Source organism: Bradyrhizobium sp. CCGE-LA001 (assembly GCF_000296215.2).
In the GTDB taxonomy this organism is placed as follows: domain Bacteria; phylum Pseudomonadota; class Alphaproteobacteria; order Rhizobiales; family Xanthobacteraceae; genus Bradyrhizobium.
This window is the reverse complement of sequence record NZ_CP013949.1, coordinates 6,201,826-6,259,496: the sequence shown is the minus strand read 5'-3', so window position 1 is coordinate 6,259,496 and position 57,671 is coordinate 6,201,826. Positions and strand designations below refer to the sequence as shown.

Annotated in this window: 36 protein-coding genes, 2 pseudogenes and 1 riboswitch (1 of these 39 running past the window's edge); of the genes and pseudogenes, 31 read left to right on the top strand and 7 right to left on the bottom strand. The window is 56.9% G+C overall.

Features of this window, described 5'->3' with window-relative positions:
• Positions 1-5 precede the first annotated feature (5 nt).
• Both BCCGELA001_RS29075 and nodD1 read right to left on the bottom strand, forming a co-directional pair.
• Positions 6-962, bottom strand: coding sequence for a LysR family transcriptional regulator (locus BCCGELA001_RS29075; protein WP_008558143.1), 957 nt, complete (start codon positions 960-962; stop codon positions 6-8).
• 589 nt (positions 963-1,551) lie between these two features.
• Complete coding sequence (gene nodD1 / locus BCCGELA001_RS29070) at positions 1,552-2,496, bottom strand: transcriptional regulator NodD1 (RefSeq protein WP_008558142.1); 945 nt, start codon at positions 2,494-2,496, stop codon at positions 1,552-1,554.
• A 646-nt stretch (positions 2,497-3,142) separates the two neighbouring features.
• Between nodD1 and BCCGELA001_RS29065 the strand changes: the two genes are divergently transcribed.
• From BCCGELA001_RS29065 to BCCGELA001_RS29005, 13 genes are all read left to right on the top strand, one after another.
• Positions 3,143-3,775, top strand: coding sequence for a NodA family N-acyltransferase (locus BCCGELA001_RS29065; protein WP_060736890.1), 633 nt, complete (start codon positions 3,143-3,145; stop codon positions 3,773-3,775).
• Positions 3,772-4,431: a chitooligosaccharide deacetylase NodB gene (gene nodB / locus BCCGELA001_RS29060; protein ID WP_060736889.1), complete on the top strand. Its 660-nt coding sequence runs from the start codon at positions 3,772-3,774 to the stop codon at positions 4,429-4,431. Before BCCGELA001_RS29065 ends, nodB begins: the two co-directional genes overlap by 4 nt.
• 12 nt (positions 4,432-4,443) lie before the next feature.
• Positions 4,444-5,802 carry a chitooligosaccharide synthase NodC gene (nodC, locus tag BCCGELA001_RS29055; RefSeq protein WP_008558139.1) on the top strand — a complete coding sequence of 453 codons (1,359 nt, stop codon included), beginning with the start codon at positions 4,444-4,446 and terminating at the stop codon, positions 5,800-5,802.
• 29 nt (positions 5,803-5,831) lie between these two features.
• Positions 5,832-6,443 carry a nodulation methyltransferase NodS gene (nodS, locus tag BCCGELA001_RS29050; protein WP_060736888.1) on the top strand — a complete coding sequence of 204 codons (612 nt, stop codon included), beginning with the start codon at positions 5,832-5,834 and terminating at the stop codon, positions 6,441-6,443.
• 27 nt (positions 6,444-6,470) lie between these two features.
• Positions 6,471-8,180: a nodulation protein NodU gene (gene nodU / locus BCCGELA001_RS29045; protein ID WP_008558137.1), complete on the top strand. Its 1,710-nt coding sequence runs from the start codon at positions 6,471-6,473 to the stop codon at positions 8,178-8,180.
• Between the two features lie 7 nt (positions 8,181-8,187).
• Entirely contained in the window at positions 8,188-9,102 is a 915-nt protein-coding gene (nodI, locus tag BCCGELA001_RS29040) for a nodulation factor ABC transporter ATP-binding protein NodI (RefSeq protein ID WP_008558136.1), read from the top strand.
• Between the two features lie 3 nt (positions 9,103-9,105).
• Positions 9,106-9,894, top strand: a complete 789-nt coding sequence (locus tag BCCGELA001_RS29035; protein ID WP_008558135.1) for an ABC transporter permease — start codon at positions 9,106-9,108, stop codon at positions 9,892-9,894.
• 309 nt (positions 9,895-10,203) lie between these two features.
• On the top strand, positions 10,204-12,279 hold the full coding sequence (locus tag BCCGELA001_RS29030; RefSeq protein ID WP_083543535.1) for a carbamoyltransferase family protein: 2,076 nt from the start codon (positions 10,204-10,206) through the stop codon (positions 12,277-12,279).
• 229 nt (positions 12,280-12,508) lie between these two features.
• Complete coding sequence (locus BCCGELA001_RS29025) at positions 12,509-13,498, top strand: nodulation protein NodZ (RefSeq protein ID WP_060736887.1); 990 nt, start codon at positions 12,509-12,511, stop codon at positions 13,496-13,498.
• A 513-nt stretch (positions 13,499-14,011) separates the two neighbouring features.
• A riboswitch (cobalamin riboswitch) is annotated at positions 14,012-14,212 on the top strand.
• A 101-nt stretch (positions 14,213-14,313) separates the two neighbouring features.
• Positions 14,314-16,656 carry a 5-methyltetrahydropteroyltriglutamate--homocysteine S-methyltransferase gene (gene metE, locus BCCGELA001_RS29020; RefSeq protein WP_060736886.1) on the top strand — a complete coding sequence of 781 codons (2,343 nt, stop codon included), beginning with the start codon at positions 14,314-14,316 and terminating at the stop codon, positions 16,654-16,656.
• An 834-nt stretch (positions 16,657-17,490) separates the two neighbouring features.
• Positions 17,491-18,270 (top strand): SDR family NAD(P)-dependent oxidoreductase, encoded by a 780-nt coding sequence (locus BCCGELA001_RS29015; RefSeq protein WP_060737907.1) that lies wholly within the window; start codon positions 17,491-17,493, stop codon positions 18,268-18,270.
• 163 nt (positions 18,271-18,433) lie between these two features.
• Positions 18,434-20,254 carry a nif-specific transcriptional activator NifA gene (gene nifA, locus BCCGELA001_RS29010; RefSeq protein WP_008558129.1) on the top strand — a complete coding sequence of 607 codons (1,821 nt, stop codon included), beginning with the start codon at positions 18,434-18,436 and terminating at the stop codon, positions 20,252-20,254.
• Between the two features lie 40 nt (positions 20,255-20,294).
• Complete coding sequence (locus tag BCCGELA001_RS29005) at positions 20,295-21,134, top strand: electron transfer flavoprotein subunit beta/FixA family protein (RefSeq protein ID WP_060737906.1); 840 nt, start codon at positions 20,295-20,297, stop codon at positions 21,132-21,134.
• Between the two features lie 631 nt (positions 21,135-21,765).
• On the opposite strand, the gene BCCGELA001_RS29000 is transcribed toward BCCGELA001_RS29005, so the two are convergent.
• From BCCGELA001_RS29000 to BCCGELA001_RS28990, 3 genes are read right to left on the bottom strand one after another with little or no spacing between them, the layout of a single operon-like run.
• A complete protein-coding gene (locus BCCGELA001_RS29000) occupies positions 21,766-22,689 on the bottom strand; it encodes an NAD(P)-dependent oxidoreductase (protein ID WP_063921112.1) in 924 nt (307 codons plus the stop codon).
• The gene (locus BCCGELA001_RS28995; protein ID WP_060737905.1) at positions 22,689-23,369 is read right to left on the bottom strand and encodes an HAD family hydrolase; all 681 of its coding nucleotides are present in this window, start codon (positions 23,367-23,369) and stop codon (positions 22,689-22,691) included. Before BCCGELA001_RS28995 ends, BCCGELA001_RS29000 begins: the two co-directional genes overlap by 1 nt.
• Before the next feature lie 14 nt (positions 23,370-23,383).
• Positions 23,384-24,967, bottom strand: a complete 1,584-nt coding sequence (locus BCCGELA001_RS28990; protein ID WP_236840768.1) for a hypothetical protein — start codon at positions 24,965-24,967, stop codon at positions 23,384-23,386.
• A gap of 5,401 nt (positions 24,968-30,368) precedes the next feature.
• On the opposite strand from BCCGELA001_RS28990, the gene BCCGELA001_RS39500 reads away from it, so the two are divergent.
• The 4 genes and pseudogenes from BCCGELA001_RS39500 to BCCGELA001_RS38970 form a co-directional block, all read left to right on the top strand.
• Positions 30,369-30,788, top strand: coding sequence for a DUF7694 domain-containing protein (locus BCCGELA001_RS39500; RefSeq protein WP_144441528.1), 420 nt, complete (start codon positions 30,369-30,371; stop codon positions 30,786-30,788).
• Positions 30,789-31,522: 734 nt separating this feature from the next.
• The gene (locus BCCGELA001_RS38015) at positions 31,523-31,687 is read left to right on the top strand and encodes a hypothetical protein (RefSeq protein ID WP_158511645.1); all 165 of its coding nucleotides are present in this window, start codon (positions 31,523-31,525) and stop codon (positions 31,685-31,687) included.
• A 161-nt stretch (positions 31,688-31,848) separates the two neighbouring features.
• On the top strand, positions 31,849-32,496 hold the full coding sequence (locus BCCGELA001_RS28960; RefSeq protein ID WP_008558106.1) for an FkbM family methyltransferase: 648 nt from the start codon (positions 31,849-31,851) through the stop codon (positions 32,494-32,496).
• 683 nt (positions 32,497-33,179) lie between these two features.
• Positions 33,180-33,598, top strand: a pseudogene (locus tag BCCGELA001_RS38970) (IS66 family transposase); the annotation flags it as partial.
• Between the two features lie 1,205 nt (positions 33,599-34,803).
• Here BCCGELA001_RS38970 and BCCGELA001_RS28950 read toward each other — a convergent pair.
• Positions 34,804-35,541 carry a carbonic anhydrase gene (locus BCCGELA001_RS28950; RefSeq protein WP_060736883.1) on the bottom strand — a complete coding sequence of 246 codons (738 nt, stop codon included), beginning with the start codon at positions 35,539-35,541 and terminating at the stop codon, positions 34,804-34,806.
• 1,006 nt (positions 35,542-36,547) lie between these two features.
• Between BCCGELA001_RS28950 and BCCGELA001_RS28945 the strand changes: the two genes are divergently transcribed.
• From BCCGELA001_RS28945 to BCCGELA001_RS28880, 14 genes and pseudogenes are all read left to right on the top strand, one after another.
• Positions 36,548-38,668, top strand: a complete 2,121-nt coding sequence (locus BCCGELA001_RS28945) for a prolyl oligopeptidase family serine peptidase (RefSeq protein ID WP_008558091.1) — start codon at positions 36,548-36,550, stop codon at positions 38,666-38,668.
• 258 nt (positions 38,669-38,926) lie between these two features.
• The gene (locus BCCGELA001_RS37470; protein WP_144441527.1) at positions 38,927-39,163 is read left to right on the top strand and encodes a hypothetical protein; all 237 of its coding nucleotides are present in this window, start codon (positions 38,927-38,929) and stop codon (positions 39,161-39,163) included.
• Positions 39,164-39,174: 11 nt separating this feature from the next.
• Complete coding sequence (locus tag BCCGELA001_RS28940) at positions 39,175-39,522, top strand: hypothetical protein (RefSeq protein WP_008558088.1); 348 nt, start codon at positions 39,175-39,177, stop codon at positions 39,520-39,522.
• An 872-nt stretch (positions 39,523-40,394) separates the two neighbouring features.
• Positions 40,395-40,709, top strand: a complete 315-nt coding sequence (gene groES / locus BCCGELA001_RS28935) for a co-chaperone GroES (protein WP_008558086.1) — start codon at positions 40,395-40,397, stop codon at positions 40,707-40,709.
• A gap of 83 nt (positions 40,710-40,792) precedes the next feature.
• Positions 40,793-42,433 (top strand): chaperonin GroEL, encoded by a 1,641-nt coding sequence (gene groL, locus BCCGELA001_RS28930; RefSeq protein ID WP_060736881.1) that lies wholly within the window; start codon positions 40,793-40,795, stop codon positions 42,431-42,433.
• 1,007 nt (positions 42,434-43,440) lie between these two features.
• On the top strand, positions 43,441-44,706 hold the full coding sequence (locus tag BCCGELA001_RS28925; protein ID WP_060736880.1) for a sulfotransferase family protein: 1,266 nt from the start codon (positions 43,441-43,443) through the stop codon (positions 44,704-44,706).
• A 272-nt stretch (positions 44,707-44,978) separates the two neighbouring features.
• Positions 44,979-45,878: pseudogene (gene cysD, locus BCCGELA001_RS28920) on the top strand (sulfate adenylyltransferase subunit CysD).
• Positions 45,878-47,767: a sulfate adenylyltransferase subunit CysN gene (gene cysN, locus BCCGELA001_RS28915; protein ID WP_008558074.1), complete on the top strand. Its 1,890-nt coding sequence runs from the start codon at positions 45,878-45,880 to the stop codon at positions 47,765-47,767. Before cysD ends, cysN begins: the two are co-directional and overlap by 1 nt.
• Positions 47,768-49,288: 1,521 nt before the next feature.
• Positions 49,289-51,700, top strand: a complete 2,412-nt coding sequence (locus BCCGELA001_RS36305; RefSeq protein ID WP_236840767.1) for a 2-aminoethylphosphonate--pyruvate transaminase — start codon at positions 49,289-49,291, stop codon at positions 51,698-51,700.
• A gap of 32 nt (positions 51,701-51,732) precedes the next feature.
• On the top strand, positions 51,733-52,788 hold the full coding sequence (locus BCCGELA001_RS28900) for a fatty acid desaturase family protein (protein WP_008558060.1): 1,056 nt from the start codon (positions 51,733-51,735) through the stop codon (positions 52,786-52,788).
• Positions 52,785-53,615, top strand: coding sequence for a gamma-glutamyl-gamma-aminobutyrate hydrolase family protein (locus tag BCCGELA001_RS28895; protein WP_144441526.1), 831 nt, complete (start codon positions 52,785-52,787; stop codon positions 53,613-53,615). The genes BCCGELA001_RS28900 and BCCGELA001_RS28895 overlap by 4 nt, the downstream gene beginning before the upstream one ends.
• Positions 53,573-54,625, top strand: coding sequence for a DMT family transporter (locus tag BCCGELA001_RS28890; RefSeq protein ID WP_083543420.1), 1,053 nt, complete (start codon positions 53,573-53,575; stop codon positions 54,623-54,625). Before BCCGELA001_RS28895 ends, BCCGELA001_RS28890 begins: the two co-directional genes overlap by 43 nt.
• Positions 54,622-55,923 carry a hypothetical protein gene (locus tag BCCGELA001_RS28885; protein WP_008558053.1) on the top strand — a complete coding sequence of 434 codons (1,302 nt, stop codon included), beginning with the start codon at positions 54,622-54,624 and terminating at the stop codon, positions 55,921-55,923. The genes BCCGELA001_RS28890 and BCCGELA001_RS28885 overlap by 4 nt, the downstream gene beginning before the upstream one ends.
• A complete protein-coding gene (locus BCCGELA001_RS28880; protein ID WP_008558050.1) occupies positions 55,908-57,245 on the top strand; it encodes a glutamine synthetase family protein in 1,338 nt (445 codons plus the stop codon). Before BCCGELA001_RS28885 ends, BCCGELA001_RS28880 begins: the two co-directional genes overlap by 16 nt.
• Positions 57,246-57,504: 259 nt before the next feature.
• Here BCCGELA001_RS28880 and BCCGELA001_RS28875 read toward each other — a convergent pair whose 3' ends face one another.
• Positions 57,505-57,671, bottom strand: partial view of a TauD/TfdA dioxygenase family protein gene (locus tag BCCGELA001_RS28875; RefSeq protein WP_008558048.1) — the final stretch only. The gene runs 763 nt beyond the window's last position; the window shows 167 of its 930 coding nt (coding positions 764-930); its start codon lies off the right edge, out of view; it ends in the stop codon at positions 57,505-57,507.

Below are 57,671 nucleotides of genomic sequence, written 5' to 3'. Positions count from 1 at the left end.
GAAGTTCAGTGAATGAAGTTGGAGCGCTTAAGTTCTTGGCTTTCATCACCCCGAGAGCTCATGCGGGAAGCCTCCTGCAATAGTATCTCTCTCATCCATATGCTTGCCGGATCGGTGTTGTGAACGGCGGGCCATTGCACGGCTTCGGTAAAGGCGGGAAGTGACAATGGGAGGTCAACGATCCGCAGCGGAGTGGTCTTATCGAAATGTTCAACCAGCCTCAACGGCATTACGCCTATGCGGTCCGTGGCCGATAGCATGGGCGGGACCATGCAAAAGCTCTGCACCACAATATCGATGCGACGCTTAAGCCCATGTTGGAGCAGGAAGTCTTCTTCAATCGAAGGGTTGTGTGCAAGATTCCACCTGACTGCAACCTGTCCTAGCGACATATATTCCTCGAATGTCAGCCTACGCGGTAGGCGTTTGTTCGTGGGACAGCCTGCACACACAAGCCTTTCGCCGAAAATTGTAGTCTTCGGATGAGAACTCGACATGAAAGACTCAGGCATGATCAGAAAATCGATCTCACCTCGCCGTAGAAGTTCATCGTGGTCCTCGCTGAGCGGCAGCAATTCAAAGCTGACTCCTGGAGCCTCTCGCGCCACACGATCTACGATCTTTCGAAAAAAGATTAGGGTGACGCATTCGGAAAGACTGATCCGGAAGCGACGGCACGAGTCAGCTGGATTGAATACGTCGCGCGCAATGATAGAGAGTTGTATGTGGAGCAACGCCTTGCGAACAGGCGAGGCGAGGCGTTCGGCACGCGATGTCGGGACAAGTGTTCGACCTCTCATCGTAAACAGCTCATCGCCAAAATAGGCGCGCAGTCGGGCGACGGCGGCGCTCATAGCCGGCTGACTGAGGTTGATGTTGCGAGCGGCGGCGGTCAGGTTGCGCTCTGTCATCAGAGAGTCGAGAGCCACCAGAAGATTCAGATCAAGGCCCTTGAAGCGCATGCGTATCCCACTGAAAGCGCTCGTGTTGTTCTAAAAACACGCGATGGTGTCTATCTTCGACCTGGGCTAGCTTGCTCCGGGTCGCAATGGCGGTACAAAGCCGCCCGGATGATTGATGGCCGTGAGCAGACGATCGCAACGTGGAACTCGCGGGGGCGACGTGGACCAGTATGGCCATCCAGCAATCGCTCGCAGCCAGATGGATGTTTTCGAGACCACAGCAGTGCAGCCCCGGCAGCTGCTCCACCGAGGCGGGAGTCTGCGAGGCGTTGTCTAGGACAGCGTACGTTACACCTGGTCCACTGAATGCAAGCCTACAACCTCACGCAGTGTGCGATTCAAGAGAATTTTATTCCGCGGCGGGGCGCCGGACGGCGGTGGCGATTGCGGGGAGCCACAGTCTCGTCATTCCTCCGCGCCGCTTGCCCGGCGTCGTTCGACACAGCCAGCACCCGTAGCTCGGCCGTGGCACTACTTGCACCAGCGCGCATCAATGCTTGAGTTGCTGCACCCTTAAAAGGCTTGTGCGCTAGAAGAACTGCTCACGAATGTAGCGAATTGGAAGTATCATGCGGTGTCTGCCGTGTATCTAGCAATGCCTGCGACGTCGGCCCGCCTCGTGCGTAGAAGCGATGTTGGCGGCCTCCTCCAGTATGATGCGCCGCATCCAAATACTTGCCGGATCGGCATTCTTGGCAGCAGGCCATTGGACGGCTTCGGTGAAGGACGGAAGCGGGAGCGGTGGTTCGACGATCTTCAGGAGCATCTCCTTCTCGAAATGCTTGGCCAATCTTAACGGCATAGTCCCGATGCGAACCGTGTCCAATATCACGGACGGAATCATGCTAAAGCCTTGCACGACGACTTCAATGCGCCTCTTCAGCCCGTGTTCAAGCAAGAACCATTCTTCAATGTTTGGCCTCAATGCGCGTCCAAACTTGGCTGCGACGTGCCCCATTGACATGTATCTCTCCACAGTAAGCTGGCGCGATAGCTGCTTGTTTGTGCGGCAGCCCACGCATACAAGGGTCTCCTCGAACAGCGTGGCCTTGGGATGCGCGCTCGACATGAACAGCTCCGGAAAGACAAGAAAGTCGACTTCGCCGCGCCTTAGAAGCTCATCGTGTTCATCACAGAAGGGCATCAACTCGAAGCGCACGGCCGGAGCCTCCCGCGCGACCCGGTCTATGATTCGTCGGAAGAAGACGATCGTCATAAAATCGGACAGGATGATCCTGAATCGTCGGCTCGATTGAGCCGGGTCGAAAGCCTCCCGCGAAATAATGGAGAGTTGAATATGCAGCAGAGCCTCGCGAATCGGGGCTGCTAGTCCTTCGGCTCGAGGTGTTGGGACAAGTTCGCGTCCCCTCATCGTAAATAGTTCATCGCCGAAATAGGTGCGTAACCGGGCAACGGCGGCGCTCATGGCTGGCTGGCTCAAGTGGATTTTGCGTGCCGCCGCGGTGAGGTTGCGTTCTGTCATCAGAGCATCGAGCGCAACAAGAAGATTTAGATCAAGGCCCTTGAACCGCATAGTGTTGATCAATCCATCATGTGGATGTGTTCTATCGAAACAATCGATTTTACCTAGCAGTGGAAAATTGGATAGCAAACTTCAGTTTGTAGAAATGAAACAGGCGTATCACCATGGCTGGCATTCGTTGCGTCGGCTCCGAAATGAAGTGGAGGTCTGGTAGCCGTGCTCCCCGGAACGCCAGCCGAGTCACTTCGGGACGCGGCTGCTCGCCGCTGTAAGCAACTGCAGTGCTCAGGCTGGCCGATTGCTGGATCGGACCTCTTTCGCCTTGCTGGCGATAAACCTTTGTATGCGTCGTCCATTCCTTTCAATATCGACGGTTTACCCGCGTACAATTGAAGCGCGGCGCGAGTTTCCCTTAGTTTCACGGTGAGAACGGCATATGCGGATTGCCGCGCGTCGCGCGGCCCATCCCGTTAAGAGGCAAGTCGGAAATGCAAGAGGCGCTAGCAGACTCTGTGCAGGTGTTTCGTGCCCTTCATGCGATCGAGGCGGCGAGTCGCTGCGCGTGGGGCGAAAGTGAAGGACCCGCGCCATACACCTTTAGTCGCGTCGGGAAGCACAGTCCAGGCGGTGAGCAGGCATTGAGCGAGCGAGTATCTCAGGCCAAGCCGCTGAATCACGTAGCGCTGGGTGGTCTTCCATGAACGTTGCTGTATCTACTACTGCAGAAGGTCTCTCGATGCGCCCGCAGGTTCAGTGGAGAGTGCGCTGGGAAAGTGAGCTGTGCCTCGCCGACCACGTCGAACTCTCGGAGTTCTTTCGGCAGAGCTACGGTCCAACCGGTGCCTTCAATGCGCAGCCGTTCCAGAACAATCGCAGTTGGGCCGGTGCAAGGCCTGAAGTCCGCGCGATCGGTTATGACTCTCGCGGTATAGCCGCTCATATCGGCCTACTACGGCGGTTCATCAAAGTCGGCGAAGCCGATCTACTCGTAGGCGAACTGGGATTGTATGCGGTACGCCCCGATCTTGAGGGGCTCGGGATAACCCATTCAATGCGCGTTATGTACCCAGTTCTGCATGAACTTGGTGTTCCGTTTGGCTTCGGCACAGTGCGGCCCGCGCTGGAGAAGCATGTGACAAGATTGCTCGGCCGGCATGGCCTTGCGACGCTCATTTCCGGCGTACGGGTGCGATCGACCCAGCCGGATGTGTATCTGAACTTGCCGACTACCCGCATCGACGATGCTCTGGTTTTGGTGCTGCCGATCGAGCGTCCAATAGGCGACTGGCCAACCGGTGCGACTATCGATCGGAATGGGCCAGAGCTGTGAATCGTCACCATAGCGCGCCCTCGGTGCATAGCGAATTCGCTGACGCCGACAGAAGTCGCTGCGTCTATTTGACGTTCGACGATGGCCCAAATCCGCTTTGCACACCAGATGTCCTGGATGTGCTGGCAGAACTTAAGGTTCCGGCGACGTTCTTCGTAATTGGCGCCTACGCAGCACAACAGCCAGAGCTAATACGACGGATGATCGCAGATGGGCATGAGGTCGCAAATCACACGATGACGCATCCTGACCTGTCCAGATGCGAGCTGGCCAAGGTGCAAAGTGAAATATTGGGAGCCAACGACGTCATTCATGCGGCCTGCCCGCAAGCCTTGCTGCGGCACGTGCGAGCACCCTACGGGAGGTGGACCGAAGAAGTCTTCGTGGCAGCAGAGATGGCCGGACTTGCAATGGTGCACTGGTCCGTGGATCCACGAGATTGGTCGCGCCCGGGGGTTGATGCGATCGTGAACGCGGTGCTCGCCTCCGTCAGACCAGGTGCAATCGTGCTCCTGCACGACGGATGTCCTCCCAGCGAGCAGGGACAGTGCACTGCTTCTGGTCTGCGCGACCAGACGCTTACTGCCCTTTCGCAGCTGATTCCCGCACTGCAAGGGCGTGGTTTCGCAATCTCCTCCCTTCCTCAACTTCACTGAACACTGGACCCAATGGATTTGCTCGCCACCACCAGCACTGTCGCTGTCTCATGTTATGCGCTGCTCTCGACCGTCTACAAGACCTTGCAGGCGCTCTATGCTACGCCAGCAAGTGCGCCGGCGCCCTCAAGCGAGCTGACGCACACTTCCTCCACTTTGCCGAGCGTCGATGTGATCGTCCCGTGCTTCAACGAGGAGCCGCACACGCTCGCGGCCTGTCTAGAGTCAATTGCTGCCCAGGACTACACGGGAGAACTGCGTGTTTACGTGATTGATGATGGTTCAGCAAATCGCGCCCTCTTGGAACCCGTTCACAGTGTCTTCGCAACCGACCCCCGATTCAGCTTCATCTTGCTCAGCAAGAACGTTGGGAAGCGCAAGGCGCAGATAACCGCTATACGCGGTTCGAGCGGAGACCTGGTGCTCAACGTCGATTCTGACACGATGCTCGCAGCAGACGTGATCACAAGGCTCGCGCTGAAGATGCAGAATGCAAAGGTCGGAGCGGCGATGGGGCAGCTGACTGCCAGCAATCGATACGACACTTGGCTGACTAGATTGATCGACATGGAATACTGGCTGGCTTGCAACGAAGAGCGCGCGGCCCAGGCCCGCTTTGGCGCCGTAATGTGCTGCTGCGGCCCTTGTGCGATGTATCGTCGATCCGCACTTCTCTTGCTGCTAGATCAATACGAATCGCAGTTCTTTCGCGGCAAGCCAAGTGACTTCGGTGAGGATCGTCATCTCACCATTCTCATGCTGAAGGCCGGGTTTCGAACCGAGTACGTCCCGGAAGCAGTCGCGGCAACAGTGGTCCCGGACAAGCTAGGACCTTACCTCCGTCAACAACTGCGTTGGGCGCGCAGTACCTTCCGTGACACGCTCCTCGGCATGCGCCTGCTGCGGGAGCTTGACAACTATCTCACACTCGACGTTGTCGGACAGAACATCGGTCCGTTGCTTCTCGCCCTGTCGTCGATAATGGCGTTCGCTCAGCTCGCCGTGACGGCCACGGTGCCTTGGTGGACAATCGTGACGATCGCCACAATGACCATAGTTCGTTGCGGTGTTGCGGCGTTTCGGGCTCGCCAACTGCGTTTCATTGGCTTTTCGTTGCACACACCAATCAACATAGCTCTCTTGCTCCCCGTGAAGGCCTACGCTCTGTGCACGTTGAGCAATAGCGATTGGTTGTCGCGCAAAGTCGCCAACCCGCCGGCCGGAGAAGAGAAACAGGCTGTCCAGCATCCAATCATCCGCGGAAGCGCCGGCGAAGGAGCACAGTGTGCTCCGGCAGTTCGCACGGCGGATCTTTCGTGCAGTGCTGCTGGAAGGCTCGCTGCGAGCGACAACGTATGCGGCGGCGAGTGATCTGGCGCATTAGTAGGTGGACGCCTAGCATGCCTGACAAGAAATACCAGCTATTAGAGCGTGAATTGGCAGCCGATGACCCATGGTCCTTGGACAGTAATCCGTTCGAACAGGAGCGCTATGCCAAGTTGCTCCAGATGTCGCTGGCCAGGGGGAGCATCAGAAATGCGCTCGAAGTAGGGTGCGCTGCCGGTGCATTCACCGAAAGGCTCGCGCCCCATTGCCAACGCCTTATGGTGGTCGATGTCATGCGGCAGGCGATTACTCGGGCGCGCCAACGGACGAAGAGGTGGTCGCACATCACCTGGATCGTCGCGGACATCCAACGATTTTGGACCGCGGAGCCATTCGACTTAATCGTGGTGGCGGAGGTTCTCTACTACCTTGGCGACATAGCCGAACAGCGTGCTGCGATCCAGAGCCTCATTGATATGCTAGCGCCAGACGGGTGCCTGGTGTTCGGATCGGCGCATGATGAGACCTGCAGGCGCTGGGGACACCCTGCTGGTGCCGAGACAGCCATCGACATCTTCAGAGAGGATCTGGTCGAGGTCGAACGCCTACAATTCCGTGCGGAGTCGGGTGACGAAGAGTGCCTCCTCGTCCTCTTCCGAAATCCGGTTCAATCGTCAGGCAATTGAATTTCTGCCCATAGGCAAGGAGCAAGTATGCGCATCTGCGGTATCAAGCTAACCCATGACGGATCGATCGCCGTTGTCGATGACGGGCGGCTTGTCTTCTGCACCGAGCAGGAGAAACGCGGCAATAGCCCGCGGTACCAAACCATTGACAACTTGGACGCAATCGTAGCCTCGTTGGCCGAGCATGGTCTGGATCCGCAGGATATTGACCAATTCGTGATTGATGGATGGGACGGGGAGGTCGAGTCGTGCTTCCGGGTTCTCAGCGGATTGGTACCTATCGCTCTCAAAGGCGCACCGTATGTTGAACGGCGTGCCGAGGGTCTTCTCGATGCCAATGAAGGCTTTGGCCTGATCCTCGGGAGTAAGGCGTTCTCGTATCGCAGCTACCCGCACGTGACGGGACATGTTGCGTCAGCATACTGTACCAGCCCCTTTGCCCACGCCGATCAGCCCGCGTTCTGCCTCGTATGGGACGGCTCCATCTTTCCACGACTTTACTATGTTGAGCGCCAGGAGGCGCGGTTCATTGAATGCCTCTTTCCTATACTCGGTCACGCTTATGCTGCTGCCGGCCACCATTTCGGACCTTACAGACAGGCCAACCGCACCAGTTGGGACCTGGGCGTCGCCGGCAAGCTGATGGCCTACATCGCGCTCGGATCCGTTGATGAAAGCATCGTGGCCGTGTTCCAGGATCTGTATGCAAAGCGCTTTGCAGCAGATACTGAGCAGGCTCGTCGTTACCGTGCGGATATCTACGATGCGGAATCGTCGCTTCGAGCGATGCATGACTTCTTCGACGCATGCACGATACGACTGGGCTCCAAGCGGCCCGAAGATGTACTTGCATCGTTCCATGTGTTCCTCGAACGGCTTCTCGTCCAGGAAATCGCATTGGTGCTGGTGCGGCATTCCTCACTCCCGGGAGCGCGGAATCTATGTATAGCCGGCGGTTGCGGTCTCAATATCAAATGGAACAGTGCGCTACGCGCAACTGGGTTGTTCGATCATGTATGGGTGCCGCCCTTTCCGAATGACAGCGGATCCGCAATTGGTGCCGCGTGCTCGGCGATGGCTGCGGAGAAAGGCTTCGTACCGCTTGAGTGGTCCATCTACAGTGGCCCGGCCCTACAAGATTGCGAGATCCCGAAAGAATGGTGGGCACAGCCATGCAGCATGCGCGAGCTTGCAGCGATTCTCGCTACCAACAAACCCGTCATCTTTCTGACCGGGCGGGCCGAGCTCGGTCCACGGGCTTTGGGTGGCAGGAGTATTCTTGCAGCCGCGACTTCGCCAGCAATGAAGGATCATCTCAACGACATCAAACAGCGCGAGCACTTTCGGCCAGTGGCACCGATATGCTTGGAAGATCGGGCGCCGGCCATTTTCAGCCCCGGAACGCCCGATCCGTACATGCTCTTTGATCATCAGACACGAGAAGAATGGCGCGAAAGAATACCGGCTGTTGTCCATCTGGATGGCTCTGCGCGATTGCAGACGATCCCCAGAACGTCTCAGCACAAAGTGGCCGAGCTCCTGGTTGAGTATGAACGCATCACGGGAATTCCACTACTTTGCAACACAAGTGCCAACCAACACGGACGTGGGTTCTTCCCGGATGCCGCAGCAGCGTGCGATTGGGGGCGAGTTGACCATGTATGGTGCGACGGCGTGCTGTGGACCAAAACCGCCGTGACGGAGCGATCGTCCGCCGAACAACTTCTTCCAGCCTAGTATCGATATGTCCACCGCAGCAATCGACTTCGTCGGCATAAGGAAATCATTTGGTGGCAAGGTCGTCGTCGACGAGCTGTCGTTCACCGTCTCTCGCGGAGAGTGCTTCGGTTTGCTGGGGCCGAACGGCGCCGGTAAGAGCACAATCGCCCGTATGCTCCTTGGCATGATGTCGCCAGACGCAGGCGAGATAAGGGTACTCGGTGAGCCCGTGCCGAGTCGAGCTCGCTGGGCGCGTAAGCGCCTCGGTGTGGTCCCGCAGTTCGACAATCTCGAACTCGAGTTTACAGTTCGAGAGAATCTCCAGGTTTTCGGCCGCTATTTCGGAATGGGCGCGCGGAAGATCGAGAGCATGATCCCGTCACTACTTGATTTTGCTCGCCTCGAGAGCAAGGCGGGCACCCGTGTCTGCGAACTCTCAGGCGGCATGAAGCGGCGGCTGACTCTGGCGCGTGCTCTGATCAACGACCCCGATCTCTTGGTCATGGACGAGCCAACTACCGGTCTCGATCCGCACGCGCGTCACCTGATTTGGGAGCGCCTGCGATTACTGCTGGCGCGCGGAAAGACGATTTTGTTAACCACGCACTTCATGGAAGAGGCGGAGCGATTATGCGATCGGCTATGCGTGCTTGAGAATGGAATCAAGATCGCCCAAGGCAACCCTCACGCGTTGATCGAAGAGCAAATCGGTTGCGACGTAATCGAGATCTACGGGGGGCATCCACAGGAGCTGTGTGCATTAATCAGGCCTTTTGCGCGACACCTGGAAACAAGCGGCGAGACGGTATTTTGCTATGCGCGCGAACCGGAGCAGGTTCTCATGCACCTGCGCGGGCGCTTCGGCCTTCGCCTTATACAGCGCCCTCCAAATCTCGAAGATGTCTTTTTGCGACTTACCGGGCGTGAAATGGAGAAATGAGCGATGGGTGAGGGTTATGCAGCGGCCATGCCCGGCAACGCGTACAACTGGGTCGCCGTGTGGCTCCGCAATTTCTTGGCTTGGAAGAAAGTCGCGATTGCATCGATTCTCGGCAATCTCGCCGATCCGATAACCAATATGTTTGGCCTCGGCTTTGGTCTCGGGATCATCGTCGGACGCGTTGACGGTACTTCATACATTTCGTTTTTGGCGGGTGGTATGGTCGCAACAAGCGCCATGACGGCTGCGACCTTTGAAACCATGTATGCGGCTTTTGCCCGGATGGACACAAAGCGCACCTGGGAAGCTATTCTGTACACACAGCTCACGCTTGGAGACATCATCCTAGGTGAATTGGCCTGGGCCGCGAGCAAGGCGGTTTTGGCCGGGACAGCGATCGGTGTCGTCGCCGCCATATTGGGCTATGCGCCGTGGACGTCCATTCTGTGTGCGATGCCAACAATTGCTCTGACCGGCCTCGCTTTCGCAAGTCTGGCAATGGTCGTTATATCTCTTGCACCCACGTATGACTATTTCGTCTTCTACCAAATGCTTGTCGTCACACCTATGGTGTTTCTGTGCGGAACCGTCTTTCCGGTGAGCCAAATGCCGAGCTCACTTCAGCATTTGGCGGCCTTTTTGCCGCTGGCTCATTCGGTCGACCTCATCCGTCCAATGATGCTCGGCCGGGCGGCGCCCGACATCGGCGTACATGTCGGTGCGCTGTGCATTTACGCGGTATTGCCGTTTTTTGTGTCCACGGCACTCCTTCGTCGACGTCTGACACGCTGACGCAGCATTGCCCAAAACGCACCGGAGACTGAATGATGCAGTTCCCCGACGTTAACCGGCTCCGCACGTCCGGGTATCCGACGATCGCTTCGCCACGGTCTTCGGAAAACCGCCTGGGAAACGGTACGGCGGCCCGATTCGAATTACGGTCTTCAAATGCCAACACCACCTTGGATGATCGCATGTTCCATTGATCCGAACGGACATCGAACAATCTGAGTTGATATCCGACCCGCGCTCAGGAGAGAGCGAAAGTACAGCGTTGAACGGCACTTGGGGTCATTCTGTCATGATAAAATGGAGAACGAAATGCTGTGTCTAGGATTGAGCGGTGGGCTTGATAAAATCCATGAAAATCCACTCGAGCTGCCTAAGACGTTTCTACACGACGGCGCCGCGGTGCTTGTCCGGGACGGGCGGGTCATAGCAGCCGTCGAAGAGGAACGCCTCAATCGGATCAAGCACTCCAACAAATTCCCGAGCAGTGCGATCCGATACTGTCTCGCAACGGCCGGAGTGCAGCTCCGCGACATCGATCGTATCGCCTTCTACGCTACCGAAGCCTATTGTAATACCATGCTAGAGCGGCTGCTTGTGTCTCAGCCAGATGTCTCCATTCCATTAGATGCCAGGCTGTTACTGAGGAAGCTGCTGGCGCAGGAGTTCGGTGCTGAGGTCGAAGAATCTCAGCTCTCGTTCGTGCACCACCATCACGCGCACGCTGCGAGCGCATTTGCGATGTCGGGATTCGAGCAAAGTCTGGTTTTCGCGGTCGATGGCGGCGGTGATTTTCTTTCAGGAGTATTGGCGGTAGGGTCGGGCACCGAGATCACCGAAGTTGCAAGTTTCCCTGAGAATAACTCCCTAGGGCTATTCTATCTCGAGGCGATCCGATATCTCGGGTACGGTTTGTTCGACGAATATAAGGTCATGGGACTTGCTCCCTACGGAGATCCGGCGCCCTATCGCGAACTCTTCGGACAGTTCTACGAACTCTTGGACAATGGTGGCTATCGTGTTCACCTAGATCGAATCGGACCAACGTTGCTCCGCAACATCCAGGTTCGAAGAAAGGGAATGCCATTCACGCAGCAGCATCGAAACGTGAGTGCTTCGCTGCAAGAGGCTCTAGAGCGGATCGTGTTTCACGTCCTTCGGCAATATCGGAACTCGACTGGCATGAAGCGTTTGTGCCTGGCTGGAGGGGTGGCCCACAACTGTACCATGAACGGTAAGCTGCTCTACTCCGGACTGTTCGAAGACATATTCGTCCAACCCGCTGCGCATGACGCTGGTTGCGCACTCGGGGCGGCTTTAATGGTGTCGAAGGGTTTGGGCGTGCCGGCTCCAGTCGAGCGTCTTCAGGATGTCTATTGGGGCCCCGACATCGGAACCGAGCGATCAGTAGAACGCGAGCTGAATGCATGGGCGGCCCACCTCGACGTTGAGCGTCGTGATGACATAGCGGCGAGTGCCGCTGGTTGGATGGCTGATGGGGCCGTGATCGCTTGGGTCCAGGGTCGTTCTGAGTTCGGGCCACGTGCGCTGGGCAATCGCAGCATTCTTGCCGACCCTCGGCCGGCGTCAAACAAAGACCGGATCAACGCAATGGTCAAAAAGCGGGAGGGCTATCGTCCGTTCGCGCCATCAGTGCTGGAGGAGGATGCTAACGAATTCTTCGAGCTCCCGGAGGGCAAGCGCGAATTCCCATTTATGAACTTCGTGGTGCGCGTGCGCGATCCCAAACGTAGCGTGCTCGGTGCCATCACGCATGTCGATGGTACGGCTCGGCTGCAGACCGTATCCCGCAAAACAAACCCGGTCTACTGGGAGGTTATCAATGCGTTCAAAGAGCGGACGGGCATTCCCGTTCTGCTCAATACGTCGTTTAACAACAATGCCGAGCCGATCGTAGAGTCCGTTTCTGACGCGATCACTACATTCTTGACAACCGACTTGGACGGGCTTGTGGTTGGGCCGTTCTTCGTCAAAAAGCGAACTACAGGGCTGGACGACTGGGCTGCGCTCGCCGTTTCGTTGCCCGCTTATGCGTCCCTTCATCGAGTGCGCGCCTTTACTGCAGAAGATCAACAGGAGACTGCGTGCGAGATCCGAAGGGGACACTCGAGCCGCGACAATGTGCGTATCTCACACGGTTTGTTCGATCTTCTGATGCAGATCGAGGGGGAGGCGGTCCTTGGATCTCTTCTTGGCACAATTACTTTAGACCGATCGAAACAGGAAGCTCTTGTGAAGGAACTGTTGGGATTGTGGGAGCAGCGTTGCGTTCGACTGCACCCGCCTCGCGCTTCTCGCAACGCCGATGGCTTTGGTACAGGGCACGCGGAAGCAAAGCCGGCGCTCATCAATATGGGCCCTATCTAGACGCCGCCTGCCGGCGTAGCAAAGGATGAAACGGCTCAATGAGCAGGATACCAGCCGGTGCTTGGCAACTTCCTCCTCCAACGGCTAGGTACCAGGCCATGCGATCGTTGCTGTGTAGCTCTACACCGCAAGCGTCCGAGATCTGGCCCCTCAGGTTGCCGTCGGACCCATACATTGGAGTCTTGTAGTACGTTCTCCCGTCCAACCAATATACGATTAGGCAACGCGAATGCTGGTCAGTGACTCGATGAATAATCGGTTCGTGGTCTCTCGACGACGGACCGGGTTTGGTGATTGCCTATGGTCGTTGGCATCGGCTTGGCGTTACGCAAAGCGGACCGGGCGCACATTGGCAATCGATTGGCGTGGCTCGTGTTATCTCGATCAGCCATTCACCAATGCCTTTCCAGTGTTCTTCGAACCAGTTCAAGACATCGACGGTGTACCGGTCATTTGCGATGACCAGATCAATCAGGTGTCATTTCCAGGGCCGTTCTTCCCACGCTGGTGGAATAAAACGCCGATAGATTGCGTTTATAGGCCAGATGAACAGATCTTCCAGGAGCGTGACGAACTAGGTCAACTCTTCCTAAGTCCGGAAGATGTTGACGCCAACACTGTGGTGTGTGACGCCTGCTTAATGTGGCGCTGCGATGAGGATGCCGAACGGCAGATATTTCGGACAGTTAAGCCCCAAGCTGGGATTCAGGCTCGAATTGATGCCATTTACCGGGAGCTTTTTGAGGGGCAGAGCATAATTGGAGTTCATGTTCGTCACGGCAACGGCGAAGATATCATGGGGCATAAGCCGTATTGGGCGGATCCGGAGCTTGCCTTTCGGCAGGTATGTACGGCCATCCAAAAAGCGAAAGCGTTACCGCATGCAAGGCCGGTGAAGGTGTTCTTGTGCACCGACAGCGCGTTGATTCTCGAAAGGCTGTCTGGAATATTCCCCGATCTCTTCACAATCCCAAAGCATTTTCAGGCACCTCATGCTGGACCGCTACACAGTGCAGAACTTGGCACCGAAGGCGGTTTTTCTGCTTTAATTGAAATGTATCTCCTGGCCCGATGCGACACCGTCATTCGGTTTCCACCAACGAGTGCTTTCACCAGGTATGCTCGCCTCTTCGCACCACGCGTTATGGAGTTCGATTTGACGGACCCGACTCGGTTGATCCTCATTCAAGGATCGTCGGAACGGTTCGCGGATACATGACAGCCGAAAGCTGCAGCTCAACGTCTCGAATATTGGCTGCTAGAAGTTTGCGGCGATAGGTATGCCTGCTTGGATCAGATACCGGTCTGCTGGCGAGGGTAGATTGCGAATGATGTGGATCGTCTTCTAAGGTCATAGAAGAGTGGAACGGCGCCTGATGCCTTCGTGATCGAGGTGGCTAAAGTTCCAGGAAGCTGCCTGCGGTGCGGTGATCACCTGATCGACGGTTCTTGCGCCTGAATTTGTTCATTCGAAAAGTCCTACACGGCTCTCTCGGACAAACCGCCTCGCAACCTGCGGAATGATCAAGCCTCCGAAGCTGACAACCGGGCGCCTCGCGCGCTCGCTGTCTCGGACCATGAACCATGATCTAGCGATCGCCGGCGGCGGTCGCCGGCAAATGGTGCGGCAGGCGACCGAGGCAGCACGCCCCCAAGGTCGCGTTTGCCACAATCAATCGGCAACGAGGCGGCGGCGGAAATTCAACGGTTGACGGAACGATTGGTTTGCAGGTAGTGGAGTTTCGTTCGAGGTTCTCTGGATCCCGCTCGATCCGGAGCTAAGAGGGAAGCCGGTGTGATGCCGGCGCTGCCCCCGCAACTGTAAGCGGCGAGCCCCTGTCCAATGTTGTCACTGAAGCCGGTTGGCTTCGGGAAGGCCGGACAGCAGCCATGACCCGCGAGCCAGGAGACCTGCCCCGACAACATTTTCGTCCACGGGCGGGGTGTCCCGGTGGTGTGTCGCGAAGTTGTCGCTGCGGCGGCCTTTACCTGCGCATCCACCATCGCCTTGCCGCCAACTATGGGGTTGAAGCGGTGTCAAACATTTCACTTCCCGTTGCGACGCTGGGTATGCCACGCATTGGGCCGCGCCGCGAACTCAAATTCGCGCTCGAGAGCTACTGGGCGGGAAAGTCAAGCGAAGCGCAGCTCTTGGAGGCTGCGGCTGGACTTCGCCTCGCCAACTGGGCGCGGCAGAGATCGCTGGGCGCCACCATCATTCCTTCGAATGACTTCTCGCTCTATGACCATGTGCTCGATACCAGTGTGATGGTCGGCGCCATTCCCGACGTTTACGGTTGGGACGCAGGTCCGGTGTCACTCAAGACCTACTTCACCATGGCGCGCGGGGCAGGAGACGGTCAAGATGCGGGCCTCGCGCATGCAGATGATCGACACGGCCCGGCAGCACAGGAAATGACAAAGTGGTTCGACACTAACTATCATTACATGGTGCCGGAATTTCGCAAGGACCAGACCTTCGAGCTTTCCTCTCGTAAGCCGATTGAGGAATATGAGGAGGCAAAAAGCCTTGGATACCAGACGCGCTGCGTGCTGATAGGCCCGGTCACCTTTTTGAAGCTAGGCAAGAGCGCAGATCCCGCATTCAATCCACTGTTGCTGCTGGATCAACTTCTACCGGTCTATGTCGATGTCCTTCGCGAACTGGCCGCGCAAGGTGCTGAATGGGTTCAGCTAGACGAGCCCTGCCTGGTCCTTGACCTCGACGAATCATCCCGCGGGGCGTTGCGGCGGGTCTATGCCCATTTCGCAAAGGCGGTGCCCGGCTTGAAAATCATGCTGGCAACTTACTTCGGGAGCCTCGCAGACAATCTCGATACAGCCTTGGCCCTGCCCATTGCCGGGCTTCACGTTGACCTGGTGCGGGCCTCAGATCAGTTGAACGCAATCACCGAAGTTGCCCGGAGTGATCTCGTTCTCTCACTGGGAGTTATTGATGGGCGCAATGTCTGGCGCTGCAATCTGCAAGAGTTGTTCGACAGGCTGGCGCCCGCTATTGCGAAGCTGGGTCGTGACCGCGTCGAGATAGCCCCGTCGTGTTCGCTGCTTCACATCCCGGTTGACCTGGACCTCGAAAACCATCTCGATCATGATGTAAAGAACTGGCTCGCTTTCTCGGTACAGAAGATCAAGGAGCTTACGACGTTGGGAAGCGCGCTCGCCGGCAATCAAGCTCGTGCATCGCGCCTCCTTGCGGCTTCGAGGCGGGCGGCCGGGGCTCGCCAGAGGTCGTCCAAGATTAACAACCCCAACGTCACCGGGCGCTTGGCTGCGATTGATCAAACAATGCATTGTCGTCGCAGTTCGTACGCAACCCGGACCGAGCTTCAGCGGGCGCGGCTCGCATTGCCAGTATTCCCAACGACGACGATTGGATCGTTCCCGCAGACCGCATACATTCGCAGTGCCCGTGCGTCTCATGCACAGGGAAAGTTGAGTGACGCGCAATACGACCAGCTCCTCAAGGCGGAAACAGCGCGTGCAGTCAGATGGCAGGAAGAAATTGGACTTGACGTGCTCGTGCATGGCGAGTTCGAACGCAATGACATGGTGCAGTATTTCGGGGAGCGGCTGTCCGGATTCGCCTTCACAAAGCACGGTTGGGTGCAATCCTATGGCTCGCGCTGCGTTCGTCCGCCAATTCTGTTTGGGGACGTCTCCCGTCCGAATCCTATGACGGTCGACTGCTGGAGCTATGCGCAGTCACTGACCAAGAAACCGGTCAAGGCGATGTTGACTGGGCCGGTGACCATTCTGAACTGGTCGTTCGTTCGTGAGGATATCTTGCGGAGCGAGGTATGCCTACAGATCGCGCTCGCGATCCAGGACGAGGTCGTCGACCTTCAGAACGCCGGAGCGAAAATAATTCAGATAGACGAGGCAGCGTTGCGTGAGGGATTGCCGCTACGCAAATCACAGTGGAAAAGGTATCTCGATTGGGCTGTGAACGGCTTTCGCATTTGCTCCTCAGTCGCTGCCGACGAAACGCAGATCCATACTCATATGTGCTATTCCGAGTTTAACGATATCATCGATGCTATCGCGGAGATGGATGCAGACGTCATTTCGATCGAGACGTCGCGGTCGAAGATGGAATTGTTAGACGCCTTCAGAAGCCACAAGTACCCAAATCAAATCGGGCCGGGCGTCTATGATATCCATTCACCGCGCGTTCCGGAAACGGCCGAGATGAAAAACCTCATCACGCTGGCGCGCCAACAGCTCTCCGACTGCCAATTGTGGATCAATCCTGATTGCGGTCTGAAAACCCGAAAGTGGGAGGAGGTGCGACCGGCGTTGGTCAACATGGTCGCCGCTGCCCGGGAGCTACGAGCGGCCCTGATCGCGCAACGTTAAACTTTCGTTCGCGAAGAAGACGGCAGTGTTTCGCAATCATTATTCCGCTTGAAGAAGTGAGCCTTCAGAGCAATGGGGCTGGCAGTGTTCGTGGCGTGCAGCGGCGCATCGAGCTGGTCTCGCGCCACAAGATCGGGACTCACGAGACAAGAGCTCGGCGACGGAATGTTCGCGCTGGTGCCTATGCGGACGAACATGCGACGGTAATCCTTCATGGTGATCATATCGTAATAGCCAGCCGCCGGCGCCTGATTGACAACGGTGTCGTCGACTTAGTGGCGGCGCGGTTTAAGTCGCCGCCGGCAAACCCGGCCAGGCTTGTCGCGGCTCGGGACTGCCGCAGTGTGGATGTGTTTGACTGCGTCACTATGCACAATGTGCGAAGTGCAATTGCGCGATCGGCGAAGGAGTGCACATGATGTCAAACACAAGTCACAGACGAATCTAACGTGCGATGCGATTACGTCAGATAGCGATGGTACGATCGCGTGGTTGCGGTCTTCCGGGCGGCTTCGAAAGCAGGCAGAATTGCTGCGCAAATGAGGCGCGTCGCTGTTGAGTCGCAAATCCATGCAATGAGTAGGGGGCAATTCGATCAGCGTCATCTGAGACGCGACGTCGGCTTGTGACGAATATGCATTGTATTGTCGGGAAGCAGACGCGCAATGTATGGAAGCGGGAAACTCTCGCCGAACCCGCCGCTGGATTACTATTCCTAGAGCGGTTTAGCCTCATCGCTGTGGCCCAGTTCCTGCAACGGAGTCTCGGGCCAGGCGAAGAGAGGAGGCGCAGTTGACTCTTGATATACTAAGTAGGGACACCTCGACGAAGGACGTGGACTTCCCGTCTTTAGGCGGTGAAGCCGGTTTCCGCCAGGGTGAACGCAAAACGCTGTTGCTGACTGGAGCGACGCGTGGCATCGGTCGCGCCACCGCAGAGCTGTTTGCGGAAGCTGGCTGGCGCATCATATCGTGCGCGCGCCAACCGCTTGACGAGAAGCGGTGCCCGTGGACCTCAGGACCCGAAGACCATATCCAAGTCGATCTCAGTAACCATCGAATTCTGCCGCGCGCGATTGCCGAGGTGAAGAAGCGCCTCGCAGGTGCGCCCTTGCACGCGCTGATCAACAATGCCGGCGCTTCGCCAAAAGGGCAGAATGGCGCGAGGTTGACCTCCTTGACGACGTCACTTGAAATCTGGATGGAGGTCTTTCACCTCAATATGGTAGCTCCGATCCTGCTTGCGCAGGGAGTTTTTGAGGAGCTAAGAGCCGCGTCAGGATCGATTGTCAATGTGACCTCAATCGCAGGCTCAAGGGTGCACCCATTTGCTGGCAGCGCGTATGCGACTTCGAAGGCGGCGCTCGCATGTCTTACACGGGAAATGGCGCATGATTACGCACCGTATGGAATCCGCGTGAACGCGGTCTCGCCGGGAGAAATCAAGACGGACATGTTGTCGCCAGAAACGGAAGCGCGTCTTTTGCGGAGTATACCATTGAGCCGGTTGGGGACGACTGAAGAGGTCGCCAAGGTCCTCTTCTTCCTTTGCTCGGATGCGGCAAGTTATGTCACGGGCACCGAGGTGCTGATCAACGGGGGACAACATCTGTAGTCGGCTATGCATGACGTTCGCAGTGTGCCGGTAATCAGCCGTCGTGTCCCATTTGCATCACGCGCGTACGAACAAGAACAATTACGGCAACGTAATGCCGTTATGAACGGAAACCTGTTATTCCTATATGTCATCTCGAATTTGGCGCTTAGAGCGAGAAGACATGCAACACGAAGCTTGTAAAGCTGAACAAAGTGCCGGGCAGGGCGATCACGACAAGGGGGACCGCCCTATGCTGCATATTGCGTCCGCACGCGAAGGCGACTGTCCATTGGAGACGGCCGAAACGGTGCACATAGAGTCGTTGCGTGCGAGCGCGCTGACCGGCGTCTATGAGATTACGAAGGTACTTACGGCCCCGTGCCGCCTAGAGATCACGTTGGCCAAGGTCGTCGAACTTCTGCAATCTTTTGTGCAGATGCGACACGGCACTGTCTCGCTCTTGGACGATGATGGAATACCGAAGACTACCGTCGGCGCGGGCTGGACCGATGGCAGTGACGAGCGTTACCGGATGCGCCTGCCGCTGAAGGCAATCGACCATATCGTGGCGACGGATAGGCCGCTCATTGCCGAAAACGTTGCGATTGAGCCGGCCTTTACTGCTGCGGATGTGCATGTGCTCGGTGCGTCGAATGGTGTCGTCGTGTCGTTCATCGGTATTCCCATTCGCATCGATGCGAAAGTCATGGGTGCGTTGACTATCGACCGTATCGTGGACAACAAGTCGAGTGCTCGGCTCGATTATGACGTGCGGCTTCTCACCATGATCGCCGATCTCGTCGGCCAGACAGTTAGGCTGCACCGCTCGTTTACGTGTGACCGCGACCAGGTATTGGCTGAGAGGGGCAGCCAGGAACAGCAATCAATCGAGCACAAGCAGCCTGCGAGGGAGCGCAAAAAAGTTCGCATCCCGGGCATCATTGGCGATAGCCCGCCGCTGCACGCCCTGTTGGAGAAGATCGCGGTTGTCTCCAAATCGAACAGCGCAGTGCTGCTGCGCGGAGAATCCGGAACGGGCAAGGAGCTGGTTGCAAAAGCCATTCACGAACTGTCATCACGTGCAAAGCGGCCCTTCATAAAACTAAATTGCGCTGCGCTCTCCGAGACGGTGTTGGAATCGGAATTGTTCGGTCATGAGAAGGGTGCCTTCACCGGTGCGTTTAGCTCGCGCAAAGGGCGGTTCGAATTGGCTGATAAGGGAACTCTCTTTCTCGATGAAATCGGGGAAATATCACCCTCGTTTCAGGCCAAGTTGCTGCGTGTTTTGCAAGAGCAGGAGTTTGAGCGTGTGGGCAGCAATCAGACGATCAAGGTCGACGTTCGTTTGATTGCCGCGACCAACAAGAACCTTGAGGAGGCCGTGATACGTAATGAGTTCCGCGCCGACCTGTACTACCGCATTAGCGTGGTTCCCTTGCTGCTTCCGCCCTTGCGCGAAAGGCGTGATGATATTGCGCTGCTCGCCGCGGAATTTCTTAAGAAATTCAACCGCGAAAACGGCCGTACGTTGGTCTTCGATTCGAGTGCGATCGTGGTGCTGATGAACTGCGGCTTTCCGGGAAATGTGCGCGAGCTCGAAAATTGCGTCGAACGGACCGCGACGCTGGCGCTCGGGCAATCAATCGTCAAAGGTGATTTTGCGTGCTGCCAAGGTCAATGCCTGTCCGCAAAGCTGTGGAGGAGCAAGCTCCATGAGACAACATTGGTGGGGGAGCTGGATGTACCGGCGCCTACCAAGCCTATCACGGAACCGACTGAAGTTGCTGCACCGGCCGCTCCATACGGAGGCGAGCTGGCTTCCCTCGTGCCTGCCCGCGCAGCTCTCGTAGGTGGTCCCAGGATTGCCGAGCGTGAGCGCGTGGTTGCGGCAATGGAAAGGTCCGGCTGGGTACAGGCAAAGGCAGCGCGTTTGCTTGGAGTGACGCCGCGTCAGATCGGATACGCGCTGAAGAAATACGGGATCGAGATCAAGCGTTTCTAGCTGACGGCTTTGCCCGCTGTTGCAACACATGGAGAAGTACATGCACATCGTCGTCTGCATCAAGCAGGTTCCTGACTCCGCACAGATTCGCGTGCACCCCGTAACCAACACAATCATGCGGCAGGGCGTGCCGACGATCATCAATCCATACGATCTCTTCGCGCTTGAGGCAGCGCTGGAGCTGCGCGACCGGTTCGGCGGCGAAATAACCGTGCTTACAATGGGGCCAATGTCGGCCGAAGACTCTTTACGAAAGGCGCTGACATTCGGAGCCAACCGGGCCATTCTGCTCACCGACCGCCGCTTCGCGGGCTCTGATACTCTGGCAACAACTTACGCGTTGGCAGCCGCGATCCGAAAAATCGCCCATGAATATGGGCCGCCTGACCTAATCTTTACCGGCAAGCAGACTATCGACGGTGACACAGCCCAGGTCGGACCGGGCATTGCGAAACGGCTTGACGTGCTACAGCTGACCTACGTGGCAAAGATCAGAGCGCTGGATCTGATCGCACGTACACTTGAAGCGGAACGGCGGGCTGAAGGCGGCGTCCAGGTTCTGCTGACCAAGCTGCCGTGTCTCATTACCATGCTTGAAGCCACTAACCAGATCCGTCGCGGCTGCATGGCGGATGCGCTGCGAGCCGCCCGCGCGCCAATCTTGAAATGGAGCGCGCAGGACGCCGGGGTCGAGGACCTGTCCAAATGCGGACTCAAGGGGTCACCGACAGTTGTCAAGCGAGTATTCGCTCCCTCGGCGCGTGCTGGGAAAGCGGCGCTGGTGGAGGCTCCCGAGCAGCCCGCGCAAGCCTTGATAAATGCGATCTTTGAGCACCAACCTAAGCTCGAAGCGGAGCTTGCCGCACTCGTCCGTGAGTAATCCAGAGGGACTTTGCGATGAACCAGGCTGCCAGAGCACCCGCACTCACACCCAACTAAGCCGATGCCAGAGTGGCCGTGACCTGAACACGCAAGCCAGATCTACGCGTGGGCTGCGAAATGGAAGTGGGCTGTGCAGTGTACATCGGTCAGCTGCGGTAAGAGGCGCCAAAGATGTCAGTCAACGCGAGGGAAGGCGCAATGTCCGGGCCCGTGGTACGCCAAGACCACGACGGGGCTGATCTATATCAACCTTAGCTCCTGATGTACTCCCGTGACGCTATGTGCCGGTAACGGAAGTCTTATTCTGAGGATCTTGGTTGCCGAACGCATACAATTGCGCGAGTCCCTACACCATGGGCTGCTCAAGTGGTACGTCACTGTGGATTGCTGCTCACGAAAGCAGTCCCGGCGCCCTGCGTGGTGGACGAGGTCGCTGCTTACTTTTGCTCCCGATATCGCGGCGGCCCGCGCGTGGCGGCAAAGTCCGATGGAGTTGCCATGCAATTGCCCGTGCACCGAAGCCGGTCCATGGAGAGAAATAAGGTGCCAGCTCCGCGATCCCCACTTCGTCGGCCGCAGGAAGGTATGGACAACGCGATTAGGGTTCAGGGCTCACTCCGGTCATTGCCCTATGATCCCTTTGCCTCGGAAAGTGCAAGATGAGGCAAGGTCAGTTCACCTTTGCCTTCGGCTACAGAGGTGTGGAACTTTTGCGCGGCGGCAGTCAGAACCGGTATCTTCAACGCCGTCTCGTTTGCCAATCGCACGCCGCACTCGATATCTTTCCGGGCATTTGTAATCGATATTGCCAAAGCATCGGGCGTTTCGCCTAACAAGAAGGCTGCGAAACTTTGGAATATCCCGCTGTTGGTCGCGCCGCGACCGACCAAAGAGCGTAAGGTCGCTAGGTCAACATCGATCGCCTGCGCAAACTGGCAGGCTTCGGCAGCCACTGACGCTATGCCCATCGTCATGCTATTGTAGACAAGCTTGAGCTTATGGCCTTGTCCAACATCACCCACATGGACAATGTTCTCGCAGAATGCGGTAAGAACACGAGCAGCGGCAGGAAACGTGTTCTCATCCGATCCAACGATGGCGTTGAGTTGCCCTCGTTCTGCTTGTTCGGGGCTTCGTGTCACTGGGGCGTCTATGAAGTGTAAGTCATGCTTTTTGGCCTGTTCGGCCAAAGCGAGTGTTGAAGCAGGATAGGACGTCGTGCAGTCAAGTATCAAGCTCTGTCGAGCCAAATGTGCAAATAGCCCATGTTGCCCAAGGCAGACTGCCTCGACCTCGCAGCTTGAGGGCAGCGATAAAACGACGGCACTTACATGCCGAGCTAATTCACAAACTGCGGTGTGCTCATAGGCACCCATAGCGGTCAAGCGGTCCGCGCCAACACGGTTTCTGTTGACTTTGATGTGCAGCTCGGCGCCGTGACGCAAAAGGCTGATCCCCATTCCCGTCCCCATGCGTCCTGCGCCGATCAGGCCAATCCTTTGCTCGGCAGTCCCTGGTGTTGCAGTTGATACGTGAGTCAAGGCGAGCTTCACTATGAGGTTCCCAAGAGACCGCGGTCCTGCAGAATCGGCAGCAGCATATGGTGGTCCTCAACGAGATAATCTGGTTGCGCCAATTTCAACCGGGACTCCGATACACATCCTCCCATAATTGCTATGCTGATCAGTCCAAGATCGCGTGCAATATCCATTTCGACAGGCATGTCCCCGACGATAAAAATTGAGCCTGGCGTCAGATCGTATGCCTGAATATATCGACGAAGCCGCTCCCCTTTGCTCATGCTCTTGAATTGGGTCGCGCGGCTTTCGAACGCCAGAACCTCCGCCACGCAATCGTTGATGCCATGTCTTTGTAATTGGGCTCGAACGGGATCGGCTATATGATTACTGACGATAATGCTAGATATGTCATGTTGACGTGCTGTTTCCAAGATGCATCTCGCGCCGTCGCGTAAAGCGGCCTTGTTCGCGAGCGGTTCATAGACGTCATGAAAGATTGCACTACTATCACTATCGATCGTCTCGATATCCCCTTCCGACAATCCGAGACTACGGTAGAAAACGGAAAGTGGAACATCGAATCGGTCCCGAAAAGTCTGCATATCGATAGCAGCGCGGTCGAAGCGGCCAAGTATGATGTTCGTGGTTTGCAGCAAGACGTCGGCATCGTCGAGGAGCGTACCGTTCCAATCAAATACAAGAGCAGGTTTCATCGCGACCTCATTCACTAGGCGTGTCCGTAAAGGTGATCGGCAAGCAATCGGTTCAGGTTTTCGTTTGCGCGTTTTTGCCCCGCGGGAGTCGGCATCTCGAACGTAAACGCAGATAGATCTATTCCATCGTGGCCCTGCGGCAGCAGTGAGAGGAGAGCTTCGAAGGGCAGATACGTGACAGTGGCAGCCTTGATCGACAGAGCAATTCCGCGCTGGATTACCTCGAGCGTTTGCGGCGGGATCCGATGAAAGCGCAAGCTTTCCTTCCGCGCCTCGGATGGTAGAGTTTTCCATATGTTCCAGAACGCGAGCTCGTCTATGGTCTCTATACCCATGCCATAGTAATTCGGCGCGACGATAGGCGGCGAGCCGATAGCCCAATGCACAGCCTTGGCGCCGGCCCCAAGGAGCATTTCCGTGACTGCCCGGCTTGTGTCGCCCCGAATGAGGGCTTCATCCGCTACGATGATGATTCTATCTGTGACGTCTTTTCCGTTGAGGCGGTACTTTTGCGAGATGAGCGATTTGCGCTGGCCGAGGTCGCCGATAAGCGTGCGCTGAGAATGGCTTATTCCGATAACTTCGACTCGTTCGATCAGGTCAGCTTGCTGTTTGAGCAGGCACGCAAATAAACCGTCCGCATACGGTGCTCCTGTGCGTGGCATGGAAGCAACGATTATAGGAGCGGAGCCTGTTCCGATTGTTATTCTCGGCCAGAGAACGCGACCTAAGCTCATCCCAATATTACGACGAGTTGTCAGATTGGATTGACCGCGTACCAACGTTCTTGCGTTTGCCAGATAGAGCGTTTCGTAGGCGCAAAGCTTTGGCTCACGTTGCGCGCCGCCCACAAAGCGGTCTAGGCAATCACCCGTTCTGCCGTTCACATGCTTGATGTGACTGGGCCGGACCTCGTCGATCTGGCCTTTCAGTCCGGAAAATGCACTATTTTCCGAGGCAAAAAGCAGAAAGCCGTCTTCGGTTTGCATGAATTCCAAAGGCCGCAAACCGCTGCTATTGCGGAAGGCGGTCAGATTTCCCAAGCCGTCCAGCAAGAGTGCGCTGACAGCTCCGTCAACGAGGCCGTTGAGTTCTTGAAAGACTTTCTCGTAATCAACGGCCAGAAAGTGCTGCCAGTAATCTCTCTGACAGATGCGCTCTATGAGCCTGAGCAAGACCTCAGTATCCAACTTGCTGTTAAGCTGATGGCCCTCCGCGCGCAGTTCTTCCCTTAGTTCATTAGCGTTGACCAAAGCCCCGTTGAAACAAACTGCCAAATGGCGGAAGCCGATCTTGTTATTGTCAAGCGGCTGCAACTCAGCGTAACTATTTCCTGTGGAAGAAGGGGTGCGAATGTGTGCAATCGCTACACTCGGTCTGAAAGGCGCATCCTGCTCATCATGATCAATCCCCGCCAGGTTACGTGGGAGACGATAGGACTTCGCATATCGAAAGCCTCCTTCATGCATGAACGCGGCGACCCCGAACCCGGCCTGTCCTCGGTTCTCTAGCTTCGGCACCATGTGCTTGAGCTGATCGTAGACGGTCGCTTTTGAGCGGCTTGAAGGCAGCACAAATGCGCCTGCAACACCGGACATGCTATGTCTCCTTGGATATATGTATGGATGCTGCCGTTGCGGCTTATTTCAACTCTGCTTTGTTGCACACATTCATCTGGAACCAGACGTCGACGCTGAAGTAATGCACTCGACTTGGCGAACCACATGGACTGAGCCTGGGTAAGCAAGGCTCATACCAACGTCCCTTATGGCGCGTGAGGCTCCTTCACAGATGGGCTGAAGAACCGCTCTCATCTGGACTGCTGAACTTGTGCGATGGCGTTGGTCGCGGAAGTTGCGTCCTGACGAGAAGGGATAGTAGAATAACCGTGTCGTATAGCCTGAAGCCAACATCGCCGTGTGCGACTCGTGGCGGAGCGGGCGCGCCAAAGCAGGGCCGGTTGGCGAGCCAGAGGCCACATGCCCCCACCCGACATGCATCTTGACTGAACTGCTACGACGTCAAGTATCTAAGCAGGCCTGGCCGGCTTCGCTGGACAGCTTTAAGCAGCGCTCCTCCACCCCCTGAGCCTGAAAAGGTGTTTTGGTCATATCCGGAGCGTTGTGAGAACGCTTGACATGGACGCCTGCCTTTAGATGGTGCTCGACGCCCTCGACTTTGAACATCGATGCTGTCGGCACGGAGTCATAAGTGTTTGAGAACTCGCCTTTTTGCCGCGAGAAGATGCTTATCAAGCGTTGTATGCAGCGTATCGCGCAGATCCGGAGGGATTGAGCTATCTGTATCGATCACCTCTCGAAATTTCCGAATAATGTGGTCTATCTCTGCCATAGTCGCGAGTGCTTCTTCCATTGGTGGCGTAGTCATGTTCATTCCTGATGCGTAGCGAGCATGATGTGGAGACCTAATAATCGGCCGTCTCTCGATGATCGTGGGGTGCCCCCAACACGTCCGTGGCTGCCCTTGTTCGGCAGGAAGGTCGCGCGCGTACCTTGCTCGGCCACGGCATGCCAGCTCCCGCTACGATGAAGTAGGCGCATGTCGAGACGGGTCGACGCATCACTGCCTTTATCGACGATGGCAACGGGGTCGGGTGGCGCACTGTATCGGTCCATTGTGCTCCTCCTTGCGCAGACAGCGCTGACTACTTGTTCGACGGCTCCGCCACGGAAGGGTATCGCTCTCAATCATCCCCTGATCTGCGAGGAGCGCGCCTGGACCGACACCATGTACCGGAGGCGGTCGCCGTTCATCGTGCGCAGCGCATGTGGCAACTTTGCTAAGGGTCGCTTCGAGGGCGTTCATTGTTCTGCGCGGCGAATTGAAGGTTCCGCTTCCTAGTGCCGCTTCATCCTCTAGCTCACCCCATTGTCCGTGCTCCCGTACTCTATCCGCGAACTCTGCTGATAACCTTCTCAAGATCTCGCTCCTACAGGTGCACTCTGACTCGACGGTTGCGGAGCGTCGGCTCCATCTGGTGCTAAGCCGGCGCACTATAGCAGTTCGGCATCCCAAAGTTGACGTCTGCGCGGCGCCAACTTTCGCTCGCGATCTTACAACCTCACGCGACGCAAGGTTCAAGCCTTCCTTGGCGCGATCCTGCCAAGAAGAACGTGACTTTGCTCGATATCAATTCTGGCGGAGGGACTGCAATTCATGCTGCATTGTCCTTCAAATGGCCAGGCCTGCTTCGGCACGCCGCACGCAGACGGAGCCTTTTGACGGTTTTCTCCTCGTGGCCGTCTGGACTGTGCCGGGCGGCAGAGATGTGTAGAAGGACCCGTCTAGCGTAGGAAGGTTGGATTGGCTTTTTATCGCTCCGCTCGTCAAGAGTCTTGATATGGGGTCAGCGAGAACGCTGGCCCCCATCTAGGGCTCGGAAGCGCCGTATGGCAGCCTAGCGGGCCTGCAGGATCGCTCGCTCTCACTTGGTGTCGGACTTTCCTCTGGCACTATCGCGGGCGGATATGACGTAGCGACATTGATGACTTAGGGCTGCCTGCTTGGCTCGGAGACACGATGTGATCGCAGTGGGATCCGGGATGTGGTTGCTACACAGGCGAAAGACGTCCTGTATACAAGCGTCCTTCTCCGCTTCCGTCGGCGGCTGATCTCCCGCAGCGGCCACTTCGGGTCCCAAAGATGCGGTTGCGGCGCTTACAACAAAGACGATTGCATAGCAGAGAGTTTTCGGAAGAAAATGCCAGTGCAGTTTCTGTGTGAGAGTCATGATATCCCCTTAAGGACTCGGTTGGCAGTATGAGTGATCCTAGGCCGAGCGCGATCCACGCTGTCGACCAGAGAAACAGGCCGGAACGCCCATTGCGTTAGTGGCGGAGAGCGGCAGGCGCGACACGCCCGCGGTTGCGAAGCACCTCGCCGACCGGCGGTCCTCGGTTCGGACTCCGAGGGAACAACAACTGAAGGCGCTGGGATGAACGAAGGTGCCGCGGCAGATGGCAAAATCCGACTAGTCAACATCCCCGTGGCTGGACCCCGGGTCTGGTAGCGCACAGAGGTCTCGTTTGATGCGTTCCCGCTAGCGCGCCTTTGAGCAGAAGCGAGATTGGAGGTTGAGAGGAAGGTGCCTCGTTGTTGAAAGTGCTGACTATGATGCGAGCTCAGTGGGGGATTCCGGTAGCCTCGTGTGTGCCGTAATCCGAACGGATAGGTCACACGAGCGTGCTTTCGCCCCAGTGCCTGACCCACTGAGCTTTGTCGGATGAGTGTAGAGGGTGAGGCATGCGCTGTTCTCATTAGCTCTCAGGGAGGTCTAGAGTGTCGGTGAGGCACCACTTGCGATGAACCTACAATCTAACGCTACGTGCGATTCAAGCCCTTTTGTAATCCGATGTCTGAATTAGTACATTTGAGTGATCGAACCGAGAAGGGAGTGTGTCTGCGCTGGACCATTTCACCTCGTTGTGGATGAAATGTGCTATGTCGGACTATGCGTCGGGCGCACTTGCCCATTTCCTACGGAAAAGATCGTGATGTTCTCGGAATCGTCGCGAGATGCACATAGCGTCAATGTTTGATCAGAACGCGCGCGCGCAATGTTGGTGGCGCAATACGAGGCGGATGGTTGGTAGAGCTGCGGCAAAACGGCTTAAGTAAACGTACGGATCACCGGCATCGATTTTCTGCGATATACAGGTTGCATGTTCAGGCCGATGAATCCGAAAAGCAAGCTCTGCGATCCCGATCACTGGCGGCGCCGTGCAGAAGCAACGCGAACTAAGGGGGCAGCCTTGGAGGACGGCAAAGCTCGAGCGAGGCTATTCAAGATCGCCGAGGAGTATGACAAGCTAGCGCGCCGTGCCCAAGAGTTGCGGACGTGCATGAACGATAGCGAGCAAGACCACACTCCGGAGTTCTAGTGCTCCGCAGTTCTCGACAGAACCTGAGCCGGTTGAAAGGGAGCTAGGTCCGGCCCTTGACCGAGGGGCGCGGCATCGACTCTATATCCACGCGTGCTGTGTAGTGTCCTCGGTTTGTGTCGTCCCGCCGGAGCTGAATGGTCAGCGAGGCGTCGCTTGAACGACTGCTTGCCTGCTACGTACGCGCGTTCTATCGAGTACCTAAGACAGGCCTGAAGCCGCAGTATGTAAGCTGGCTGGGCGCATCGATAGCTTCACGATGCATGCTCGGAGTAGTGCATTCAGTAAAAAAGCGTTGTGACTACCCAATATATCCCGGCCCAGAGCAGCGCATTGAAAAGAAGCGCTGCAATCAGCCCGTAGTTCCAGGCCCTCGGTGGTTGCGAAGCATTCATGTGATCTGAGGTAGGCGGTGTTGCGTTCCCGCATCGATAGTCTGACCACTACGCCTTCCTACCGACCGAGAGCTATGGGGGTCTCTGCAGAATGAGCGTCAGAAACCTACGTTGCTCGGCAATACTGTCTTCAGCAATCGGCATGCCATGTGAAATGCCGTCGCAGCGCTGAAGCATATGAGACGAGGCGGTTTCCGAGCTAGATTTGGGAGCGGTTTAGCATGAACAATTGTCAGGTTCTCGACATCGAGGTCTTGAATCGGACATCACCGACACGACAAGGCGTCCCTCTGAACCAGAAGCAGGGCGGCCGGAATTAATCAGTGAAAGAACTCATGAAGGTGTGCTCCTGCGCTTGAGGCTGGCTGCCTTTCGCGAGGCTCCCCTAGTACCGCACTCGCCGCGTGCGTTGCAGCGAACGATCAGTCTCACGTCAGTTCTCCTCCGTCAGATATTCGAGCATCCTGTTGCAAGCACCCTCCGCCGTGAAGAACGTTCGAAAGGGCGAACCACCGATTCTTATGGCGCCACGGCGATCGCCAGGAGGTCGCCAGGAGGCTACATAGCCTGAACGCCCGCGAAAGCCGGGACCAGTCGGGGTTTCATAAGTAATCACAAATGAGAAGCCATCCTCGGCTGCGCTCCATACTTCGAGATGCTCGATGGCGCGGTGAAAATGGAGGGTCATTGCCGGCCGTTCGCTTGAATTGGGGAGCTTGCCGCCAGAAGCGAAATGGACCAGATGTATTGTCGGGCCGCCGTCATTGTCACCTCAGATATCTGAAGTGACCTTGGAATCCGGCGATTCACGCTCGTTGCAAGATAAGTCAACATCCGAACTCTACAATGCAATCACATCCGACCAGCTGGTCGGCTTCTTGCGATATTCGGGCCAGTCGTAATGTTGCCTTTGAATACGTGGCCGCGCTCCCTTTGAGCATGCCAGGCAGGTTACATGTCTGAGACCGCTCGAACCCATCTACGGGCAGTTAGGCCAAGCCGGGCACTGGGCTGTCACGTCTTCGCTCGCAGTGAAACGCCTGTTCCTGTGAAGCGCGCTACAGGCTTCGGTCACGCTGAAGGCGCGGTGCCGAAATCTCACCGTCTACTACCTGGCTAAATCCTGAGCCATCTTTTGGAGCATATTGGTCCGGAGACAGATTGCTGATCGGAGGCGATAAAGCTGATGCAGTCGCGTTTCCAGAGCGACCCATAAGGTAACGGGGTTCGTCGATCAGGCAAGGCGGGCAAGCTGAGCCCGGCCTGGATTACAGAGAAAGCGTCTAGCCGGGGCAAATTATCAACGAACCAGTGATTGGTTACGCAGACGAAGCCCTAGTTGGCGCTAAGCCTATAATTAGTTCGTAACGCCACACAGATGACTTATTACCGCTGTTTGAGGCTCGACGGGTAGCCAGAGGAGACGAAAAGGAAAACCGTACTTCCGGAGGCATGATTATTGTGTCGTACCAAATCCGGGAAAAGGGGCTTAGGTAGGCTGTCCGCCACTTTCAAGCACGGTCTATGAATGACGATGAGGCGGCTGCATCGAATCTGGGGAGGCATCTGCGTGCTGGATGCGGTGGGGTTGTGGTCACGACATCCACCGCGATACGGGACTGAGGAGCGAACCGGCGCCAATTCTGCAGAACAACGTCATCTAGCTGGGACTTCAACGATATGCGCGGAGCTAAGGAGACAGCGTGCGGTCGCAGATCATAGAAAAGGTTGAGGCAGGCCGGGTACGATCTGGCCGACTAGCCAGTGCTCCTGGATCAGGTCCATGCGGCCAATTTCTTGTGCAAGGACCCTGTGGCTGCGAGCTCAACATCACTGCACTTGTACGCCCAGGCTGGGAGCACGTCGCTGTCTCGACACTACGGCGTTGTCCGAATTGGGAAGAGATGTGCTTCGTTAAGGACCTGTTTTGGGAGGAGGAGGAATGTGTGATGCAGTTGCATCCGCCCCATTCGCAATATGTGAATAACAGCCGGTATTGCCTGCATCTCTGGAGGCCCATCAATCGGGATATTCCGATGCCGCCGCCGGGTTTCGTAGGTATCGTTGGGCTGGGACCTTCCGACGCAGCCATCTTGTTTGCACAGATGCAGGCGATATCGTGATGGGCTGGATGGATATGGAGCACGGGTTATGCTTCGCGTAACACTTTCCGCCATGTGCAAATCAAACGGGTCGATTGCCTCGATGCCGCCGATCAGTGGGCACGTCTCGCCTTGCGCCAAGAGCCATATTGGCCTTTCGTTGGTCCCAGCGAGCTTACCCGAGTTCCCCGCGCAACGCCTCTCGAGGCGAGGCTTCAGCAGGCCTGTGACTGACCTTAAGAGCGGGGTGGATCGACTACTACAGCGGATATAGTGGATAATGCGTCAGGGCCGCCGACGGAGCCAGCACTGTAGGTTGGAAGCGCTGCTCCCGATGGATGTAACAAATGTGCCGGCGACCAGATTGTGATGGAGCTAATCTCGGCTGCTTATTGTCAGTTCCTGGCAGCCTGAAGTACCTTTGCGATGTCGCTATTGTGTTGGCCAGCGTCTTTTGGATATGGCTGTGCCTTCGCTAGCCACGAGTGGCCACGGCGGAGGTCCTTCTAATGGCCAGCTTGATAAGCTTCCACAGTCGGGCGATCGCGGTGCCGCCCTACAGCGATCCGTTCGGGAACTTCCTGCATCATCTCGTTCTTGGACGTTGGGGATCGCGCGTCGGCGCACATTCTTGAGCAAAATAGAAACTGCACTCTGGTACATGCCTAGGCCGCGGCACGTACGTTGGTACTAGCCGAATCGGCCAGCCCTTCACGTCAAATGCGTCTGTCCAGCGTGACGTATCGGTGATGGCCGTGGCTTCACAGATCGCCTTCGTCTCGCGCGGGCTTCGTGTTGCTGAGCTCAACGTCGGCCGCCTCAAAAGCGCAAAGGTGGGCCGCTTTAGTTATCCAGCGAGCATAATCGTGAAATTGGGCAGCGTGCCGCTGGTAAGCACCAATCGACGTTTCCACTATTGATTTGAATGGCTACGCCTTGCCCACCCGCTCATTCTGGGCTGTCACGCCGGCTTGCAGCATATCCGGGTGATATAGGGGATATACGTTGATATGTGTTGCGCCGTTACGTATCGCGTGTGATTTCCCTCTAGAAGGAAAAGCTTCAGTGGATCTGCGCGCTAATGCAAAAAGTCGACGAACATCAGCACATACTTTCACGGATTCAGAAGCCAAATCCGGTCATCCTGGACATCGGCTGCAACGATGGAACCGATACGAAACAGTTTCTCAAATTGTGCCCAGGGGCGCAACTATACTGTTTTGAGCCGGACCCCCGCGCGAGCGCTCGCTTCAAGAAGAACATGGGTCCGTATCTTCAAAAAGTGAATCTGTTCGAGATTGCGATAAGCGATCGAAACGGGAAGGTCGACTTCCATCCCAGCAATGGAGAAGGAGATGCACAAGAATGGGACCTCTCTGGCTCAATCCGCCGGCCGAAGAATCATCTTACGGAATATGAATGGGTCCGCTTCGACCGCCCCATCTCAGTTGAAAGCCAACGGCTTGACGATTGGTGCAGCGAAGTGGGCCTGAGCATCATCGATTTGATCTGGATGGATGTGCAGGGAGCCGAGTCTGATGTCATCGCTGGAGGGATGCAGACCTTGAGCAACACGCGCTTCATCTACACGGAATATAGCGACCGGGAGCTCTACGAAGGGCAGTTGTCATTGCGAGCCATCCTCGATCTTTTACCTTTCTTCGAAGTGGCGACTCACTATCCGCGCGCAGTGGAAGGCGATGTCTTGCTCAAGAATAGCAAGCTTTGAGGTGAACCTTAGCTCACCCGCAGAAAGACGACCCGTTCAGGTCCCGGCGAAGCCGTCGGGCGGCGGACATGGTACACCGCGCCGCCATGGCGGGCTTGCCCTGGCAGTTCACTGCTGAGTATGAAAGGCTGCGTGGTACAGGCGAGCTGGCAACATGGGCACCTAAGCTGCGTCCAATTCACCATCCGGAGTCTTCCGCGCGCGTAAGCCAACAAAAAAGGCCTTCCGTGAACTCGCAGCGGTAAGGCCGATTAGGGTCATGATTGTCACGGCACGATGTGGATCTGCGTCTCGGACGATCGGGCATTTAGCGGCTCCGGGCCCCAGGCGGCGATCATCGACTACTCCCGCGAGTAGGGGCGAGCATCCCTAAGAGCACCAGGCTGCCGTCGCGATCGCCGGTGAGGTCGTGCTTGCCGACGCGACGACCGTTTTCCAATTCCTGAGGATCTGCTGCGGTCGCTGACGGTCTTATTGAGCGAGCGCGGCGTGGCCATCGCGAGCCGACCGCCGCACATCCTTCAGCGACCCCTTCGGCCGATAATCTATGGTAGTTATCACTGCTTGGCGGCAGTCGGCGCCGGACCTGGCCTACGCACTACGCTGTTGGCCAGCAGCGTGCTGGGCGCCTGGAGATTTGACAGACGCTGAGCCGGCTTCTGGTCGAGGACTTGCAGGTCTAAATGCGGGAGCAGCTCGCCAAGCTGTCCCACGGCACGACCGGCCAAGGCGCTCAATTAGTTGCTGAAGCCGTGAGCGAGCTTCACGCGGTCCTGGAGGACGGACGAGTCGGTCTCTCCGGCAATGCCGCCGAAACTAGGTTGCGAGGCATCGCTCTTGGACGAAGATTCTGGTTGTTCTGTGGCTCTGATCGCGGCGGATGGCGCGCGTGCTTCCATGTATAGCTTGATCATCACGCCAAAATGAAACGCCTCGATCCACAGGTCCGGCTCACGGACATCCTTTGTCCCATCGCCGCCCACCTATCTCACCGGCTGGACGAGCTTCTGGCCTGGATTGGACACTGGCATCAGCGGTCTCCACTCGAGCGGCATTACAGCGCCGACCAACGAGGATCATCACGTCACCACCATCGGCCTGACTGCAAATTACCTCGGTGAAAACGAAGACTGGCTGCGCGACATTTGCCACCAAAATGCAGATCGGTGACGGCCTCATCTAGGGTCGATGGCGTCGGCGAAGATGGTGTTCACGCCTTGACCGACTTTATCATCCAAGACCTGATGAGCCGGTTAAGTCTTACAAAGAAAGCGCCGAGCTGCTCGCCGCTGGCAACGGGAATGATCAACTATCCTGGGGTCTACGCGGGACGCGGAAGCAAAAAGTGCCCGGCCTCATTCTCTGAAGCCGGGCTAAGTCAGACTGGAACGGAGCGATGCTGCTACACATCGCACCAATCGTCGGCAAGGGAGAGTTGCCGACGGCTTATTTGCGGTCAGGAGGTGCCGCAAATTCTAACATAAGATCAATCCCAGCTAAGCCTGATATCGCCTCCGTGTCTTGGAGATGATATCCGCCTACGCTGGCCGGCAGCCCGCGATAGCGCGGGTGAATTGGTCAGTATTCGCTTGCCACTGGTAGAGTGGGTCATGCGGAAGCCGCGCATGGCGATACCCGGACGTAGCTCGAAAGCCCATGACGCCAAAGAATGGAGAATTCCAAGTATGCCATCGCCCCAGATGCTAAGCAGCAGCCCAAGTTGGTTTGTCAGATCTCGATCTCATTCCAAGATCCTACAATCTGACGCTACGTGCGATTCAAGGGCTTTCGCGACGTTCGCGAAAATTCAATGTGTCTACTGATGAGGCGTGCCCTGTGAGTAATCCGGGCAGTTGCGCATCATCATTCTTTGCGATCTCACCATGGGTCGATGTTCTCCGAATGCTCGCCTCGTCAGCTTAGCACACGAACCTTCAGGTCACGTATCGAACCTCCTCGTCAGTCAGAAGGCATAGCGAACTTCGATGACCCCAAGCGAGACATGGCAGTTTTGACAACAACTGCTTCGAGCGATCCTGGCGACTTGCCGCTAGGCCTTGAAGAATTATCAGATGGCTGTCGAGCACATCTGCATGGCACATCACGAGATCGGCGCCCCGTGCTCCATACGTGGAGAGCCGTTCTGATCGATAGAGTTGCTGGCCTGCATGCTGCAGGAAGCGGCGAATCCGCTCCACATCATTCTTGCCTCAAGCGATTAGAGGTCAATGGGCGTTATAGAGAGGTCTCACGCCGTTCCGCTATCCTCGTGACTCGCGGCGGCTCGAGGAAGCGTTCTAATGAGTATTAGCTCAGCAGATCGACCCTACCGGTATCGAGCCGATAAAGACCGCCGACGACCCTCAGCCTATTCTGCTCGACTGCCAGCTTCAGAAGCGGGGCTGCTGACATTAGCTTATAAACGTTCTCAGCCACGTTTTGGCGGATCGCATTGGCAAGAGCATCTCCGCTCTCGTGGGAGGAAGCCTTGACCGCGGGGGCAAGTGCGGAAACGAGGGATGGAATGTGTCCCGGCAGAGTAGTGTGGTCCTTTAAGGAGTCGATCGTAGCACTGACTGCCCCGCAGCGATCATGGCCGAGTACCAGGATTAAGGGCGTATTTAGCACCGCCACCGCATATTCCATGCTGGCGATGGTCTCATCGTTAGCGAAATTGCCGGCAACACGGCAAACGAACAGATCGCCAAGTCCGCTATTGAAAACATACTCGGGGACGATTCGCGAATCGGCGCAGGTTAGGACTGCCGCATATGGATTTTGGCCGCCGACCAGAGCGTTGCGTTCCCGCCTGAAGTCGCCGCCCCGCGATACGCCCTGAACATAGCGCGCATTGCCTTCCAAGAGTCGCGCCAGCGAAGCCCTCGGCGAGAGCAGGTTGTCTGGTTTGGGCGGCGCTGTTGGCTCCATCGCGCGCGCAATCCTACCGCCAAACATCATGCCGGCCGCCGAAGCAGCGAACAGCATTAGAGAACGGCGGGACGGCGCCGTCGGACGAGGCAGGAACGGGAGACACCCTTCACACATGTCTTTCCTCTCATCGCTCTTCTCCAGCGCATTGCATGACGCCGGCCTCCGCTTGCGGCTGACCCGTGCCCATGCGCCCAATTGCGCTGCACTAAATGAGTTGCAAAGGCATGTAATCGATGCGTTCGACCATACACCTAGAGCTCCTTTTTGATAGCGCGCTTGTGAGCGTGGTCCCAAATGGAAGCGAGCGGAATATGAGAGATCGCGGACCTTCATTACGCTTTCCAGCCTACGTCCTGACGCAGCGTGAGGTTCAAGCGATTTATTCCCGTGCGACTCTTGCGGCCTATGCCAGGATCTCGGTAGCCTCCTCCAATGCAGTATTAGGCGGCCTATTGTGCAGCGCCGGTCCCGTCGAGTGCGGAAGATCGTGAGATGGCAAAGCACGTAGTCCGCGGAAGTCAGTTGCAAGCACGGGATCACGACCGCTGTTGCGGCATTCGATGCTCCGCGGCAAGGTCCAATCTGTCGAACATCCCGCATCAGTCGCGGCCGTCAATGAATAGCGAAATTCACCATTAAAGGGCCACTCCTGATGGACAGTTAGAGACGTTGGACTGACGCGGGAGCGAGCAAGCATCCATGGGGTCGCAAGGACTCATCAGCGAGCCGCGAATTGTCGGCTTTCTCACGAAACCCGCAAACTGTATGGAGCCGCGTCTGTGAATACGACCCTTTTGCAACTGAGGTAGGCCAACAGTCCATCTAACGCAACCACGGGCGAACATTTCAGACAGAGCGGGCGAACTATGTCCAGTCATCCGAAGGCGTAGAACTTATGACAATGATGTCGGAGCGAACGCCACAGTGTCAGGTTTGAGCCGATCGGCCGGCACTGAGGCCTAGGGGATGTCCCAATCTCCAGCGGCACGCCGCTTGCTTCGTTGCAGCCGGGCACGGTCCAGCGCATGTCGCTGTCGGCACCCAATGCACACCGTCCATTCGCTTTGGCCAAGTCGAAGTTGCGCCAGCCGAGCGACCCACGCAGTTCAGGATAACTTCTATGACGCAGTCAATCCTTGCCGCCGCGACGCTCTCGAAGGCGAATCTGTCCTCTCCAGCGTCGCCCCAGAACCGGGTCGCTACGGCCGAGGTGGAGGATCCCTTCCTTTGGCTCGAGGAAATCGATGAGCCGCGCGCACTCGCTTGGGCGCGGGCCGAGAACGATAAGACGCTCGGAGCGCTCCAGTCAGATCCCCGCTATAATCGCTTGTATGAAGAGGCGCTGAGCATCCTTCAAGCCAAGGACCGGATCCCGTATGTTTCGTTGGAGCGGCAGGGTCTGTGCAATTTCTGGCAGGACGAGAGCCAGGTGCGCGGCATCTGGCGGCGCACCACGTTTGACAGCTATCGCAGCTCGGACACGCGCTGGGAGACTATTCTTGACATTGACGCTCTGGCCGTCACGGAAAAGAAGAACTGGGTCTTCAATGGCGCTACCTGCCTGCCGCCTGAGGAGAGCCTGTGCCTCGTCGAGCTTTCTGACGGCGGCAAGGATGCTGTGTTCATTCGCGAGTTCGATCGGCATGCCAAAGCCTTCGTACCAGCGGGATTCGATCTTCCGGAGGGAAAGCAGAGCGTCAGCTGGGTCGACCGCGACACCATACTCGTCGCCCGAGATTGGGGGGAAGGCACCATGACGCCCTCGGGCTACCCCTTCGTCGTGAAGGAGCTCAAACGGGGGCAGCCGTTGGTTCAAGCGCGCGAGGTCTTTCGCGGAAGTTCGAATGATGCGATGGCGCAGCCGTTCGTGCTGTGGGACAGTGAAGGCAAGGTTCATGCGATCGGCGCCGTGCGCGCCATCAGCTTCTTCGAGCAGGAGTATGTGCTCTTCGGGCCCAACGGACCGATCAAGCTTGACCTGCCGAAAAAGGCCGGCATCGTTGGCATTGCCAGTAACCGCCTGCTAGTGACGCTCGAGGAAGACTGGGTACCGTCCGGCAGCACCCACTTTGCTGCCGGTTCGATTGTCTCGTATGACCTGGCCGAATGGAAGCAGGATCCGCTGCGCGCGACGCCTTCGATGGTCTTCCAGCCCGAAGCGCGGCACGCGATCAGCGGGTTGGCGGTTACCAAGAACGTTTTGATCCTGACGATCCTTGACAATGTTCAGAGTAAGACCTTCATCTACAGATATGACCAGGGCGCCTGGCAGGCCACGCCGATCCCATTCTCTGCCAACAAGAACGTCAGCCTGTTAGCCGCTCACCCTGAAACGGACGAAGTGCTGTTCACGGTGTCCAGCTATCTCGTGCCGACTTCGCTCTGGTACCTAGACGCGGCGACCAAACGCCTTGAAATGCTGAAGACGTCACCTCCTAACTTCGACGCGTCCAGCCACGTTGTGGAGCAATTCGAGGCAATTTCGCCCGATGGGACCCTGATACCCTACTTTCTGGTGCGTCCAAAGAACGCAAGGCCCGGGCAGCCCATCCCGACCCTTCTCACCGGCTATGGCGGTTTTCAAGCTCCGCTCCTGCCATCGTATGTTGGGCCGATCGGGCGGCTCTGGCTCGAGCAAGGCAATGCATATGTCGTCGCAAACCTGCGCGGTGGCGGCGAGTTTGGACCGCGATGGCACCAGGCTGCCCAGGGAGCAACAAAGCAGCGAACGTGGGATGATTTCATCGCCGTTGCGGAGGACTTGATTCGCCGGAAGATCACCTCTCCGCGCCGATTGGGCGTGGTCGGCGGCAGCCAGGGAGGTCTGCTGGTAGGCACCGCAATTACTCAGCGACCCGACCTTTTCAACGCGGCGATCGTGCAGGTGCCGCTGCTCGACATGCTTCGCTTCACAAGCCTGGGCGCGGGCGCCTCGTACATCGGTGAATATGGTGATCCCGCCGTTGCCGAGCAGCGCGGGTGGCTTGAGGCTTACTCGCCTTACCAAAAGCTGATCCCGGGCAAGACCTACCCTATGCCTTTCATTCTCACCTCCACAAAGGATGATCGCGTGCATCCGGCGCACGGCCGCAAGGCAGCCGCCAGGCTTGCTGCCCTCGGCCAGCCTTATTTCTACTTTGAGAATTTTGACGGGGGTCACAGCGCGGCCGCCAATCTCAAGGAACAGGCGCGCCGGATGGCACTCGAGTACACCTATGCATCCAGGCGGCTCGTGGATTGAGTGATGTGGGCGAGGGAGTTCGATGATGCACCAGCGCAGCTGGTGGCTTGTCGACATTGGCGCGTTTTAACGGAGAAATCTGGGAACGGGCCTGTTTGAGCCTAAGGAAAGACGGATAGTTGAAGTGAGTGCGGTTGGCGGACGGGCCGATTCTCGCCGTTTCAATTTCCAGCTCGTAACGGGCGAATTGCGCTCTATGGCTCCATCCGGTTATTCCCAAAGCCGCGTAACCTATGGCCGCCGCAAGAGCTCTCCTCCTTGCAAGAAGCACTCGGAGGATATTCGGACGATATGGAGCGAAATCCACAAGCCGTCAGCGATGACGACGCGACCTGCAGCATGAAGCTGGCGCCTTCCCAGGAGCAAGTCGCTCAGGAAAGACGCGATCTGCCGCCGGTCCAGCAACGCTGGTCAACCGAATACGGCTGCTCGCCGGATCTGCGTTCGGCATCATCAGACGGAGGAAATTGCGTGCGCGGCTTGCGCTTTTATTGAAAGGTAAGACAATGGCGCAGCAGATTCATTCGCACGCGGTCGTGTGGATCGACAACCTCATGGCCAAGATATTCTTCATCGGGCTAACGGGCGTCGGCGCCACGACCGTGCGCGCGCGTAAGGCGCTTGCGATTGGAGCTTGCGGTGTGAATGACGATCCGACGTTTCTCGTCAGAGTAGGTGGGACGCTGAGTAGCTGCACCGATCTGCTGATCATCGGGCCGGAGACCGAGAGAACCAAGCTGTTGGACTTTCTGAGAACGAACAGGCTGGACCTCACCCTCCACGTCGAGACAAGCAATCCTTTGACCGACCGGGAAGTTGTAGCGCTCGGGCGAAAGCGCTTCCGGCTCGACTAAGCTCTTCGCTGACCAGTTTACTTCCAGCGCTACGCCTAAGCTGGCGGAGAGCAGAGAGAAAAATGCCGAGCATGAGCGTCGAAACGACAATTCCGCTTTGATGCTTATATAGCTCGGCGAAGCCAAGAGAGACCTCGGCCTAGCGCTCCGCTGTCACTGAAAGCGCTCAGACATAGTGTGTACTTGCATTTGCGAGGTCCCAGCTGCTCTTTGGCATCTTTGAGGTACTGTCAAGCTGGCTCAGCAGAAGGAAGCTCGGACTCGACGGCAGCTCAAGGAGGAGCCGCTGTCCGCGTGCGCTATCCCGCCCGACGCATATAAGAGGTTATTGTGAGAGCAACATACGCCTCGCGCTGCCGTTCGTAGCGGCCTGAGGCAACTTCGCGGGTGGCCATGCCGTCGAGCTAAGTCCGCCGCGGCGCGGGCAGAGGCACTTTGGCGTAAAGCGGGCACATCGGGCGCGAGGAATAGCGACGAAGTATCGATGGACGCGCGGCAATCCCGGTCCCCTCGTAGAATTCAGCACCGCTCGCGTATCGCTAGACCGGACGCATATGAAGTTGCGCCAGATCGCCAATATTACCGTTCCTCTTTAGATCATGAATGTTGCAAGGCGAGTGGACGGGAAGAGAACTGAAAGGCGATATGAGGTGGAAGCACAGAGCTCGCTCAGAATATCGGGAGCTCGGCGACAAGCTCGCGAGGTCATCTGGCTTGAAGCGGAATCGCTGCACTGGGATTTTCCTCCTACAAACACTTGCTACCCAACAAATCAATCTTATCTCAGGTGTGCCTGCATTGGCGCTCGCGGGCACCGATTGCTACCAATCGGACGATCCTCAACTTGTGTAAATTGCTTAGGAGAAATCTGCATGGAATTCCGTCCGCTTCACGACCGCGTCGTGGTCAAGCGCATCGACGCAGAAGAAAAGACCGCTGGCGGCATTATCATTCCGGACACGGCGAAGGAAAAGCCCTCCCAGGGCGAAGTCATCGCCGTCGGGCCCGGTGGCCGCGACGAGAGCGGCAAGCTGATCCCAATCGACGTTCAGGTCGGCGATCGCATCCTGTTCGGAAAGTGGTCAGGCACTGAGGTCAAGATCGACGGCGAAGACCTGCTGATCATGAAGGAAAGCGACATCATGGGCGTTCTCGACGTCCCCGCTTCCAAGAAGAAGGCCGCCTAAATCACCGCTCGCAGGGCTCATCCCGAGGAGCGCATGAGCGCGCTGCAAAGGGTGAGGTCAAGAAAACATTCGGGAAAACTCACATGTCTTCAAAAGAAGTTAAGTTCGGCGTAGACGCTCGCGACCGCATGCTGCGCGGCGTAGACATCCTCGCCAATGCCGTGAAGGTTACGCTCGGTCCGAAGGGCCGCAACGTCGTGCTCGATAAATCGTTCGGCGCTCCCCGCATCACCAAGGACGGCGTCACCGTCGCCAAGGAGATTGAGCTCGACGACAAGTTCGAGAACATGGGCGCCCAGATGGTGCGCGAAGTCGCTTCCAAGTCCGCCGACGCGGCTGGCGACGGCACCACCACGGCGACGGTCCTTGCCGCTGCGATTGTCCGCGAGGGCGCCAAGTCGGTCGCCGCCGGCATGAACCCAATGGACCTCAAGCGCGGCATCGATCTTGCGGTCGCCGCCGTGGTTGCTGACCTTCAGAGGAACTCCAAGAAGGTCACCTCGAACGATGAGATCGCCCAGGTCGGCACCATCTCGGCCAACGGCGATGCCGAGATCGGCCAGTTCCTCTCCGACGCCATGAAGAAGGTCGGCAACGAGGGTGTCATCACCGTCGAGGAAGCCAAGTCGCTCGAAACCGAGCTCGACGTTGTCGAGGGCATGCAGTTCGACCGCGGCTACATCTCGCCCTACTTCGTCACCAACGCCGACAAGATGCGCGTTGAGATGGACGACGCCTACATCCTCATCAACGAGAAGAAGCTCTCCTCGCTGAACGAGCTGCTGCCGCTGCTCGAGGCCGTGGTGCAGACCGGCAAGCCGCTGGTCATCGTCGCCGAGGACGTCGAAGGTGAAGCGCTCGCGACCCTGGTCGTGAACCGTCTGCGCGGCGGCCTGAAGGTCGCGGCCGTCAAGGCTCCGGGCTTCGGTGATCGCCGCAAGGCCATGCTGCAGGACATCGCGATCCTGACCGGCGGCCAGGCGATCTCGGAAGACCTCGGCATCAAGCTCGAGAACGTCACGCTCAACATGCTCGGTCGCGCCAAGAAGGTGATGATCGACAAGGAGAACACCACGATCGTCAACGGCGCCGGCAAGAAGGCCGACATCGAGGCGCGCGTGGCCCAGATCAAGGCGCAGATCGAGGAGACCACCTCGGACTACGACCGTGAGAAGCTCCAGGAGCGTCTTGCCAAGCTCGCGGGCGGCGTCGCGGTGATCCGCGTCGGCGGCGCGACCGAGGTCGAGGTGAAGGAGCGCAAGGATCGCGTTGATGACGCGATGCATGCGACCCGCGCGGCTGTCGAGGAAGGCATCGTCCCGGGCGGCGGCGTCGCCCTGCTCCGTGCCTCCGAGCAGCTCAAGGGCCTGCGCACCAAGAACGACGACCAGAAGACCGGCGTCGAGATCGTGCGCAAGGCGCTGTCGGCTCCCGCTCGCCAGATCGCGATCAACGCCGGTGAAGACGGCTCGGTGATCGTCGGCAAGATCCTGGAGAAGGAGCAGTACGCGTACGGTTTCGACTCGCAAACTGGCGAGTATGGCAACTTGGTTTCAAAGGGCATCATCGACCCAACCAAGGTGGTCCGCACCGCGATTCAGAACGCAGCCTCGGTGGCTGCGCTCTTGATCACCACGGAAGCCATGGTTGCCGAGCTACCGAAGAAGAACGGCGCCGTTCCCGCCATGCCGCCGGGCGGCGGCATGGGCGGCATGGACTTCTAACAAACTCTCTCTGAAATGCGACCCCGGCAGCAAATGCCGGGGTTTTCTTTTCGGCGCGAAGCTCTTCCAAAGGCGAATCCAGAATGCCGCTGATCCATCTATCACTCTGTGCGCGATCGGCAAACAGATACGGAGCTGGCTAACAGCACTGAAATGAGCCAGAGGTTGAGCGCGGAGAGCAAGCGAGCCGGCGATCGTTCGCTTACCCAAGACCGTTCTCTGCGCCGGAGCTCACTCACCGACCGAAACGAAGGCTGGACTAGATGGCGGCTGCGGGGCAAGAGACCATCATCTTTTCTATGTGAGCGGATATGTTGCGCGCTCGATCATCAGAAGCTCGGCGTCGGCTGTAGAGCGGGCCGAATGAGCTTCGCGGTGCGAATGATGCCCTCTGCCCGCAGCGAGCGATGCGTAATATCGGCAAAGATTCTGACTTGGTCTGAACCCCCAGGCAGTGGGCCCGGTCCATTAAAGGCGAGGGCACATGCCATGACCGCATCGCGGTGCGACCGTCGCCCGCCGGGTAGGCAGACCGCCAATGAGCATGCTCCGCTTCATAGCATCGAGACGTAACGCTGCCGTCGGATTGAGACAGGTATTCGATTTCAGGCATTAGTGCCACGCTCCTGGTCCTCCACTGTGCGATGGACCACAAAGATTGACCAGGAGTTGCGCCCTAGACGTGGCAGGCGCGTCGCAATAAACCTCAGTATAGCTTTCTCAATCCTTTCCATATCAGCATTTTATCGTCGTACGATTGATCTCACCCTCTACTTTGTTTCACTTCTGCTAGTAGCCGGAGGAGAGCAATTGGAGCTGTCAAAAGCTCCGGATCCTGATATCGATCGGATTCGATAGGTCTCAGACGATGAGTTGCAGGCGACATCCTTCTCACATGACTATGCTGCGCACGGATTCAAGCTTTATAGAAACTCGGGGCTCCCGTTACATTATCGAGTGATGACGGCGCTGATGGCCGCTCACCTTGTTCACGCTTAGGAGGATTCATGGTCTATCCGCCCGCAGTATGCTTTCTCCTCGGTCTTCCACGTTCCGGGACGACACTCCTTGCCCATTTGATGCAGCAACATCCGGATATCACAGCTCCCCCAGAGCCATGGATAATGCTGGCCCTAAAAGAATTTGGCAGGGTGGAGCACCGTCACCCGGCCGGCGCATCAATGATCAAGACCGCGACCTCTGAATTCTTGGCTCGCATAGATCGAACGATCGTCAGCCGCGCTTTCGCCGATGCGGCGTACGGCCAGTACTTAGCAGCGGCGGGCAAGCGTATCATCATAGACAAGACCCCGCGCTACTGGATGGTGCTTGACTTCCTAGAAACGCTTTATCCCGAGACACCACACATCCTTCTGATGCGTAATCCCTATGCCGTTGCCGCCTCCCTGAAATCGACGTGGGGCATCCCATTGTCCGCAGAACCCTCCTATTCCGTCAGCGCATCGTCTCTCGCCGATCTCCTGATCCGTGTACCCGACAACATTGCATCCGCACTCGCTGATCTGGTCCTGGGGCTTCCTAAGCTTGCGGCGCACCGGACACGGCCGCAGACGCAGGTAGTGCGGTACGAGCGCCTTGTGGCTCAGCCCGATGCCGAAGTCCGCCGCGTGGTCGTCGGCCTCGGCTGTGATCCAACAATATCCTCGCCAGGTACGAATGAGAAAACGGCTTATCTTCAGTCAAGTAGCTTCGGAGATCGAAAGATCCTGGATAAACAGGCAGTCGATGACCGCTCTGTCCAAGCCTGGCAAAATCAACTCAGCGTCGAAGAGATGCAAACGGTAACCGATCTCGTCGGTGCCGATCTGTTAGTGGATCTTGGATATGAGCAAGAATTAGGACAGGCACAGCAAGCGGGAGTAGTGGATAGAGGGCGAGAGGTAACCGAACTTTATCGTCGGGTCTTTGAAATTTGGTGGGATTTGCGCTGCTCCGATGGAGGAGCAACGGGCTTGGTACCAAACCAGAGTGTTCGCGAGCCTACCCTGAGCGTTGGGCAGCCTACTCAGAGCTCCTTCCGTAGCTCCGACCTTTCGAAAAATGCCGAGGCGCAACATATGCCGAGGTCTGAAACTGAGGACGCTTCGCCGCTGACAAATTCGACGGGGGCTCTGTTGCGCCAAGCGCTGTTGGCCTCTGAGGCTGATCGTGCCGCGCAGCTGGACACTATGCGTGATCGCGATATCGCTATCGACGCGCTGCGACGAGAGATCGCGCGGCTTGAGCGGGCTCTCAACAATGGCGTGCCATGATACGCATGCCAGAGTGAAAGCCTCGCTCTTACTGCACTCCATAATCTGTAATTGAACACAAGTTGGAGCAGCAGAAGCTTTCGAGCCTAGCTGCGCGCGGCGGGTCTCGGCTAATTACCGGCCAACGATCGAGTAGCATATGACGGCTGTGTGTGCGTTGCTGCTTGCCGCCGCGTCCATTCGAGCAACACAATCGCTGTTCAGCCGCATGAGATCCGTGCGAATCAAAGCGGCACGTTGAATCAACAGAGAGTATTCAATCGGAAAAAAACATGCTGCCGATACATCTGCGCCGCCTCGAAGCTGAAACCATCGAAATCATGCGAGAAGTAGTCGCCGAGTTCAAGAAGCCGGTCATGCTCTATTCGATCGGAAAAGACTCGAGCGTCATGCTTCACATTGCAATGAAGGCCTTCTATCCCGCGCCATTGCCCTTCCCATTGCTGCACGTGGACACGACGTGGAAGTTTCGCGAGATGATCACTTTCCGCGATCAGACAGCCAGGCAGCTTGGCCTCAAGCTGATCGTGCACGTGAATAAGGAAGGCATCGAGCGCGGCGTCAACCCGATCGATTCGGGGTCAGCGCTTCACACCCAAGTGATGAAGACGGATGCCCTGAAGCAGGCGCTCGACCTCCATCAGTTTGATGCGGCTTTCGGCGGAGCGCGACGCGACGAGGAAAAAAGTCGCGCGAAAGAGCGGATCTTCTCCTTTCGTTCGGTCGGGCATGGCTGAGATCCCCGCAACCAGCGGCCAGAACTGTGGAATCTTTTCAATACCAGGATTCGGCAAGGTGAGACCATGCGTGTGTTCGCAATCTCGAACTGGACCGAGCTCGACATTTGGGAATACGTCATGCTTGAGCAGATCCCGATTGTGCCCCTCTACTTTGCAAAACGAAGGCCCGTCGTACAACGAAACGGCGCAACGATCATGGTCGACGACGAACGATTTCCGCTTAAGTCCGATGAAACACCACTGATGAGGATGGTCCGCTTCCGCACCTTGGGATGTTATCCCCTGAGCGGAGCCATTGATTCCAACGCTACCACGGTCCAGGAGGTCGTCGAAGAGATGCGGAATGCGAGGATGTCTGAGCGCCAAGGACGATTGATTGATACCGATGGAGCCGCTTCCATGGAGAAGAAAAAGCGGGAAGGCTATTTCTAATGACTACCATAGCAATGACCAAGTGTCCGGTCGCGGTCGTAACAAAGGACCAGCTTCGGTTCATCACCTGCGGTTCCGTGGATGATGGAAAGTCGACACTGATCGGCCGATTGCTGCATGACAGCAATATGATCTGCGAAGATCAGCTCACGGCTCTGGAACGCGACAGCATTAGGCACGGCACTACCGGCGGCGACATTGACTTCGCGCTGCTCGTCGATGGGCTTGAAGCGGAGCGGGAACAGGGCATCACGATCGATGTTGCATACCGATTCTTTAGCACGCGGCGGCGCTCCTTCGTCGTGGCTGACACTCCGGGCCACGAACAGTACACACGCAACATGGCAACCGGCGCCTCGATGGCGGATCTAGCGATCATCCTGATCGATGCACGAAAGGGCGTTTTGGTTCAGACCAAGCGTCACTCCTTCATCTGTTCGCTGCTCGGCATTCGCCATATCGTGCTGGCAGTAAACAAGATCGACCTTGCCGATTACCAGAAGAAGAGTGTCGATCGAATAGGTGGCGAGTATTTGACCTTTGCTGCTGGTCTTGGCTTCGCATCTATCGTTCCGATCCCGATCTCCGCCCGCTACGGCGACAACCTTGTCAGCCGTTCAGATCATACCAAGTGGTATACTGGTCCGTGCCTGCTCGACCATTTGGAAAGCATCGACATACAGCCCGACGCGGCCACGCAGGAATTTCGTTTCCCGGTCCAGTGGGTGAACCGACCCAACCAGGATTTCCGGGGGTACGCCGGGTCGGTGGTTTCTGGGAGCATCTCGGCAGGCGACGAAATCGTTGTCGCAGCATCAGGGCAGACTACACGAATTAAGCGAATCGTGACCCAGAAGGGCGATCTTCCCCGGGCTCAAGCCGGCGATGCCGTCACCATCACTCTGGAAGACGAGATCGATATCGGTCGCGGCGATCTTCTGGCGCGCCCGAGGGAGCGTCCGAAGGTCGGCTGCCAGTTTGCCGCCTATCTAATCTGGATGGACCAGGACCCGCTCGTTCCCGGCCGCAATTATATCCTGCGTGTTGGATCCCAGACCAAAGCCGGCAGCATCACCGAAATCAAGCACCGGATCGACGTCAATACACGTGAGCACCTGGCGGCGAGGACGCTCAATCTTAACGAGATTGGTTTTTGCAACGTGGCAACGGCGCTGCCCGTGGCGTTCGATCCTTTTGATATCAATCGAAAGACGGGATCATTTATCGTCATCGATACCTACACCAACCGCACGGTCGGAGCCGGCATGATCGCCTTTGGGCTGCGGCGGCCGACCAACATCGCTTTGCAGCCGCTGTCGGTGGATAGAGTTAAGCGTGCCACACTCAAGAACCAAAAGCCGTGCGTCATATGGTTCACCGGTCTGTCCGGTGCGGGTAAATCATCCATTGCCAACATCGTCGATGAAAAGCTGTTTGCAATGTCGTGCCACACCATGATGCTGGATGGAGATAACCTCCGGCACGGACTGAATCGGGATCTCGGCTTCACCGAGGCCGACCGTGCTGAGAATATCCGGCGTGTCGGCGAGGTCGCCAAGTTGATGGCAGACAGTGGGTTAATCGTGATTTGCTCGTTCATCGCACCCTGCAGGGCTGAACGCGACATGGTACGCAGTTTGTTTGATGAGGAGGAGTTCATCGAAGTGTTTGTGGACACGCCGCTCGAGGAATGCGCGCGGCGGGATTCTAAGGGTCTCTACGCCAAGGTGAAAGCTGGCGAGATCAAGAGCTTCACCGGCATCGATGCACCATACGAAATCCCGATACGACCGGAAATGCATCTCAGGACCAAGGGGCAGACGCCTGAGCAGCTAGCGAATGCAGTGGTCAATCTCTTGGTGGCGCGCGCAGTCGTTGGCTATCGCTGACAGATCCTTCTTCCCTGCCTGGCGCAGCTCCAATCCAATGACATACTTGGCAGACGCTAGGGCCAGGGACGAATTCGATTGCAGCGCGCTAGAGCTACCACCGGGTTTTGCTACGCGCTGCCCCAGCGGCCGATGCGGGGGAAGGCCGGCGAAGCCGGCGGCAGCCGGATACTAGCAGCAGGTTCTGTAAACGAGGCAGCACCGAGCGGAACGGCGTGGCGGTGCAATCCGTCGCACATCCATGCAGGCCCATGAGGTCGGCAGTCAACATTGTGGGCTCGGAGCGCGAGCTCTGAAGCTGGCCACTTGAATCCAAAGTTTACTATATTGGGCCCGGTTGGGCCTCAAGAAGACTGCCGGAACGCTTAGAGCCTTCGCCGATCACGAGGTGCGAGGCGAATGGGTGGTGGATCGAGAACATCGGGCGCATAGCTTTGATCTACGCGCAGACCGCCCAGTGTCTCGCGAAGGACAGCGTTTTGAGCAACGTTTATTGGCTCGGCGCGGGCAAACCTGATGGCGGACGATGGTTCGAGGGCGGCCAGGGCCGGTCGCGTCAAGCAGGCATCACAGCGTTCTGTAAAATGGGCGCCGCCATTTGTTGAGGGTTCATCGAGGCTCGGTTCGGTAACAAGGGACATGCGCGGCAGTGTCTCGGTACACCGGACAAACGCGCGGCACAGGCCAGATAGCGTTAGGGTGACCTGATCATAACGACGAACTAGCCGCTCCACGTACGTCCGCTCATGTCAACTCAGTGCAAAGTGGCACGTGCCGGCCTCTCATTATTGCAATCGCCACAAGCTCGTCCCCTCAGAGCTCCCTACGGTCGTTTGCCAGGCCTGGGCGGCTTCGGGCGCGTCTTGCCTTGGGAGTTTCCAGAAAGTCGATCTTTGGAGATCGTACACATTCGCTGGCTCGTCGGAATACACGCGACAAGTTGTCAGCCTGCGAAATATTTCATGCGATTAGCTATCTGAGTGGGTTGAATCGGACCCTACGTCAAGTTGTAGGGTCAAAATAGGCAGCCACAGCGTCGGCAGCGCCTTAACGACTGACAAAGAGTGCGAATGTCCAAGATCATAGGCTCATTCACGATGACACAGTCATCAGCGACGATCGTGAAGCTCACCGTCTCTGGGGCAATATCAATGCGCGTCCGACATTGGTCGCTCGCCACCTTTAAGCAGATCGGCTGACTGCCTCATCAGCGACGCGAGCGCGCCCGGTCAAGCTGCATCGCCATGGCAGTAGGCTGCTACATCGCCGCAACGGTGCACTCGGCAGGGCGGTGCGGTCCGACTCTCGGCAGAGCTAAAGCGGGCTTTGCAGAACACGCTCTGAATCGTCAACGAGAGCCAAGCGTACCCGTTCACCGGTGCGTTGTCTTCGTTAGGCGAACTACATCGTGTGACGCTGCGGCAGTCTAACGAGCGCAACATAGAAGGGGATGGTGTGACAAGACAACGTTCTTTGCTGACGCCGGGGCCGATGTCCCTATCTTCGGTAGTGAAGGCCGAGATGCAGTTCGACCTTGCATCGCGTGATTGCGAGTTCAAGGAAGTGACCGCGCGTATGAGACGGTTGATGCTCGATGTGTCGGGCAAAGCGGAAGGTTATTCGGTCGTTCCTATCCAGGGAGGCGGCTCCTTTGGAATGGAAGCCGCTCTCTCTTCATTCGTCACCCGCGCCGACCGGCCGCTCGTCTGCATAAATGGCATCTATGGCGAGCGCATTCTCAAAATTCTGCGACTGTGGGGCGTCCAAGCGGTGAAGCTTATTAAGCGAGCCGCGGACCCTTTGGACCCGGAGGAGGTCGCCGAGTGGTTGAGCCGAGAGCCTGGTATCACGCACGTATGCTTCGTCCACTGCGAGACGACAACCGGAATCGTGAATCCGCTCGAGCCGATCGTAGAGGTGGCAAGGCGACGTGGCGTGAAGACAATCGTCGACGCGATGAGCTCGTTCGGCGGCGTCAACATCGACCTAAGTCGCGGCGGGCCAGACGTCTTGGTTACATCGAGCAACAAGTGCATCGAAGGACCTCCGGGGTTGGCCTTTGCTATTGCCTCGCGCGAGCTACTTGAGAATACGGCACCCGAGCCAAGATCGTTTGTCCTCGACGTGAGAGATCAATGGCGCTCGCTTGAGCGCACAGGTGAGTGGCGATCAACCCCGCCGACCCATATCGTTCAGGCGGTTACAAAGGCACTGGAGATCCTGAGCATCGAAGGCATTGATGCCAGGCGCCGGAGGTATGAAAAGATTAGAGACGGCCTCATCAAAGAGCTGGAGGGAGTGGCGTCGCCACTGCTTGCGGCGAACCTTCAGTCACCAATTTGCGTGGCATTCACCGCTCCAGCTGGAATCTCCGACCAGGCGGGGTTTGATGGGCTGTATCGGCACCTGGCAGCCCATAACCTTTATGTCTACTCGAAGCTGCATCTTCCCACGCGCAGTTTTCGGATCGGCTGTATTGGCGAGATTCGATCCAATTGGATCGAGCGGTTAGGTTGTGCCTTTCGCACATACTTCCGGGCCGGTCGGACTCGCCCCGTAGGACAAGTGTCTGCCCAAGAGGCACGCGACAACAGTGCAGAGATCTCGCATCCTATGGCCACCATCACCCAGCATTCATATTCGACCGCAACTGCTGCGCTACACGCTGGATACCGTCGTGATCCAGTGACGAAAGCGGTGGCCGTGCCGATCTATCAGAATACGGCCTATGAGCTCGACGGGGATTTGAGCCATATTGCTGACATCTACAACGTAAAGGCGGATGGTTTCACGTATACTCGGATCATCAATCCGACGACTCGCGCACTGGAGAAAAGGTATGCCGCTGTAGACATGGGAAGCGACGCACTGGCTGTTGCATCGGGCCAAGCGGCGACGTTTCTAGCTATCGCAAACTTATCAAGCGGGGAGGTGGGAGATAACGTCGTCGCTTCGCCGTATCTTTACGGAAATACGTGGAATCTGCTTCATAACACCTTCAAGCGTCTTGGTATCAGCGTTAGGACGGCCGATCCGCGAAACCCCGAGACGTTCGAAGGTGCCATTGATGATCGAACAATATGTCTGTTCGGGGAGGTGATCTCAAATCCCTGCCTTATTCCGCTTCCTGTGCAGCAGCTGGCGGAGATCGGCAGAAGGCACGGCGTGCCATTGGTCGTAGACAATACGACAACTCCCTTGGTGTGCCGGCCGTCGGCTCTCGGCGCCGCCATTACGACGTACTCTGCGACCAAGTACATTTGCGGTCATGGGACGACACTCGGCGGTCTGATCGTCGATAACCGTAGTTTCGACTATAGGGGAAACTCTCGCTTCCCACTGTTCAACAGTCCGGACGATGCGCACGGCGGAATCATTTGGGGCAACGCTGTGGCAGAGGTCGATGACCTCGGAAAGAGCGAGTTTCTTCTAAAGGCCCGCATGACATGGTTGCGCGATACCGGCGCGGCAATTTCACCGTTTGCAAGCTTCCAACTCGTTCAAGGATTGGAAACGCTGCATCTCCGCATGAAGGAGCACTGCGAAAACGCCAGGATTGTAGCCGACTTCCTGAGCACACATCCAAAAGTGCGTCGAGTCGTCTACCCGGGTCTCTTTGAAGGAGCGGACCGAGAAATCATCGATCAGACACTCGATACCGGCTACGGGCATGGCGCGATGGTCATGTTCGAGGTGGAGAACGAGCAGGCCGGCCGCAAGTTTATCCAGAACGTCGGCCTAATGTATCACGTGTCCAATGTGGGGGATGCCCGCACGCTGGTAACACATCCTGTCTCTACGACCCACACCACCGTCCCGCGGGAAAAGCGCGAGGCTGCCGGCATATTCGGCGGCTCCATCCGGCTTTGCGTCGGCATCGAAGACATTACCGACATCATCAAGGACTTGGAAAAGGCGCTTTCCGCAATCTGACAACTCGAAAGCCGATCTAGGAAGAGGTTCTCATGAAACAGGCAGATGCTTGGAAACTGAGGTCGTCACGTTTTGAGGCGGTTCAATTTGACCGCGAGATCAACCAGCAGCTCTCCGAGCTCAGACCTGATAACATAACAGGGGCTGCATACATTGTTAAAGATTACGCTGCCATCGCAGCTTGCATCGTGGCGACGGTCCATGTCTCCTGGTGGCTCTATCCCCTCGCAGTTCTCTTGATTGGGGCATCCCAGCGTGGATTGACAACAATCGCTCACGATGCCGCTCACCGCACTCTCGCGAGGAATACGACCTGGAACTACTTCCTGGGAATTATGTTCGCCTCATATCCCTTGTTCCAGCGCCACTGGGCATACCGGATTTCGCACGTATACTTGCATCACCCATATCTCGGCGATCCGGAGAAGGATCCCGACTTGAAGTTTTTCTTGGCCAGCGGCGTCTACGAGGTTCAGCCGCCCAAGCAGTACGCTTTCAACATAATCTGGAAGCCCATATTGGGTGGCGCGACAGTCGCGTATCTGAAGTATCTTTGGACCAATCGGTTTTCGATAAGTATCGAGGACCAGAGCCGGTCGGGAATCCTTGTCGACAGGTATGGCTTCTATCTCTTCTGGATGCTCATACTCGGTGGGTCATATCTCCTTGGACTGCTCCACATCGTCGTCCTATTTTGGATCGTACCCTATCTCACCACGTTCCAGGTTCTCGGCTGGTTCATCGAGCTCGCTGAGCACTCACCTCTGTGCGAGACCGAGACAAAGAATGTCTACCTGACCCGAAATAGGAAGGGGAGCTTTATCGAGCGAGCGATTTTCGGGCAGAATCTGGACGAATACCACCTCGAGCACCACCTCTCGCCCGGCATTCCTTTCTGGCTCTTGCACAAAGCGCAGAAAATCCGAATGCAGGATCCTCAGTACGCAAGTGTTGCCGCGACGTGGGGAGGGCTGTTCGTCGAGGGACCTCAAGGGCAACCAAGCGTAATTGCACAGTTGTTGGAGCGAAATCGACGCTTGTATCAGCAGTCTATCGCCGGTCGCGATGCGAGGGAGCAGCTGGCTTGATTACGCACGCGAAAGATGATGTCACCACCGTGGTGGGTGTGACCTCAAATCGTCTTTTAGCAGAAGGCGTGCACCGCGACTGGTTGCGTCGTAAATACGTTCAAGCGCTCGTTCGCTATGCGGGCGTGGCTTGCGTGATATTGCCTACAATCGATGCTGAAGATGAAGAACTCGACAATCTGGCCATCATGGGCAGGCTAGACGGTCTTCTGTTGACGGGAGATGAATCGAATATCGATCCCGCCGTCTTCAATTCGTCTGCCGCGGGAAGACTGAAGCTAACAAGTCAGCACGACGTTCAAGCTGGCGTGAGGGATCGTCCTCGTGACAGACTGTCGACTGCAGCCATTGAGAAGGCCATCGCCGTTGGGATGCCGATCTTGGGCATTTGCCGCGGGCTTCAGGAGCTTAACCTCTACTTTGGCGGCACACTTCACCCATCGCTTTCCGAATGGGGCCCGGAGAGCGGTCAGATGCATGCCGAGAAGCCGGGTTTGCCGAGGGATCGCCAATACGATACAGCGCACAGCGTAAAAATCTGTCCGGACGGCGTTCTCCTTCCCATCGCGGGCGCGGCCGAGGCACACGTTAGCTCCTTGCATAATCAAGGCATAGAAAAGCTTGGGGCTGGGCTAAAACCGGAAGCGTGGGCGTCTGACGGTCTGATCGAAGCGGCGTCAGTCATAGGGGCACCGACGCTGCAGCTCGGCGTGCAGTGGCACCCCGAATGGCACGCCGAAACTGATTCGCTTAGCAAGCGGCTTTTCAACGCATTTGGGGCGGCATGCGTCGCGTATCGGATAAAAAGGGACAGGGGCATTTTGTGAAACTCCGATCGAAACGGGGCCCTTCACGATCGAAAGAAGGAGATCCTTTTGAAGCGTCCTCGAAGTCACCGTTCTGGTTTCGACCAGTTCTGCAGTCTTTGCACGCCGCGAGCGGGCAATTCGTTGCAGGCGTGCTCTTTGTTGCCCTCTATGTTCTCGTGAGTGCCGCAGGTGACGTCTATGCAGCGGCTTATTTCCAGCGAGCAAACGTCTGGATCACCCTCCTGTTGTCCTTTGCCATCGTAAGTATGATGTTCAACGTTCTGGCCTACAAGGAAGGCCGTCGGATGAGAGTCGAGAAGTCCTCGATTCTGGCCTTTGTGTCGCTCAATTGTGTTACCGCGATAAGTTGGGTCGGCTTGTTTGTCGGACTAAAATATGCTGAGCCGGCTATCGTGGTCACGTTTATGGTCGCATTAGGACCGACTGCGACCGCATGGTTGAACGCACTGATCAGGGGACAGGGCCGCCCTCCGAAATCAGATATCGCGGCGAGCGCTCTGATTGCAGCCGTCGGTAGTTACATGGTCTGGATCGCGGCCAGCGGCAATGCTGGCATCGTATGGGGACCACGATCATCGCTCGGTATCTTCTTGGCAATCGTAGCTGGGCTGTCGTTAGCGCTGACTGGTATCCTGGTGAAATTACTGTTTGATCGTGGATTATCTGGCAGACAAGTACTGGCTCATCGCTTTTACGGAGCAATCCTCTTGCTTCTGGGATTAAGCGATCATTCCTTTATCCTACAAGAGCTCTCACAGCATTGGCTTGCAATTGTGATAATTGCACTCACAACGATCGTTCTCCCTTTGTTGTTGGTGCAGGAGGGCATTCGCCGGGTAGAGCCATTCACCGTCAACATGGTCTTATCGACGGCACCTATCATCACGTTCCTGTTTCAGTACTTCGATACTCGCATCGCGCCATCCTTTTATACGCTAGCGGGGAATGTTCTCATCACGGCTATCGCCGTGGGTAACCTCTACTTCCAGTATCGGAGATCCGCATGAAGGACCGTAGTTGTGTCATAGTCGACGCATATTCAACAGGCCGTTTCCTTCCGGAGGAGTTCAAACGTCATGGCGTGAAAACTGTGCACGCGATGTCGAGTGCGCGGATCCCGCCAATCTTTCAGGCGCACTTCAACGCTGACATCTATGATGAAATCCTTCGGCCGGACGAGCGCATGAGCAAGGAGGAGGTCGTTCAGTTTCATCTGGAGGCGCTCCGAGGCAGGGAGTTGGAGTTCATCATAGCAGGCTGCGAGTCAGGAGTTGAGCTTGCCGATTCCTTATCCGAACCGCTCGGGCTGCCTACGAATGGGACCTCATTGTCTGCCGCAAGACGCGACAAATCACGCATGTCTGACGCTTTGGCTTCTGCAGGAGTGCGATCGATCGGACAAGTTGTGTCCGACAACGCTGAAGACGTCACAAGCTGGATGCATCAGCAGCGCTTCGACGAAATTGTCATAAAGCCCTTGAATAGCGCTGGTACGGAGGACGTATTCTTTTGCTCGACCGATGCTGATGTTCGCAGAGCTGTGAACGCGATTGTCGGCAAAACGAATTGCCTCGGAGTGATGAATCGCTTTGCCCTTGGCCAAGAGAAGATAAATGGGCAACAATACACCGTGAACGCGGTCTCCATCGATGGCGAAACATTCGTCACGGAGGTGTGGACCTACGACACTGTTCCCGTCGAGGGCGCGGCATCGGTTTGCTCGCTCGAGAAGTTGCTGGGGGGCAAGGAAACGGTTGTTCAAGAGCTATCCGGCTACTTGGTGCAAGCGTTGAAAGCGCTCGCGATCATCAACGGACCTACTCACGCCGAGATTATCGTCGATCGCAAGGGGCCTGTTCTGGTTGACTGTGGAGCGAGGCTTCAAGGGACGATGTCTGCAAAAGCCCGCACCATGGCTTTGGGTCACAATCATATAACCCTGACCGCGTGGCGCTACGCAGATCCCATCGGCTTCACTGAGTATATGAGGCGACAAGGGCCTTACAGGCGGCTGGCGCACGCACTGTGCGTTTCACTCATCTCGAATATGGACGGTGTTGTCAGCGGCTATCCCGGACTCGAAGCAATCCGCAAACTGCCCAGCTTCGCGGATGCGATCGCGTTTGTTCCGATCGGTCAAAAGCTTGTCCCTACGACAGACTTAGCATCAACTCCGGGAATTGTTTATCTCGTGAATAATAACTTGACCGAGCTTGATGATGACTATCGCAAGTTGCGGGCCATGCGTATGGACCAGGTATTCGATTTGAAGGCGCAGGGGCAGAATCAATGGCAAGCGAGTTAGGGGTGGCTCGGGCACATGAGTCGCGCAAGTCCTTGATTGGAGTATGCGACTTTGATGGTATTCTCCGTGGCAAGCACGTTTTGTCTGACGATGCCTCGACCGAAGATAGGATAATCAAGTTCTCCGAAGCCGTGCTTGCCTGGGATTGTACGGACCGAGTGATACCAGCAAGTTTCGGGCAAGAGTTGCCATCAGTATTCGGAGACGCCGATCTGCGTGTTCTGCCAGCCACGGCGCGCCTGGTACCCACTTTTCATGACCGTTATCTCTGCCTCGCGGAGTTTGCAGGTGCGCATGAGACCATCTGCCCCCGTGGTGTTTTGCGGAAAGTATTAAGAAGAGCTGCTGACCAGGGATACAGCTGCAGTGTTGGCTTCGAGTTTGAGTTTACGCTGTTCAATGAGAGCGCAGAGACAATTCATAGGAAGCCCTACGATCAATGGGTTCCGCTAACGCGAGGTCCCTTTGGTTATTCAGTGGCCCGTACCCTCGCCAGCAACGAGCTATTCGAAGCGATTCTTGCCTTTTGTGAGAATACCAGATTGCCGCTTAGCGGACTCCACTTTGAAACCGGGCCTGGCGTGATTGAGGCCTCGCTTCGTCATTGTGATGCGCTCGAAGCTGCGGATAGAGCAGTCTTTTTCAAGTCAATGGTGAAATCCTGGGCTCAGACCCGGGGCTTGATGGCGACGTTCATGGCCAAGGTTTCGGAGAATGGGCCGGGACAGTCGGGACATATTCATATTTCAATGTCTTCAAATGGTCAGAATGTATTTTACGACGACAAGGCGTGCCGCAACATATCAGGAACTATGAACCAATTCGTTGGCGGACAGCTGAAATACATGAATGACTTTTGCGTCCTCGCGGCCCCCAACGTGAACAGCTATAAAAGGCTGCTACCCGGCTATTGGGCCCCAACTTGTCCGAGCTGGGGAGTTGACAATCGCTCGTGTGCGGTGCGGGTCATTCTGGGAAACAAGTCTGCACACCGCCTCGAGTACAGATTGAGTGGCGCGGATGTAAACCCCTATCTCGCTCTTGCATGTGCCATCGGCTCCGGAATGCTGGGCATTGAAGAGAATGCCGGTTTAGCCACTCCAACCGTTGGTGATGCAAGTGACGAAAGACACTCACCCTTCGAGCGGCTTCCCCAAAACTTGGCTGAGGCCACAATTCGGTTTGCCCAATCTTCAAAGGCAATCGACGTTTTTGGCGACAGGTTTGTTGAAGCGTTCTCTCGTTCTCGCCGGTGGGAGTGGGAAGCCGTTCAAAATCGCGTCTCCGACTGTGAACGCGAGCGGTACTTCGAGGCTATTTAGGAGGTGGCGGTCGACCGTGAATTGCGGTTCATATTGTGCCCGGCGCGTGAGGCGGCGAATGCATCCTCTTGATCTTGAGCAGTACGTTTTGCTCAGAAAACCGGGCTGACGCGATCTGCGCCCATCCCGCCAATCGAGTGTGAGGACGCCGTTGCGGCCACATCGTGGCGCTTCTCCGAGGCCAGATCTGAAACCAGTGCGACAACTCCGGCTGACGACAACCCGCGGCCGTTGGACCGAGATGTTGAAACGTGGAACGCTAGGCAACTTCAATGGGCGGCTGCTTCTCGGCCTCCAGACGCTTTACACTGCAGCGCCCGTCGACAGCGACGGGTACGGTCCCATGGATGGTGGCGCGACGTACAATGCGATGCTGGTCGCCGTAGTCATTAACGGCGTAATGATGTGTTACGCGGTTGTCCCAGA

Bases quoted from the DNA above. Each gene is read 5' to 3' on its own strand.
- BCCGELA001_RS29075 (WP_008558143.1), bottom strand. From the start codon at position 962: ATGCGCTTCAAGGGCCTTGATCTGAATCTTCTGGTGGCTCTCGACTCT.
- nodD1 (WP_008558142.1), bottom strand. From the start codon at position 2,496: ATGCGGTTCAAGGGCCTTGATCTAAATCTTCTTGTTGCGCTCGATGCT.
- BCCGELA001_RS29065 (WP_060736890.1), top strand. From the start codon at position 3,143: ATGAACGTTGCTGTATCTACTACTGCAGAAGGTCTCTCGATGCGCCCG.
- nodC (WP_008558139.1), top strand. From the start codon at position 4,444: ATGGATTTGCTCGCCACCACCAGCACTGTCGCTGTCTCATGTTATGCG.
- nodS (WP_060736888.1), top strand. From the start codon at position 5,832: ATGCCTGACAAGAAATACCAGCTATTAGAGCGTGAATTGGCAGCCGAT.
- nodU (WP_008558137.1), top strand. From the start codon at position 6,471: ATGCGCATCTGCGGTATCAAGCTAACCCATGACGGATCGATCGCCGTT.
- nodI (WP_008558136.1), top strand. From the start codon at position 8,188: ATGTCCACCGCAGCAATCGACTTCGTCGGCATAAGGAAATCATTTGGT.
- BCCGELA001_RS29035 (WP_008558135.1), top strand. From the start codon at position 9,106: ATGGGTGAGGGTTATGCAGCGGCCATGCCCGGCAACGCGTACAACTGG.
- BCCGELA001_RS29030 (WP_083543535.1), top strand. From the start codon at position 10,204: ATGCTGTGTCTAGGATTGAGCGGTGGGCTTGATAAAATCCATGAAAAT.
- BCCGELA001_RS29025 (WP_060736887.1), top strand. From the start codon at position 12,509: ATGCTGGTCAGTGACTCGATGAATAATCGGTTCGTGGTCTCTCGACGA.
- nifA (WP_008558129.1), top strand. From the start codon at position 18,434: ATGCAACACGAAGCTTGTAAAGCTGAACAAAGTGCCGGGCAGGGCGAT.
- BCCGELA001_RS29005 (WP_060737906.1), top strand. From the start codon at position 20,295: ATGCACATCGTCGTCTGCATCAAGCAGGTTCCTGACTCCGCACAGATT.
- BCCGELA001_RS28995 (WP_060737905.1), bottom strand. From the start codon at position 23,369: ATGAAACCTGCTCTTGTATTTGATTGGAACGGTACGCTCCTCGACGAT.
- BCCGELA001_RS28990 (WP_236840768.1), bottom strand. From the start codon at position 24,967: ATGTCCGGTGTTGCAGGCGCATTTGTGCTGCCTTCAAGCCGCTCAAAA.
- BCCGELA001_RS28960 (WP_008558106.1), top strand. From the start codon at position 31,849: ATGCAAAAAGTCGACGAACATCAGCACATACTTTCACGGATTCAGAAG.
- BCCGELA001_RS28950 (WP_060736883.1), bottom strand. From the start codon at position 35,541: ATGTGTGAAGGGTGTCTCCCGTTCCTGCCTCGTCCGACGGCGCCGTCC.
- BCCGELA001_RS28945 (WP_008558091.1), top strand. From the start codon at position 36,548: ATGACGCAGTCAATCCTTGCCGCCGCGACGCTCTCGAAGGCGAATCTG.
- BCCGELA001_RS28940 (WP_008558088.1), top strand. From the start codon at position 39,175: ATGGCGCAGCAGATTCATTCGCACGCGGTCGTGTGGATCGACAACCTC.
- groES (WP_008558086.1), top strand. From the start codon at position 40,395: ATGGAATTCCGTCCGCTTCACGACCGCGTCGTGGTCAAGCGCATCGAC.
- groL (WP_060736881.1), top strand. From the start codon at position 40,793: ATGTCTTCAAAAGAAGTTAAGTTCGGCGTAGACGCTCGCGACCGCATG.
- BCCGELA001_RS28925 (WP_060736880.1), top strand. From the start codon at position 43,441: ATGGTCTATCCGCCCGCAGTATGCTTTCTCCTCGGTCTTCCACGTTCC.
- cysN (WP_008558074.1), top strand. From the start codon at position 45,878: ATGACTACCATAGCAATGACCAAGTGTCCGGTCGCGGTCGTAACAAAG.
- BCCGELA001_RS36305 (WP_236840767.1), top strand. From the start codon at position 49,289: ATGCAGTTCGACCTTGCATCGCGTGATTGCGAGTTCAAGGAAGTGACC.
- BCCGELA001_RS28900 (WP_008558060.1), top strand. From the start codon at position 51,733: ATGAAACAGGCAGATGCTTGGAAACTGAGGTCGTCACGTTTTGAGGCG.
- BCCGELA001_RS28890 (WP_083543420.1), top strand. From the start codon at position 53,573: ATGCGTCGCGTATCGGATAAAAAGGGACAGGGGCATTTTGTGAAACTC.
- BCCGELA001_RS28885 (WP_008558053.1), top strand. From the start codon at position 54,622: ATGAAGGACCGTAGTTGTGTCATAGTCGACGCATATTCAACAGGCCGT.
- BCCGELA001_RS28880 (WP_008558050.1), top strand. From the start codon at position 55,908: ATGGCAAGCGAGTTAGGGGTGGCTCGGGCACATGAGTCGCGCAAGTCC.